Origin of the sequence: Neptunicella marina (assembly GCF_014270035.1) — a bacterium.
Classification (GTDB): Bacteria; Pseudomonadota; Gammaproteobacteria; order Enterobacterales; family Alteromonadaceae; genus Neptunicella; species Neptunicella marina.
Map to the genome: position 1 here is coordinate 288,358 of NZ_JACNEP010000002.1, position 57,671 is coordinate 346,028.

Here is a 57,671-nt window from a genome sequence, read left to right on the forward strand (position 1 = left end):
GATCAACAGCGTCATCAATTAGTTTTTCCTGATCCGATAAAGAGGCACGTTTTTCCAGCGCTTTAATTAAGTTGGAGGTTAAAGATACGTAGATATTTAAATCATCAATAGGAAAATAAAATCCCTGCACGACTTTACCTGTGGAATCGCGCACGTCACTTGGACCTAATCCCGGTAACATTAAAAATGGTCCCGAACTAACCCCCCAGACACCCAGCGTTTCAGTGAAACTTTCTTCGCGTCGTGCAATACCTGCATCAGTCGCCACATCGATGGTGCCTAACAAACCAAACGTTGAATTGAGTAAAAATCGCCCCAGACTAATCAGCGAATCACCCACTTTACCTTGCAGTAAGTTATTCAGCATATTGGCAGGTTCTTCCAGGTTTTGCGCAAAATTAAGCAACCCCTTACGCGCAAAAGAAGGCACATTATCAACGTACGCAGTACTAACCGGTTTTAATACGTTTTTGTCCAGTACATCCCAGTTAAAGGTCCACATATCGCGGTTAAAACTTTCATAAGGATCACGCTCATCCACATACTGTTTTAAGGTTTGCTGATTATCGGCCTGTTGCTCAACAGCTTGCTGACTGGCACAACCGCCTAACAACAAGACAGAAATAATAAGGGGTAATAGATTTCTTAATGTGATTTTCACTGAGTGATTTCCTGATCAATAACGATACTGACCGGCAAAAGCTGACCTTGCACAACTTCTGCTTCAATCTTTCCCTGCATGTCACCAACTGACGGCATCACGTTTTGACTACGTGAGATTCGGGCTGTTAGTGTTACATGCGAAAGATTAGTCAGGGAATAATTGGCTAACATGGCGTTTTTATTGGTTAAATCAAGGGTAACTGGCCAGTTTTTAAGAGATTGAGTTATGGCTGCCGCAGGCATGGGTTTAGCATTTTTAGCTGCATCCTTGGCAAACACCACTAAATAACCATTTGTTGGTATTTTATGTTTAATGTCATCCGCAACATTCACTGACACGGTAAAACCTGTAAGTGATGTTTCAGTGTCATTTAGTTTATTTAACTGCTGCCCGATAGACGCATACATAGGATCGGCCGGATCAATTTTGCTTTGCAGTATTTTAAAAGTCTGAATAGCAAGCTGGTTATCCTCCAACTGACTGGCTACAATCGCCAGCAATCCCAGAGCATCGGTATCATCCGGTTGCTGACGCAAAACCTCCACCAGCAAAGAGCGGGCTTTTTTTAACTGACTGGCATCCCCTGTCATTAACAAAGACTGGCTTAAACTAACCTTGGTACTTAAATGTGCGGGATCGATCTTTAGTGAACGCTCAAAAGCATTGATTGCTGGTTCTATATAACCTATTGCATTATAAACCCGTCCCAGTAATAACCAGGCGATGGCATCATCCGGCTTTTTCTGTAGTGAGGTTCGTAAGCCCAACGCCAAATCACTCAGTTCCTGCGGTGTTACTGTAGCATCAGCCTCAATCACCGCCCGCTTGGCTAACTGGGGAAATGTATCAATTGCATGTTGCCAGTGATGTAGCTTATTTAATTGGCTGACGTGCCAGTACACACCACCTGTTATCATTAGTGCAATAACAAATGAGATGCCTAACCAGCCTCTCGAAAGTGACGAGGTTAGGGTTCCCTGTTCGCCGGTTTCTTCCACTAACGCCAGCTGTACTTCTTGTTTAGCCTGCTCAGCTGCGTCATCACTAATGATATGTTGCGCGCGTTCCTGTTCAATTTCGTCAAGGCGCTGACGGGTCAGTCCAATATTCATATCCCGCTGGCTGGCCGCTTTGATTTCAAGATTCTTACTGGCACGGATCCATGGCAACAGAATAAATAACGCCGCAGCCACAACTAAAACCAGCCCAGCCAGGTAAACTTCTACCACTTATTCATCCTCTAATAATTTTTTTGCCTGTGCCAGTTTGTCAGGATCAATGTCCTGCGAAGCACGCTTTCGAAACAATACAATAAGGCCTAACACCACGATAAATGCCGGCAATGCCCATAATATGAAAGTTGCTGGAGTTAACGCTGGCTGATAATAAACAAACTCACCGTACCGTTGTTTCATATAGTCAACCACCTGAGTTTTGTTTTTACCTTGTGACACCAGCTGATAAACTTTACGTTTTAAATCCTGTGCAACCAGTGCATTGGAATCTGCAATGTTCTGGTTCTGACATTTAGGGCAACGCAATTCATGGGTTAATTCACGAAAAAGTTGCTGTTGCTGCATATCAGTAAATTTAAATTGTTCTTCGGTCGCTGCAACTGAAAATACTGTTACCCATGCAAAAAACAAAACCATTAGCTTTTTCATTGATTCACCCACTGCTGGTAAACCGGGGCAATTTTGTTCTGCCATACACGTTGATTCACATCACCGATATGATGCAAACGAATAATGCCCTGTTTATCTATGATGAAAGTTTCCGGCGCACCGGTCACACCAAGATCCATGGAGTAGGAACGATCCTGATCAAATAAATTGATTTGATAAGGGTTACCCAGCTTGCTGAGTTGTTGAGTAATTTCAGATTGAATCTGAGGCAAACTTTTCCCGCCAAAGTCAGGATCCAATTCTTGTTCATAATAAAGGCCAACAATAGGAATTCCCTGCTCCTTTAACTGGGTTAAAAAAGGTAATTCCACCGCACAGGTAACACACCAAACGCCCCAAACATTAAGCAGGGTTACTTGTCCGTGAAACAACGACTCATCGTATTGCTTAGCGGGCTGCATCACATCCGCTAATTTAAAGGGAGGTAAAGCCCGGTCTTGTTGAACTTCATTCTGATAGCGCGGATCAGAAAACAAACCGCTTAATAAAAATACTGTCATAGCGACAAACGCTATTAAGGGCAAAATAAATAACCAGATTTTTTTCACTTAAGCACCTCCGGCGAAGATGCGGTGTGACTTACTGTGTATTGCTTACTTTTTTTTGCAAGAGCTACTTTACTCAGGCGATAGCGTTTATCGGTTGCAGAGAGTAATCCCCCCAGAGCCATAATCAAGGCACCCAGCCAAATCCAGTTAACAAAGGGTTTAACATACAAGCGCAATCCCCAGTCACCGTTATCAAGTTGCTCACCAAGAGCCACATATAAATCGCGACTAATACCGCTATCAATCGCAGCCTCAGTCATCATAGAACGTTGCACAGTGTAAAAGCGTTTTTGTGCATCCAGACTCGCAACTAATTGCCCCTTATCAAAAACATCAACATGCCCGCTGGTGCCAGTATAATTAGGTCCATTTAAAGGTTTTACCCCTTTGAATACAAACTGATAACCAGCGAGTTCAGCCGATTCACCTGCTGCCATACGTACATCTTTTTCCACACTGTACTGACTGGTCAACGCAATACCCATCAGGGTGACAGCAAATCCCACATGGCCCGCAATCATTCCCCAGTGGCTGCGAGTTAATTTTGTTAACGCATTCAAATTAAAAGCTTTGCCTGTACGCTGTACCACCTCCTGCACACTGGTAACAAAAATCCAGCAGGCAAGTACTGATCCTAACGTTGCCAGATAAGAAAAGGTCGAATAAGCCTGATTTATCAGGACCCCGGCGGAAAGACTTAATCCAAGAGCCAGTAAAATCTGATTTTTAAGCGCAGCCGGTGATTGTTTCTTCCAGCGGGAAAGAGGCCCTACACCTAATAAAAACACAAAAGGAACAATTAAGTAGGTAAACATCTGGTCAAAAAAGGGCGCGCCTATTGATATGGATCCCAGCCCCAGTTCCTTATGCACTAAAGGCAGCAAGGTACCCAGTAGCACCACCATGGTTGCCGCGGTTAAAAACACATTGTTTCCCATCATTAGCACTTCACGTGATATTGCGTGATATTGCCCCTGCCCTTTTAAACCCGGTGCTTTCAATGCATAAAGTAATAAGGAGCCACCTATGGTGACGATCAAAATGCCAAGAATAAACAGACCACGGGTAGGATCGCTGGCAAATGAATGTACCGAGACCAACACACCGGAACGCACCAGAAACGTGCCCAGCAGACTTAACGAAAAAGCAGCAATTGCCAGCAGTATGGTCCAGGACTGAAAAATTTTACGTTTCTCAGTCACCGCCAGAGAGTGCAGTAATCCGGTGCCAACCAGCCACGGCATAAAGGAAGCGTTTTCAACCGGATCCCAAAACCACCAGCCGCCCCAGCCTAACTCGTAATAAGCCCACCAGCTGCCCAGCGCAATACCAATCGTTAAAAATATCCAGGCTGCCAATGTCCACGGACGCGACCAGCGAGCCCAGGTGGAATCCAGCTTACCAGAAATAAGTGCAGCAATAGCAAACGCAAAAGCCACAGAAAAGCCTACATATCCCATGTACAGGGTTGGCGGATGGATAATCATGCCAATATCCTGCAACAGAGGATTTAAGTCTCGTCCATCAACAGGGAAAAACGGCAACATACGCTCAAAAGGATTAGATGCCAGTAAAATAAACAGATAGAAACCAACAGCAACCAGTCCCAAAATAGCCAGCACTCTCGCTACCATCTGCAATGGCATCGGGCGACTAAATAATGCTACCGCTCCTGTCCACAAAGCTAAGATAGTGATCCACAGCAGGAACGATCCTTCATGTCCCCCCCAGACTGCAGTAATACGATAATATACCGGCAACAAGCTGTTTGAGGTTTGTGCCACATAAGACAGCGAAAAATCATTATTAATAAATGCCCAGGTCAGACTGGCATAAGCAATCAACGTGAATAACAACATGGCTATCGCCAGAGGACGCGCCAGTGACATCATACGTATATCATTTCTTGCCGCGCCCCACATGGGATAAACCGCCAGCAGGATAGACATTAATAAGGCTAAAACCAGACTAAAGTGGCCCACTTCTGTGATCATTAATACGCTCCAGCCTGCTCAGGTTTAACATGTTTAATGCCTTTTACAGCCTCAGCGACTTCAGGCGGCATATATTCCTCGTCATGTTTGGCCAGTACTTCATCAGCTTTAATCACGCTGGCTGATTGTAATACGCCGGTAGCAACAATGCCTTGCCCTTCCCGGAACAAATCCGGTAATAACCCGTGATATTGAACAGTCACCTCTGGGCCGGTATCCGTTAATTTAAAACTGACATCCAGCGTTTCAGGATGACGCTGAACTGACCCCACAACCACCATGCCTCCAATTTTAAGACGTTGCCCGGGCTGTGGTTTTTGCCCATTTTTGCCCTTTAATATTTCAGATGGCGTATAAAACAAATCGATATTCTGATTTAACGCGTACAGCATTAAACCAACGGCCATGGCAATAATGGTAATGATGGCTGATAGCGCAAAAAGGCGTTTTTTCCGACGTGGATTCATTGAATAAACCGCTCCTACTCAGCTGCTACAGAATGACGTTGCACTGTTTTTCGCACTCGCTGTTGTCTGGCAAGTTGCTGCCTGATTTCCTTTTTCAAGGTCTTACTTTGCAGCCAGTTATGGCAGGCAAGCAACAAAATCGCAACTAAGGTCACACCAAACGACAGCCATACAAAAAAGCCATAACCATTCATGCTTACAAAAGCGCTAAAAGATTCAAACTGCCCCATCAGATATCACTCACTAATTGTTGAACCCAGGGACGATGTTTTTCCCGGCGTATAATTTCGTTCTTCAGTGCAGCCAGACTCAGACTGGCAATTAAACAGGCAAACCCTAATAAGTTAATTAATAATGGCCATAACATTGCCGGATCTATTGATGGTTTGCTCAATTTTGTAATGGATGCGCCCTGATGCAGGGTATTCCACCACTCAACTGAATAGTGAATAATTGGCAAGTTGATCACACCTACCAGCGCAAGAATGCCTGCCGCTCTGCCTGCCTGTTGTTTATCTTCAAAAGCGTTATACAAAGCAATAACACCAAGATACATAAATAACAAAATAAGTTCAGAAGTGAGTCTTGCGTCCCATACCCACCAGGTTCCCCACATGGGTTTACCCCATGCGGCACCGGTAAACAATGCCACAAAGGTCACCATAGCCCCGGTTGGCGCAATCGCTGCTACCGCCATATCTGCTGTTCGAATTTGCCATACAATGCCAATCAATGCAGCGATCGCCATAGCGGCATAAGTACTCATCGACAAAATCGCGCTGGGCACATGAATGTACATGATACGTGCAGCGTCACCTTGTTGGTAATCGGCAGGCGCAAACATTAGCCCCCACACACATCCGCTAATCAATAACAAGAGTGCTGCGATGCTAAACCATGGCAACAGAGTTGAACTCAGTTGATACAGGCGTTCGGTTTTAGCGTAGGGATGTAACCATTTCCACATTAATTCTGACTCACTTTCAATGCATAAGCCGTTGCAACAGGCGATAGGGCTAATGCTAACAAAAATAGTGCCCCCAGTAACGCCAGTTGGCCGTTATAGGGTAACTGTAAGGCAGCCGCTTCCACAGCAGCGGTCGCAAAAATCAACAAGGGAACAAAAAAAGGTAACAACATCAGGCTTAATAAAACACTGCCTTTACGCACCCCAACCGTCAGAGCAACACCAATAGCACCAAGCAAACTCAGTAATGGCGTACCCAATAGCAGGGTTGCTAGCAATGCCGTATACATAGCGGATGTAAGGTTAAGGAACAATGAAAGCAGCGGAGAAACCACGATCAAAGGCAAAATGCTAACTAACCAGTGCGCGGCCACTTTAAGCAAAACAACCAGTGATAAGGGAATACCGGATAACATTTGCTGTTCAAGGGTTCCATCGGCGAAATCATCTCGGAAAATTCGTTCCAGGCCAAATAGAGCCGATAATAATGCCGCAACCCATATCACGCCTGGACCAATTTTTTGCAGCGTTTCCGGACCGGGGCCAACGCCTAATGGAAATAAACTAATAACCAGTATAAAAAACATAACAGGTTGCAATAGCTCTGACTTTTGTCGAAAGGCAAGAACCAGCTCACGCTTAAATACCGCATTTAACGTGCTCACAACCACTGATACTCCATAATAAGCACTTTAATATTGTGCATCATGTCTACGGGCTGATGTGACGTAAGGATCACGGCTCCCCCCTGTTGTGCATGCCGCTGCATTTTTTGTTGCACCATATCAATCGCATTGACGTCCAGAGCAGTAAAGGGTTCATCCAGCACCCATAATTTGGCCGGTTTAATCCACAACCGGGCCAGAGCTACCCGCCGTTGCTGCCCTGCCGATAACTGGGATACCGGAATATCCTCAAGACCCGCCAACCCCAAATCGGACAAAATTTGCCAGATATCTGACAGCAAACTAACACCATGCATTTGTGCCCAGTAGGTTAAATTTTCTATCGCGGTTAATGCGGGATTAAGTGCCGGTTTATGGCCAATATAAATAAGCTGCTGTGCAAAATCATTACTTTGTTCAATCGACGTATGCTGGTAATTAACACAACCGGATTGAGGCTGGCTTAAACCCACTAAAATACGCAGTAAGCTGGTTTTTCCTGCACCATTTGGCCCCTGAAGATGCAAAATATCCCCCACGTCAAGCGACAAACTAAGTTGCTGAAACAAGACTCTGTCACTTTTACAGCAGGTTAAATTATTCGCATCCAGCAACGCCAACTTATGCACCTGATAATTAGGAAAAAATTGCGCAGAATAATAGCATAAGCCGGGACACGATCGCATACTTCTGTACCAAGATAAGTGTGTCAAAAAATGATTTATATCAAGCAGCGGATTTTGTGACCGATAAATAGCCTATGTCTGAAAATGTCAGTTTCTCATTGCAACAATTAAGTAGCGCGCTGCAAACATTATTGCAGCAATCACGCTTGCCCTCGATTACCCCGGTTGAGTTGCAGGTAACAGTGCAAAAGTCAGCGGACGATACGGTTATATTACTCACTGACAATGGCCGACTCATACTAAAGTCTCCGGATCTGTACCAACAGCTACAAAATAATCAGACTTATCGTTTGCAATTTTTACCGCAACAGAATGCGCTACAGTTTATTGCTCATGACATAGCACAATCAGTACAGCTGGAAATAAGCCCAAGATTGACTGCGCAACTTCTGTCACTGCCGGCTTCGCAATTACGTTTCATTGCAGGAGCCCCTTTGTCGCTGCCTGTCGATGTGGGCCAAATCACTGCACAAAAAATAGAATTACAAATCACGGCACCACTTCACGCTAACAATCAGGTTAAATCAATTAACATACCTAAGGCATTGCAACTTCAATTAACGGATACGCCTGCGACTAAACCATCAGAACTCTCAATTGGCCAGCAAACCAGTGTTTACCTTAAAACAGATAAGGTACAAACACTGAATACCGGACAGTCATTAATATTGGAGCTTAAACCACAGGGACAAAACTGGGTGGCTGAATTAAGAGATAATTTTAATAAACGCAGTCGACCTGTGGCAATTGAACCACAGACTGCCCAGGATATTTTAATTAAACTTGCTCAACATCGTCCGGTTAATATTCCTGCTCAGGCATTACAGCAATTAGCTCCTCAACTGCAAAAACTAAATCCTGTTCAAAACCTGCTGAGCAGCAACGGCACAGCAACAGACGATAAACAAAATACAACAACGATAAAATCGTTAAATGTTGCCATTATTCAGTCAAAGCCCCTATTAACCGTCGACATAGCCCGCGCACCTCTTATCAGTATTTCCCCGGAGAATAAAAGCTTTGCACAAATAAAACAGTGGATTGATGCGCAACCCGCAGTAAAAAATCAGTCAGTTTCCCCTCCAAATAGCGCCAATCAGCCTCCTGCAATAGCATCGGACAGAACAGCTGAAACAACGCAGCATAACAGCGCTTCACCCGCCAAAGTCGCGCAAATATTTCAGGAGTTAAACATGCGCCTGATTCCCCAACAAACATCACCTGGCGTCTTAATGCTGCAAATTCAAAATGCACTGGTCAATGACGAGTTGCCCGCTAACAGTGAATTAAAAAACCTGATTGAATCGAAATTACAGCAAATCGTTCAGGCACAACCCAAATCACAAGCGCAGGATTGGTTACATATACGTAATTTAATCACAACACCGGCATTACCCTTATCGGTGAATCAGTTACTGTCGCCTCAGCCAAATCAAGGCTTTATTGCCGGTTTAGTGGCGTTATTACAGTTAAGTTTAAGCGCCAGACTAAGCAGGTTAAACCCGGAGCATTCACAACAAATAAATGAATTATTTAGCAAGATAGCGTCTTCGTCTCCAACATCAGGAATGACGAATGGTGTCCGGGAGTTGTCACAGCTTGAGCAAACTACCGATCTGACAAAAACCATCGCGCGACTGATCGCCAACCATCAGGCCAGTAAACTTAGTAGTGCAGAACAACAGATGCAGGGGCAGGATCAACTTTACTACCATTTTGGGACGGGCAATACTCCACAAAACAAAGATGTTGAAATCCTGATAAAACGCTCACCAGACAAAGACTCTTCCGCCAAGAAGAAAGATACAGACAACAAACTCTGGCAATTAAGTATGAAACTAAAAATCGCCGAAACAGGAGAAATGCTGGTAAAAGCCAGACTGCGGGAATCAGAATTGGAGCTGGATATTTATACGTCTAATCAAACAACCCGTGAACAGGTACTCAACTTTATGCCGTTACTTAAAAAGCGTTTTGATAGCCTTAATATTCAATTAGCACGCTCCGCAGTTCAGTTAGGGAAAATCCCGCAAAGCTTACAACGTAAACCTTATCAGTTAATTGAGATGCAGGCATGAATGATTCTTCAGTAAAAAAAGCCATAGGTTTAAAGTATCAAAACGGGGATGTACCGGAAGTTGTTGCCAAGGGCTTTGGAGAACTCGCTGAACAAATTATAGAACTGGCCAGAGAGAGTGGAGTACTGGTTCATGAAGATCAGGACTTGTCTGATTTTTTAGCCAGATTGGATTTAGGTCAACATATCCCGGCTGAGCTTTACCATGTTATTGCAGAATTAATTGCCTTTTCTTATGTATTGCAGGGGAAATTTCCTGAAGGCTGGGCTATTCCAGCCGGTTACCTGAACACTCAGGCCTGAGCTGAATCGAATAAAAATATATTTAATTGGATTGGCGATGCAGTTGAATTAACAGTTCCGCCTCTCCCCGGGTCAACTCGCATTCCTCAACGATCTCTTCAATACTGGCACCTTGCTGTGCCAGTTTGGCGGCGTGGCCATAGAGCTTGCTGTCAGGATCATGTTCTTCCATTTCATCCTGTTTAGCCTGAGTTTCCTGCAATTGACGGACTAGTGTTTGCACTTTTTGCCCAACGCCTAAAGAGCCGGTACGTAATTCATGAATAGCTTCGTGTTGAAGTTGCAATTCAGCTTTGAGATCAAGCAGATTTTTATCCTGTGTCTGGATCTTTTGGCGAAGATGTTCTGCCAGCTGTTTCTGCTGTTGCCACAACCATAAAAATAACAACACTAAAATTAAAGTAACAGCGCAAATGACATACCATTGCATCATTTTATTTTTCCTGTGGGTATCTCAAAAAGCCAGTATTTTGGGGCTATCAGGTTAATGTACACTATTTTAATACGGACACAAAAAAGCCCGCTTATCGCAGGCTCTTAATATGGAACTGAAAAATTAAATGTTACCAATTTCATTCCATTCGTCATCGGTTAATAATTTATTTAAATCAACCAATATTAACAATTCACCATCACGGTTACTCACGCCCTGAATAAACTTGGCACTTTCCTCTGTACCCACGTTAGGTGCACTGGATATTTCAGAGGAACGGAGATAAACCACTTCAGCCACACTATCCACCAGAATACCAACAACTTGTTGTTCTGATTCAATAATGACAATGCGTGAGTTATCGGTCACGTCCGCAGAAGGTAAACCAAACCGTGAACGGGTATCAATCACAGTAACAACATTACCGCGTAAATTAATAATACCTAATACATAATCAGGCGCGCCAGGAACCGGGGCGATTTCAGTGTAACGCAATACTTCCTGAACCTGCATAACATTGATGCCATAGGTTTCATCACCCAGACAATAAGTTACCCATTGCAAGACTTCATCTTTAGCATCTGCCGTGGTATTGCTTAACGTTTTATTTTCACTCATTAGACTTAATTCCTTGCAAGCTGCCGAATTTGCCAGTACTTATTTTAGCCTGATTTCAATTTATCGGCTGGCTTAATTGCTGAAATTATTACAAGTATACAATTAGTTGTGGTTCAACATCGCAATCATTTGCTGTACATCAATTAATGCACACATGCGATCTTTGACCAATCCTGCCAGCCAGGGTCGCTTTCCATCATTTTCCCGCCATTTTACATCATCCTGATGTAAGGTCACTGTGTTAACCAGCTTTTCACAAGCCAATCCCCAATGACTTTCACCCAGCATTATAAGATATTGATACTTTATCGATTCTGCCAGTTTTTGATCTAATCTTTCCGGCATCACCCATTTAGCAGTATCAATGACACTTAACTGTTCTTCCCGGTGTAACATGACACCAATAAACCAATCGGGCTTACCGAATAACGGATTGGTTTTATCCAGTTGATGGATCCCACCGAGTTCCGTTAAGGGAACTGCCATGGTCAACCCGGCCAACTGAAAAAATAATGCCTGAAAGGTTCCCTGACGATAAGCAAGTTCAGCTTGTGCAACAGGTTCTGATACAGGCAGAGGCTCCTCTTGATTAATGTCGGCTGCGCTGGAAATTTCTTTAACTGATTCAACGACTTTCTGCTCGATAACAGGCTTAACTTTGACCTGCTTTTCTACCTCAGAGTCAGCTCCCACTTTCGATAACAATTGATCCAACTGGCTCTTTTCAACAAGTGTGCCCGCTTCCTCATTGTCCTCAGTTAACAAAGAAGCAAAATATTCTTCCATGACTTCTTCTTTGGCAAAAGCAGACTTACTCATAATCTATCCAGATATTTTAATAAGTTGGCATAACAAAACACACCTCGTGATTTTGGGCAAAACACAGACGGTGGCATTTGAGCCTGACTGGCTTCCCGCAGGCGCGTATCAACCGGAATATGCGAAGTCCATACATGTGAACCATAGTTTTGTTGCAATGATTCATAGGCTTCCAACGCCGCATTGGTTCTTTTATCGTGCATGGTGGGAACAATGGTATATTCAAAACTACGGGAAAGGGTTTTCGCCATAATGTCCAGTGTATGCATCATACGTTCGAGGCCTTTTAAGGCCAAAAACTCAGTTTGAACAGGAATTAAAATATGATCACATGCTGCTAACGCATTTACCATCGAAACGCCTAACGTTGGAGGGCAATCAACAATAACATAATCGAACTCATCTTTTACGGCTTGCACAGCCCGCTTGAGAATTAATCCCATGCCACTTTTAGTACCGAGCTTACGATCGACTGTTGATAAGTTCATGGTCGCAGGTAAAAGGAACAAAGAGTCAAATTTAGTCGGACACAAGCAATCCAGTACCGTATCCTTACTCAATTCACTACCCGCCATGAAAACATCATAGACACTGGAGGACAGTAATTCGGAGTCAATACCAAAATAATACGACATGGAAGCCTGAGGATCGGTATCAATCAGCAGAACCTTGTGACCTTTTTGTGCCAATAAGCCGCCCAATGTCACGGTGGTTGTTGTTTTACCTACTCCACCCTTTTGATTGGCGACAGTCCAAACCTTCACTGTTTAACTCGCTTTTAAATGTCCAACAAAGATGAGTGTCAACCACGCATCTCGTTTAATATATTATCGGCAAATTCATCTATCGAATAAACAGCATCCGACAACCCTGCATTGGCGACCGCTTGTGGCATACCATATACCACACAACTATGTTCGTCCTGAGACCAGATTTTGGCTCCATGCTCCTTCAATTTGCGACAACCTTCGCGACCATCTGCCCCCATCCCTGTCAAAATAACGCCCAGAACCTGTCCCCCAAAAACAGAAGCAACAGATTCGAAGGTTAAGTCAACACTGGGTTTATACGGCATTGCTCTGTCTTTTGGCGTATCAGTAATTCTAAGGCGAGCAGCATGTTTGTTGCCTTCCACCAGCATTTGCTTACCCCCCGGAGCAAGATAGGCAACGCCAGGCTTTAATATTTCTCCGCCCTGTGCTTCATAAACATTGATATGACACAGACGATTTAACCGCTCAGCAAAGGCACTGGTAAAAGTACCGGGCATGTGTTGGACCAGCACGATGGGATAAGGAAACGTTGCCGGTAGTGCACATAATAATTTTTGCAGTGCTGCCGGTCCTCCGGTTGATGTACCAATTGCCAGAACCTGATATTGATTCCGTGCAGACGCAGAACGCATAAACACAGGTTTTGCAGCAGGAGGAGGTGGTGGTTTCCCTTGCGCAACCCTTTCTGCAAAACGGGGACGGCCAGTTGCTTGTATTCCTGTACGACTGAAGCTTTTACGTTTCGCAATGGCCTTCACCCGTTGCTGTAATAATTCAATAGCTTCTTTACGATCCCGTGCTATGTCTTCAAATTTTTTGGGTAAAAAATCGAGAGCACCGGCTTCCATTGCATCAAGCGTTGCCTGAGCACCTTCATGAGTCAGCGAAGAAAACATTAAAATAGGAACAGGACTGGAAGCCATTAGTGATTTGACGGCAGAAATACCATCCATAACCGGCATTTCAACATCCATTGTCACCACATCCGGATCTAAAATTCTGGCTTGCTCGATTGCTTCCTTGCCATTTTTAGCTTCGCCTACAACTTGTAAATCAGGATCTCTGGCAAGAATCTCTTTTAAACGACGTCGAAAGAAGGTGGAATCATCAACAATCAAAACCTTATAAGGCATAAATACCAAGACTCCTATGCATTTAAGGTTTTTCTAACATAACGTTTTAATAAGCCTGGAATATCCAAAATTAACGCAATACCACCATCACTGGTAATGGTGGCACCAGCCATACCTGGTGTCCCCTGTAGCATGGAGTCCAGAGGTTTAATAACCACTTCTTCCTGTCCCACTAAAGAATCAACTACAAAACCAATTTGTTGTGTTCCCAGCTGCACGACAACCACATGTCCGGCATTTTTATCAACAACAACGCCTGATTTTCGGGTCAACCATTCAGCCAAATAAAACAGGGGTATTGCTTTGGAACGCACTATCATCGTCAGCTGACCATCAACCGTGTTGGTTTTGCTTGGGTCAACATTAATAATTTCGTTTACAGTTGCTAATGGTAAAGCAAATGCCTGCTCACTCACAACAACCATCAGAGTTGGCAAAATTGCCAACGTCAGTGGCACTTTAATTGCCAAAGTCGTGCCAACACCCATTTCAGAACGTATTTGAATAGATCCATTTAGCTGGCTGATTTTGGTTTTCACCACATCCATCCCAACACCACGTCCGGATATATCTGAAATTTCTACTTTGGTGGAAAAACCTGGCGCGAAAATTAAATTGAAAGCTTCCTCATCACTCATTCGTGAGGCCGCTTCTTCATCTAAAACACCCTTACTTATCGCAATCTCTTTTAGTTTTTCGGGATCCATACCTTTACCATCATCCTGAATGGTTAATAGAATATGATCTCCTTCCTGAGAGGCAGAAAGCTTAACCGTGCCCATGCGAGGTTTACCAGCTGCAGCTCGCTCGTCAGGCAATTCAATACCATGATCAACTGAGTTTCTAACTAAATGCACCAGTGGATCAGCAAGCGCTTCAACCAGATTTTTATCTAAATCGGTTTCTTCACCAATCAATTCAAGGGTAATTTCTTTTTTAAGACTACGCGCCAAATCCCTGACAACACGAGGGAACCGGCCAAAAACTTTTTTGATGGGTTGCATGCGGGTTTGCATGACCGCACCTTGTAAATCACCGGTCACAACATCGAGATTGGCAATCGCCTTCGTCATGGCTTCATCGTTTACATTGACACCAAGACTTAATAAGCGATTACGCACTAAAACCAGTTCTCCAACCATATTCATGATTTGATCAAGACGCTTGGTATCAACTCGAACTGTTGTTTCGGCTGGTGCCTGAGTGGCCGCTTTTTTATCCTCTCTGGGAGCGGGTACCGGAGTTTTGGCTTCATTTTTAGGTGCTGAGGCAGCTGGCGGCTTTTCTGCCGGCTTTGCTTTTGGTTTTTCAGCAGCAGACGCAGGTTTAGGTTTGTCTTGTTTTACAGCAGGAGCCGTCGTTTTTTTAGCTGCTGCAGCTTCACCTGGCCCTTTACCTTCGCCATGTAATTGATCTAAAAGCGCTTCGAATTCGTCATCAGAAATTTCATCATCTGAAGCTGCTGTACTTTGTGCCGGTTCAGGCTTGTTAGCAACAGAATCAGTACTGCCTGTCGTATCCGCCTTTGATGCAAATTGACCCTTACCATGTAATTCATCAAGTAATGCTTCAAACTCATCATCGGTAATGTCATCTCCGGCTTCGGAGCTTGTTACTGATGGGCTCGCAATTGCTGCGTCATCAGTTGCAGAAGAAGCAGATTCGCTTGCTTTACCCGGGGCACTATTCTCACCATGTAATTCATCAAGCAAAGCTTCAAATTCATCTTCGGTAATTTCATCAATGCTGCCAGATTCAGAGGAATCCTGCGAATCATCTTCGATACGTTCATCAAGCTCAAATTCGGTATCTGAACTGTCTTCAGGCTCATCTGCCAATTCAAATTCTACTTCAGCATCGTCTGAATCCGACACTGACGGGGCCTCATCTTCTGATTCGGGGCGACTTAAACGATGTAATGCGTCTATTAACTCTGGTGGAGCTGGGGTTAGTTCTTCGCGGGCCTGAACACTGGCAAACATATCATTGATGTTATCCAGAGCCTGAAGAATAACATCCATTGTTTCAGAGGTAACACTACGCTGGCCGTTACGCATGATATCAAACACGTTTTCGGCACCATGGCAGGCTTCCACCAGTGCAGTCAGAGATAAAAATCCGGCTCCGCCTTTAACGGTATGGAATCCACGGAAAATGGCATTGAGTAAATCAGTGTTTTCAGGATTATTCTCGAGCTCAACTAATTGTTCCTGCAGCTGCTCTAAAATTTCACCTGCTTCAACCAAAAAATCCTCAAGGATTTCCTCATCTACTTCAAATCCCATGAATCATTCCTCTTAAAAACCTAAGCTAGATAATAGGTCATCCACATCATCCTGCCCTGTTACCACATCATCACGGGTTTCAGGATTAATGATTGGGCCCTCCGCTTTCATGTTATCGGAACTTTCAGCTAAGTCTTTATCCTTTTTCGCTGATAAATCAGCAACATCTGTCATGCTAAAGACGGTAAGCATATGTACCAGACTGTCTTCAACTTCCTTAACCAGCTCCATAACTCTGCGAATTACCTGCCCGGTGATATCCTGATACCCTTGTGCCATCAATACTTCAGTTAATAAGCTGTTGAGTTTTTCAGAATCCGTGCGGGAATTTTCCAGAAAGTTATCTAAATCATAGCAAAGAGTTTTAAATTCATTTAATTCCAACTGCCTGGTCATTAATTTTTTCCATTCAGGCAGAATGTTTTCTATGCTGGTAGACATTTTTTCAGCAATTGGCATACAGGTATCAACAGCATCCATCGTACGATTAGCCGCTTGTTCCGTTGTATCAATCACATAATTCAAACGCGTTTGTGCGTCAGGAATGTCTTCTTTCGCTAAGTCAGCTATGCGCGCATCAAGCTGAAAATTATTTAGCGAGTCATGTAACTGGCGGGTCAACTTGCCCACCTCTGAAAATAATGCAATTGAATTATTTATGGACACGGTTTCGAGTAAATCACTTGCCCCGTCCTGATCATCAGCTTCTAACAAGCTAACTAATTTTTTTGCGTCTTCCAGTGATATAGAAGGTTTTTGTAGTTTAGCCATTCAGCCTCTCCTAAATGGGTAGGATTAGCTACCGGATTAACCCAGACGTTCGAAAATTTTGTCTAATTTTTCTTTCAAAGTCGCTGCAGTAAAAGGCTTCACCACATAGCCGTTAACCCCAGCTTGGGCGGCTGCAACAATTTGCTCTTTTTTGGCTTCAGCAGTTACCATCAAGACAGGAAGATGTTTTAAATTTTCATCCGCACGAATCGCACGTAACAAATCGATACCTTGCATTCCAGGCATGTTCCAGTCGGTTACAACAAAATCAAAATCACCTTGCTGTAACATCGGCAAAGCCGTGCTACCATCGTCGGCTTCCTGCACGCTGGTAAAACCTAAATCCTTTAGTAAGTTTTTGATTATCCTTCTCATTGTTGAAAAATCATCAACAACCAGAATTTTCATATTTTTATTCAAAACCGCCTCCGTTGAGGTATCAACTAGCCAATATTAGTTATTATTTATATTAAACTGAACGCCATGACTTCATTCGGTTTTTCAACCTCAGCATCGCCTGACTATGAATTTGACTCACTCGTGATTCACTGACTTCCAGAACTTCACCAATCTCACGCAAATTTAATTCTTCATCATAGTAAAGTGATAGTACAATGGCCTCACGTTCGGGCAATGTAGTTATTGCCTGAGCCAAGGATTTCTGGAAAGCTCCTTGTAGCACATCATCAAAGGGTTCATCAATACCACTATTTCGCTCTGTAGTGATAACATCTTCCGTAACCCCTAAATCTTCTATGCCAATAATACGTCCTGCATTCACTTCCGCCAACATTTGATGATATTCATCAATGGTGACATTCATATATTCGGCAACTTCATTATCTTTGGCATCTCTGCCAGTATCTTTTTCAACCCATGCAATGGCTTCTGCAATTGCGCGATTGTTTTTGTGCACTGAACGAGGTGTCCAATCACCTTTGCGTATATCATCCAGCATTGCCCCTCGGATACGGATGCCCGCATAGGTTTCAAAGCTAGCCCCTTTACTACCATCAAAATTTTTGGCAGCTTCCAACAGGCCAATCATGCCAGCCTGAATTAGATCATCAACCTGAACACTGGAGGGGAGTCGCACCATCAAATGATGGGCAATACGCTTTACCAGTGAAGCATGTTGTTCAACCAGCTTCGTCTTATCATCATTTTGTTGATAGGCTGCTACTTTATTGTTCACGCCTCGTCCTGCATAGTCTGAGATTTCTGGCGTACCAACTGCTCCAGGAAAAACTCTAAATGTCCACCCGGTTGCGATGGTACAGGCCACTTCAATGCCTGTTTGGCTAAATTGTTAATCGCAACTGCCGCCGGTGATGATGGAAACGCATCCACTATCGCTTTCTGACGGCGTACTGCTTTACGAATATTTTCATCATGCGGAATAGTTGCAACCAATTCCAGTGCAACATCAAGAAACCGTCCGGTAACTTTAGAAAGCTTAGCGAATAATTCCTGACCTTCACGTAAATTGCGCACCATATTCGCAACAATTTTAAAACGAAAAACACCATGGTCACGATTCAATATTTTTATCAGAGCATAAGCATCAGTCAGTGACGTGGGTTCATCACAGACAACGACCATGACATCCTGAGCCGCACGCGAAAAGCTTAACACCATATCGGAAATGCCTGCGGCAGTATCAACAATCAGTACGTCTATGTCTTGTTGTAATTCGCTAAATGCCCGGATCAGGCCAGCATGTTCGACAGGCGTTAGCTCAGTCATCGACTGTGTACCAGAAGTCGCAGGTGCGATTTTTAGACCGTGAGGACCTTCAACTAATACATCTTCCAACAAACATTCGCCGGATAAAACATGAGATAAATTTTTCTCTACCCGCAACCCGAGCATAACGTCGACATTAGCCAGACCTAAATCGGCATCTAACACTAAAACACGTTTGCCCATTTTTGCCATAGAAATAGCGGTATTAAGAGTAATGTTGGTTTTACCCACTCCTCCTTTTCCACCGGTAACGGCAATAACTTTTATTAAACTGGATTGCTGCATACTTCTTAAGCTACTCGCTTGATCCTCTATCATAAGCCTACTGCTGATTGTTTAACCTGGCTAGAGGTCATTGGGTTGAATCCGTATTTTTTGTACATTCTTGCCGCTGTTGAAATCATATACTTAACCTCAGCGTTTCGAATATCTTCAGGGACTTTTTGGCCATCTGTGAGGTAACTGACAGGAAGGTTGTTTTCAATCGCCACACTTACCATCTCCCCTAAACTGTAACACTCATCTAATTTTGTGAAAATACACCCACGCAAAGAAATGTCGTTATACAACTTAATTGTTTGTTCCATAACCTGAATTTGCGCGTTGGCCTGCAGAACTAAATAGCTGGTAATATTAGCACAGGATGTTTGTTTTAAGGTATCCAGTTGTTTGATTAATCTCACATCCCGCTGACCAAACCCGGCGGTATCAATCAGTATTAGTTTGCGATTGCGAAATTGATATAGCACTTCATCCAATTGTTCTGCCGTTGTGGCTTTTTTAACCGGGCAACCAATAATTTTTCCATAAGTTGCCAGTTGTTCATATGCTGCAATTCTGTACCCATCGGTGGTAATTAATGCGACTTTATCATTGCCGTATTTCTGAGCATATCTGGCTGCAAGCTTGGCGATAGTTGTGGTTTTTCCTGTTCCGGTAGGCCCCATTAGTGCCACGATCCCACCTCTGTCAAAAATGTCATCCTGAGTCGTTTTTAAACGGTTAGCCAGTAGTTTCAATAAAAAGACCCAGGCTTCGCGTTCGCTGTAATCAGCAGGTGTAAACGCAACCACTTCACTGGCTAATTTTGGTGAAATTCCCATGTTAATCAGACTTTCTGTTAAATAAGCCTGCATAGGATGGGCGTGACGTTGTTGCTGTTGCAGTAAACCATTTACCTGAAATTGTAAAACATTACGTAAAGACGCTAATTCCGCCTTTATCTCAGCAAGGTTGTCATTTGTTTGTGAAGCAGACACGACTGGCTTGCGTATGCTGGCTGCAGGTTCTTTAAATGCCGGATTTTCAACAGGCTCATCCTGCATCTTAGCCTGTTTATCAAGGAGTGCTTTTAAACTGTCCGGGCCACTATCACCAATAATCTCAGATAAGGTAGGTGTCGTTTTTATATTTGACTTACCATCAGTCAACTGAATATTTGATTGCTGTTGAGCAACTGGTGCCGCTTTTTTAACCGGCTCATTATCGTAGGCCGCGACAATCTCCACACCATCAGCCACTTTTTTGTTCGACATAATAACCGCATCGCTGCCAAGCTCGTCTTTAACCTGCTTTAATGCATCCCGCATATCCTTGCCGAAAAAACGTCTGATTTTCATGATATCCCCTTAGTACCTACTGCCCAATGGCACTGACGATTTTGATTTGTTTGTCGTCAGGAATTTCCTGATATGACAACACGTGTAATCCCGAAATGGCGTTTTTGGTGAAACGCGATAAGACTGGACGTAACATACCCGATGTCAGTAAAACTGCCGGTTCACCAGCCATTTCCTGCTGTTGCACCACCTCAGTTAATGACTGCTGTAATTTTTCAGCCAGTCCGGGTTCTATGCCAGCACCGTCCTCTCCACCTGCCTGTAATGACTGATGCAACATCTGTTCCAATTCAGGTGCCAAAGTTATGACCGGGATCTCACTTGCACCATTGGTAATTTCCTGAACAATCAGGCGCTTAAGTGCTATGCGCACCGCAGACACCAGCACATCAGGATCCTGTGTTTTGGGACCATATTCACGCAACGTCTGCACTATGCTTCGTAAGTCACGAATCGAAATTCCTTCATACAACAAGGTTTGCAAGACTTTTACGACCGTACTGAGTGGTAAGACATCAGGTACAAGTCCTTCAACTAACTTAGGATTATTTTTTGCCAACAGATCAAGAAGTTGCTGCACTTCTTCATGGCCTAATAACTGATAAGCATTGGTCGTAAGCAACTGGCTTAAATGGGTGGCAACAACGGTAGCGGCATCCACTACGGTATACCCCAGTGTTTGCGCATGTTCACGCTGAGAAGGTTTGATCCAGACAGCTTCCAGACCAAAAGCCGGATCCGTAGTTTCTACACCATCCAGTTTGCCAAATACCTGACCCGGATTAATGGCCAGTTCACTATCGTGACTGATTTCAGCGTCACCGATGGAAACGCCTAACATTGCAATGGTGTAGGTATTAGGACTTAAATCCAGATTATCGCGAATATGAACAGGTGGAATAAGGAAACCCAGCTCCTGAGATAGTTTCTTACGTACACCTTTAATACGTGTGAGCAGTTCTCCCCCCTGGCTTTTATCAACCAGCGGTATCAAGCGATACCCCACTTCCAGACCAATAGTATCCACATGTTGTACGTCATCCCACCCAAGTTCTTTCACTTCACCTTGTTCTGCCGGACGTTCAACCATTTCTTTACTAGCAGTGTCGCTTTGTTGTTGCTGTTCTCTACGCCAGTTAAACCAGGCCATGCCACCCACAATTAGCGCAAAACCTAAAAAGGCCAGATGCGGCATTCCCGGAACAATGCCCATCACAAATAAAATAACGGCTGTTATGATCATTGCCTGCTGATTACCCAACTGGCGTTTTACTTCAGCCCCCATCTCCTGGCTGTCATTCTCACGGGTAACAATAATAGCGGTCGCAACGGACAATAAAAGCGAAGGAATCTGCGCCACTAACCCATCCCCGATAGTCAGCAGAGTATAAATTTCAACCGCATTAGAAAAGGTTAAATCATGTTGGATAATACCGATAAACAAACCACCCACTATGTTAATCAGCATAATGAAAAGGCCAGCAACAGCGTCACCTTTTACGAATTTGGATGCACCATCCATCGACCCATAAAAGTCGGCTTCAGCTGTAATTTCCTCGCGACGACGACGTGCTTCATCCTGATCGATAAACCCCGCATTTAAATCAGCGTCAATTGCCATTTGCTTACCTGGCATCGCATCCAGCGTAAAGCGTGCACTTACTTCTGAAATACGTCCTGCACCGGCAGTTACCACTTTAAAGTTAATGATTAACAGGATCGCGAATACCACAATCCCCACGGCATAATTACCGCCTATAACGACCTCACCAAAAGCTTCGATTACTTTACCTGCAGCATCCCCCCCCTCATGCCCTTCAAGCAAAACAATCCGGGTAGACGCCACGTTTAACGCTAACCTCAATACTGTGGCAATTAACAAAATAAGCGGGAACGCGCCAAATTCCACAGGTTTATTGGTGAACACTGACACCAGAATAACCACCAGTGACAGGGCAATATTAAAACTAAATAAAGCATCTAACAGGAAGGCCGGCATAGGCAAAATAACCATGCCCATAATAGCCAGCAAGATGACAGGAGCGCCTAAGCCCGCAGTAAGTTTTTTGACTGCATTTTTATCTATGCGATTGAAATAGGCGGCTAGTTCCATAGTAACTACAACGAAAAATTGACTATGGGGTAGCGAGTGCAACAAACAGGCCAGAAAACAAAATATGGTTAAGGTTTAGCCAACTTATTTACGCATATTTTGCTAACTGACTATTATTAAATCAAAAATTATTTGTTCGCCATATTTGATGTTTTTTTGACGCCAAAAAAACCTTGGTTTAACGGCGTAATTCTGGAGGGATAGGTAAGTTAGTTGACAGTGGTGATGGACGATGTCCTTTACCTTTTTTATATGCTTTAAGTTGATACACATATGCCAGCACTTGTGCCACCGCCATAAACAATTTGGCCGGAATTTCATGATCCACTTCGGTTGAATAGAATATCGCCCGCGCCAACATGGGTGACGCCACAAGTGGTACATCGTGTGCGGTAGCAATGGTTCGAATATGCATTGCCATTTCATCCTGACCTTTGGCCACTAAGATTGGTGCACGATCACCATTATCGTCATACTTAATCGCTACAGAATAGTGAGTCGGGTTAGTGACAACGACATCAGCAGTAGGCACCGCTTGCATCATGCGTTTGGCTGCCGCCTGGAATTGCAACCGTCGAATCCGGCTTTTAACCTCAGGATTACCTTCAGAGTTCTTACGCTCATCTTTCACTTCCTGCTTGGTCATTTTCAGTTCTTTTTCATGTTTATATTTTTGATATGGCACATCAAACGCCGCAATTGGGATCATCGAACAACAGATAATTAAAAACGCCCACGCCAGCAAATCCAAAGCATGAGTCATGTTACGCGGATACAGCTCCAGATCGAGATGTAGCGCTTCATCTTTAAATAACTGCAAGGAAAAGTAGGTAGTAACCGCAACGACAATAAATTTGGCCAGCGCCTTTAAAAACTCAACCACTCCGTTTATGCCAAACATACGCTTTAATCCTTTAAGAGGATTAAGTTTTGACGCTTTTGGGGCAGCGGATTTCATAGTGAAGTTGTAACCACCAAGGGCAATGTTGCCGTAGAATCCCGCCGCAAACACGATCACCATATACAGCATAACAGGTGCAGTAATTTCACCAATAACACTGCCCAGAATCTGGAACATATGATGAAAATCATAGGTTTCATCACGCGACAGGGTAAAACTACGACTCATCACGTGATACATAGCCTCAGCAATCAGTTTGCCCATTAACAATAATGCACCGGCAGCTGACATCAGGACTAAAGTCGTCGCCAGTTCTTTGGAGCGCGCTATCTGACCTTTTTCACGTGCCTGCGACTGTCGTTTCGACGTGGGGTCTTCTGTTTTTTCGTGAGCGTCAGCCATCGCAATTCAACATAATCAGGAGCAAACCATGAGCAGGTCACACATCAATTGCTGTGCGCGCTGCCATTGCTGTTCAAAGTGAAAAGTAAAGTTATCCAGCGTGATCCAGATAATGATTAGTCCCATGATTTGCGCAATGGAAAAGCCGATGGTAAACACATTTAACTGTGGTGCCGCTTTAGTCATCACGCCAAAGGCTAAATTGACAATCAGCAATGAAACAATGGGTGCCAGCGAAAGGGTTACAGCTCCAATAAACATCCAGCTCCCCCAATGTGCGATTTTTTTATAGTTTTCAGGATCCCACCATCCTGCACCAACCGGAAAAGCGTCAAAACTCAGCACTATCATACGTATCATTGCCAGATGACCGTCTAAAGCCCAGAAAATAAGCGTAGCCAGAATCAGATAAAACTGCCCTACTGCGGGGACGTTTATGCCGTTAACCGGGTCAACAATGGATGCAAACCCCAACCCGGTTTGCATGGCAACAATTTGTCCTGACAATACAAACGTATTCAGAACCATCATTGAAATAAATCCGATGGCAACACCAATAATCAGCTGTTGAATAACCAGCACAAACGTCGCCACTGATAATAATTCATCAACCGGCACAGGTTTAACCATTGGCATGATCAACAAACTTAAAAACAAGGTCAGAAAGGCTTTTACAGGGGCTGGAATGGTTTTAGCACTGAGCCCCACCATCGCCGCAAATAATCCTGAAATACGCATAAACGGCAGCAACAAATCTGCCAGGTACTGGATGATAACGTCTCCGGCAATATGCATTTTCAGTTACCCAACCACCTGAGGGATCCTGTCTACCATTTCAAAGGTAAAATCCATCAACTTCTGTACCAACCAGTGCCCACCCCAGCTTAATGCCAGTAAAGTAACAATGAGTCGGGGCAGAAAGTTAATGGTCTGTTCGTTGATTGACGTCGCCGCCTGAAACACAGATACAGCCAGTCCTACAAATAAACTGGGTAATATAATTGCCGACACTAGCAGGATAACCATGGATAGTGCTTCGCGTAGCACATCAACAAAGACCTCAGGACTCATAGCTCACTCCTACATGCCAAAACTATTCGCTAAGGTGCCAAATACCAGATTCCAGCCATCAACCATCACAAACAACATCAGTTTAAATGGTAACGACACAATCATTGGCGACAACATCATCATACCCATGGCCATCAGAATGGATGCGACCACTAAATCTAAAATCAGGAACGGAATAAACAACATAAACCCGATTTGAAAGGCGGTTTTCAGCTCACTGGTAACAAAGGCCGGAATCAAAATATTCATAGTAACATCAGCAGGCTCCTGGAACTGATCTTCATAACCTCCGATTTTGATGAAGGTTTCCAGATCTTTAACCCGGGTTTGAGACAACATAAATGCTTTAATCGGTTCTTTGGCAGCTTCATAAGCCTGAATAGAAGTGATTTCTTCTTTTAAATAAGGCTGCAAGGCATTTTCGTTAATCTTGTCAAACACCGGCGCCATAATAAACAGACTTAAAAACAGGCTGACACCAATCAAAATTTGGTTTGACGGCGATTGTTGAAGACCAATCGCCTGCCGCAAAATTGACAGTACAATAATAATGCGGGTGAAAGATGTCATCATCATGAGAAATGCTGGCAAAAGACTCAGCGCCGTCATGATCGCTACAACCTGTAACGTCATGGTGTAATCTTCACCACCGTTTGGATTTGGCGTTACGGTTACAGCAGGAATCCCCTGAGCAAAGGCTCCCCAGGGTAATAACAACAGTAAAACAGGAAGTAACATGCGCAACTTAATCATGGTTAGCTTCCTTATTGTTTTTCATAAAGTGGCCGAGCTTTTGTTTAAAGCTTTCTGCACTTTCATCGGTGATCACTGGCGTTTCAAGTTTGCTCAGATGATTAATTTGCTGTGCAGTGACACCTAATAAGTGCTGCTCTTCCCCCACCTGGATTAACATTACCCGTTCACGGTTACCCAGCATCATAGACGAAACAATTTTCATCTGATGACTACCAGTGTGGGTGACATTAAATCGACGCATTAAATACCCAAGCGAAAAAATAATCGCCAGAACCACAATCAGTGACAGCAAAATTGACACAAAAGAAGATGCGGTTGTCGGTGTCGCAGATTCAGCAAAAACAGCAGGACTTAACAGGAAAAGCCCGCCCGCTAAGGGGCGGAACAGAAAATTAACGGAGTTTTTTAATTCTTTCGATTTGACTAATAACATCGGTGAGACGGATACCAAACTTGTCGTTTACTACTACTACCTCACCATGAGCAATCAACGTGCCATTTATTAGAACATCGAGCGGTTCACCCGCAACTCGATCTAATTCAACCACAGATCCTTGATTTAACTGTAATAAATTTCGGATGCTAATATGGCTGCGTCCCACTTCCATCGAAATGGTAACCGGAATATCTAAAATAGAATCAAGTTTGCGTTTTTCATCCGCCGTAATATTGGCGTCTTCCTGCAACTCATCCAGTTCAGCAACCTGAACATCGTCTCCGTCGGCACCGGCATCACCTTCGGCAGCTTCAGCTTCGGCCTGTTCTGCCATGGCTGCTGCCCAATCATCTAAACCGTCTTCATTTTCGGTGCTCATATGCTACCTCACTTAATATTGTTACAGGTCTTCTTCAAGTATTTGAAGCTCGGCGTCGCTGTCAATACGACGTCCGCCTTTGGTTAATAGTTGTAATTCAGATTTAACAGAAACAGGCCGTGGAATTTTCTCCGTAATCTTCAACGCCACGTTATCACGGGAGCGACCAATTTTACTGCGGAACGTCGGCAGACCTTCTACCTCCATAACCACATGTTCCGGCATTTCTATTGGAATAATATCGCCCGCCTGCAATTCCATCACTTCCTGCAAAGACAATTCAAATTCCAATAATTCAGCGGCCACTTCCACTTCCACGTCCATGATTTCGTCACGCAGAGCCTTACTCCAACGTAAATCAGTGTCTTCTTTATCGCTTTGTACACCCGCATCAAGCAATTCACGTATAGGCTCCAACATCGAATATGGCAAAGCAACATGGAAATCGCCTCCCCCACCATCCAGTTCGATATGGAAAGAACTGATCACTACCACTTCGGTTGGATTCACGATATTCGCCATTGCCGGGTTAACTTCCGAGTCCAGATACTCGAAAGACACATCCATAACTGGCGACCATGCTTCCTTGTAGTCTTCAAAAACCAGCTTCAGCAGCATCTGAATGATGCGGCGTTCTGTTGGGGTAAATTCGCGTCCTTCAATTTTGGCGTGAAAACGTCCGTCCCCACCAAAGAAGTTATCAACCAGTATAAATACCAGACGGGCTTCCATGGTAATAAGGCCAGTGCCTTTTAAAGGGCGAAAACGCACCATGTTCAAACTGGTTGGTACAAACAAGGTATGTATGTACTCACCAAATTTAATCATCTGAATACCGTTAATTGATACCTCAGCGTTACGACGCATCATATTAAACAGGCTGACACGCATGTGTCTGGCAAAGCGCTCATTCACAATTTCGAGCGTGGGCATGCGGCCACGCACAATCCGGTCTTGTGAAGAGAAGTCATACTCAATCGCCGATCCGTCTTCTATCGAATCGCTGATTTCTTCTTCTTCGACCTCATCAACCCCATGGAGTAGGGCGTCAATTTCGTCTTGTGATAATAAATCGCTCACATTATTTTCCTGTTACTTCTTATAGCCAATAACACGTCGTTGACTTATTGCATAACAAAGCCGGTAAAGAGTACTTGTTCAACAACTTCTTTACCGGTAATGTTTTTCATGGTGGCTTTCACATCTCGCAAAGCTTGCTGCTTTAATGCTGCTTTACCGGCTTCAGTGACCAGGTCATCAGCATTTGAGCTACTAAACACCTTAAGCAATGCCCCTTCTACCAAGGGAATGTGCTTCTTAATTTCTTCTTCATTTTCAAAACCACGCACCATAAGCTGTACTTTTATCTCAACCAAACGGCTGCGCGACACACCTGGGGCGTTAAAGGTAAACGGACGCGGCATTGCAATATATAACGCGGTACCGGTTGATGGCGGTGCAGCTTCAGCAGCAGGCTCAACCACTTCACCCAGTTCCGGTTGCTCAGGTCCTGCCATCAGGAAAAAGTATGCGCCAGCACCTCCGCCCAGTAACACTACGACCGCGATAATAATGATCAGCAGCTTTTTACTTTTTTTACCGCCTTCTTCGATTGTTAATTCTTCGTCAGCCATGCGTTACCTTAATTTATCAATGTATATTTTAGTGAGGTTGGCATTATCCATAACTCAAGCCAGTGTTGGCAACGTTATATCAAGCAAATACCTAAACAAAATAATCAATCCCATTTACGGCCCCGTTTACCACATTAAGCGTTTGGGATACTTCAGGCTCGTCAAGGTTGTCGTTGCTGTCAAGTTCTGCAAATTGTCCGCCACCTGATGTCTGCCCACCGTCGGACTGAGCCCCTCTGCCTTGTTGATTCTCCTGACGCACATTAGATTGTCCCAGTTCAATACCGCGTTCAGATAACATTTCTCTTAGTCTTGGCGTGCTTTGCTCTAGTGCATCTCTTGCATGCTGGTTTTGCACGACAAAACTCACGCTGGCTTGTTCATTGGCGATATGTAAACGAATTTGCATTGTGCCCATATCTGGCGGGTCAATACGGATATCAGCGACCATATTGCGCTGATTCACCATGACCTGCACTTTATCCACCAGTTGTTTTAGCCCTTCCATTTTTTGCAGATTAGTCGCCGTTTTATCTACCTGCGACTGAGGAGAAACCAGTGTTTTATGCGCATCAGTGCTAAAACCTTCATGATGTTCACCCGGTTTATCCATAACAACGGGTTGTACAGCACTTGAGTCCTGATTGGCTGACGTTAATTTCGCCAGCTCCATAATCTGCTTTAACCCCTGACGTGCAGGATCATTGGATACGGTTGAATCGGATTTACTTAAATCATTGACCACCTTACCTAACATAGCCTGCAAGTCGATTGCCGGTACACGCCCATTTTCCAGTTGTTTATTCATGTCATCAACTGCACTTTGCAGCGACTGAATAAAAGCTTGTTTTGTATCATCACTCGCTTGCGGCATAGTTTGCTGAGTTAATTGCGTTAAAAGCTTATTCATTTTTTCTTTGGGCATGGCCAAAAAGGCTTTCAAATCACTAGTCAACTCATGAGCATTTTGTTTTATCTGCTCTGTGATATCGCTGTTTGTATCCAGAGTCGCCAGCCATTCGAGAATAGGATTGACGCTTGCCAATAACTCATCTGTGCCCTGACTGCTTTCAGCCGTATCAGAACTATTACTTGCCTGAGTTTCAACAGGCTGCTCAGAATCGTTATTGACTGATTGTTTATATTGATTCAGCAGAGCAATTAAATCAGTTAACTGACTCCGGTTCGACTCTTCGCCCACAGGCGTGGTTTCAACTTGCGATGTATTTGTGTCAGATTGACTTTCGGCATCCAATACCTGGGTTAATTTATCCAGTAACACTTGTAAACGAGCCAAAATATCTGGTGACACGTCAGCTTCATCCGCTTCAGGTTCTGATACCTTATTGCCATCTGAGGTATCTATATCTAATTTGTCATACAACATTTGTAAAAGATCGGACACCTGATCCGTATCACCAGCCTCTTCAGTCTGATTGGTTTCATTTTGCGACTTATGATTCTGACTACCTGTGAGTCGTTCAAGTAATGCCATCCAGTTTTGTTTAATTTGTGCCTCAGTTAACACCAGACTATCGGACTCACTATCCCCCTCATCTTGCGTTTGTTCGTTAATAACATCCCCGACAACATCTTGTTGTTGTTTGTCATTTTTAGCGTCTTCTGTCTGCTGCTGTTTATCATTGTCTTTGTTGTTTTTAGCAGTTTCATTTATTTCGGACGGCTCGTCTTTGTTGGGCTTGTCCTGAGAGCTGGCGTCAACCTGTTCATCTTTTGCCGCTTGCTCAGCCTCGTCTGCGTCATGATTAGACGTATTTTTTATTTTATCGTCCTCACTCTGAGGCTTTGATTTTGTATCCGAATGCGCCTGGGATGATTCAACTTTACGCTCTTGTTCAGCATTGGATGAATGCGCCTTGTCGTCACGCATATTCTGCTGATGTTGTTCAAATACCGATGAGAATTGCTGCTGATTCTTCTCATTCGATGTCTGACTCGCAACAGATTTCTTAGCCGGAGCGGCAACCTCTGTTGGTAAAGCGGCAACTTGTTGCATCATACTGAAGTCATCCTAATATCAAATCATAACCAATTGTTTTTTATTGTTTTTATCAACAATAATTCACTAATGACGTTTTAAATTACCGGTAAAAAGCAATCGTCAATTTAGGTAATTAGCATAAGCCAGATTGAATTTTGCAATTCCTATTCCAACCTGTAAAAACATCGGATAATCAATGATTACAATTTGTGATAGCAGCAAGTCATAACTTTATGTCATGCTTGATTGTGTATTCAGGTAGTTATCGGACTAAACAAGCACCTGAAAACAAGTAACTTTGTATGGATAAAATTAAGGACACATGATGAAAAAGGCGTTTTCACTCAGTAACTATATGTTTGTATTGCTCTTTAGCTGCTTAAGCTCAGCTTATGCGAGCGATATGAAAGATGCGCAAGCTTATCAATTAATGGATAAATCAGGTTTAACCCGCGCGATAGAAAGTTTACCGCAACAAATGCAAGCGTTATCTCAACAGATGGCGTTAACAGAAAAGAATGCTGGCTCTCAGCAGGCATTTAGTTCACTTCTGCAACAATCGGTTAATACCGACCAAATGTTGCAACAAATAGCAACTTATTTAAAAAGTCAGTTAAATGCCGAAGAAACGGTAGCATTGTTAGCCTGGCTAAGCTCAGAACCAACTGCAACTGTAATTGATGCAGAGCTGCAAAGCAGCGATCCTCAGTTTCAACAAAATCTGATGCGTTATATTGCAGACTTACAATCCAATCCCCCCGCAGATGCTCGTAAACAGGCCATTATTAACTTTGTTCAATCAACACAAATGGTTGAACAAAGCGTTAAAATGATCATGTCAATTGTTGACGGTATGTTTGATGGTGTTAAAGCCACCAGAGCCAATGATCCTCAGGTAGCGGCCACACTGGACCAACAAAAAGCACAAATGGAACCTATGTTACAGGGTGCAATGCAACAACAAATGGTATTAACATCTTATTATATTTACCGTGATATTAGCGATGAAGATCTAGCTAAGTACGCTCAGTTTTATCAGACAGACTTAGGCAAGAAATATCTGTCGATTATGTATGGTGCGATAGGTACCGCATTGGGTAACTGGGGAACCGATTTTGTTAACTTAATGGTAAAACAGGATACAGAGAAACAATCTCAATAAACTGAATCCATAAATCTTAAGTACTTAAAGGGCCCTTTCCGGGCCTTTTTAGTGATTAATCAATTCACATTTGTTATACCACGAATAGTGGCTTTTGTCACATGCAGGCCGGTGTGGGCTAGTACATATTATTAACGTCTAGCTTTGTGCTCGAATAAAGCGTTGCAAAGAAACTTCATCTAACAGCTTTTGTTCTTGTCGAGCTTCATGCAGCGTTTGAATCTGACGTTTTTTATCCAGTAACATTTCAACGGCTTTGCGTTTTTTTTGTTGTTGCAGCCACTGACCTTTCCGTTGCTCAGCAACCATTTGGGCTTTGGCAATAATCTTATTTTGCTCTTCGCAGGCTTTGTCTAATTTACCGATAAAAGCCTGATGTTGACCAAATGACAACGCTTTTAATCCCTGAGTTCCTTTTTGCTGAAGCTGACGCAAATAATCCAGACGATAGTTTTCCAGTCCGGATAATTTAGAGCGCTGGAGTTGCCAGTGTTGCTGAGCCTGCTGAAAATCACGTGCTAAGCGATCTTCTTTGTCCTGCTCCCACCGCAACACCTGCTGTAATTGCTTATCTGCCATAACAATTATCCATTAACCAGTGCCGAGCGCTTGTGCCAGTTTCATCATATCCGTCAGACTATCGTCATAGGGTATAACCTGTTTCATGCCTTGTTGGAACAGTTGATTAATGGCAGGCTCCGCATTAATGGCTAAATCAATTCTTGGATCTGAGCCTTTGGTATAGGCACCTATGCTAATTAAGTCGCGATTCTGTTGATAGTTGGAATACACCTGACGAATACGTCTTGACGCGGCTAAGTGTTCATCACTTACCACCATTGGCATTACACGCGAAATAGAGGCTTCCACATCAATAGCCGGATAATGCCCCGAATCAGACAAACGGCGAGCTAATACAATATGTCCATCAAGGATAGCCCGTGCGGCATCGGCGATAGGATCCTGCAAATCATCCCCTTCCACCAGTACCGTATAAAATGCGGTAATTGACCCCTGATTAGCACTGCCGTTACCTGCTCGTTCGACTAACGCAGGCAAACGGGCAAAAACAGAGGGTGGATAGCCCTTGGTTGCCGGCGGTTCCCCCACCGCCAGAGCAATCTCACGTTGCGCCATGGCATAACGCGTCAACGAATCCACCAGCAACAAAACATTCATGCCTTGGTCACGAAAATATTCCGCAATACTGACCGCAGTTTCACAACCTTTTAATCGCATTAAAGGTGACGTATCAGCAGGAGCCGCCACCACTACCGATTTTTGACGTTCTTCTTCACCCAAAATATCATGAATAAATTCTTTTACCTCACGGCCCCGTTCCCCAATGAGTCCAACCACCACGACATCAGCGCTGGTTCCACGGGTCATCATGCCAAGCAACACACTTTTACCCACACCACTCCCTGCAAATAACCCCATGCGCTGTCCCTGGCCAACTGTTAACATTGTGTTGACTGCCCTTACACCAACATCCAGAGGTGATTCGATAGGTTTACGCAACAAGGGATTCATCGGAGGACGGGTAAGAGGTACTCTTTTATCGGTGTTAATTGCCCCTTTACCATCCAGCGGCTGACCATTACTGTCCACCACACGACCAAGTAACTCCATACCAACGGGAATACCGGATTCACGGCTCAGCGGTTTTACTCTGGAACCTGGAACGATCCCCTTTACGGCCTCAGTAGGCATCAGATAAGTGATATTATCGGCAAAACCCACTACTTCAGCTTCAATTTCACCTTCAATGGTTTGTACCAGCGCCTGACTGCCCACCGGTAACTGGCACCCCACGGCTTCAAGTGTCAGTCCAATTCCTCGTACTAGTTTACCCTCGGCAACGGTTTGCGCTTTGGGAATTTGCTGCTGATAGGACTTTATGCGCTCTAATAATTCACTCATAAGGTATTACTGGTAGTCCAGCCCTTGTTGCAGCAAAAACTTATCCAGAATGTCACGGGTGCGACGCTCAATAGATAAATCAACGGCATTACTGTCCGTTACAATATCACAGCCACCACGAGTCATATCCGGCGTTTCCACTAATCGCCAGTGATGCCGTTCAATGTCTTCATCACTAAAATGTTCTTTGATTAATGCAACATCATCGGGGTGTAAGCGGATCTGATACATTTTTTCCGCAATGGGTAAAACATTTAGCCCTTCGGTAATGGCCTGAAATATAATGTTTTTATTGGTTTCAACTTCGGTGCGAATAACGGCTTTGGCCAGTTCGGTAGCCAGAACCACCAATTCATTTTCCAGTTGTTTATCAACCTGCTGCATCGGCTGAGTTATGTGACTCAACATGCTTTCAAGAACCTGTAATTGCTGTTGAATTTGTTCAGCTCCGCTGGTTAATCCTTCTTCATTACCTTTATCAAAGCCTTCGTCATAACCTTGCTGATAGCCCTGCTCTTTGCCTTCCGCCAGTCCCTGTTCCAATCCCTGCTGTTTGCCTTGCTCAAAACCTTCGTTATGCGCTGCCTGACGAATCTCTTCTATTTCATCGGCAGTCGGCAATGACAGTTCTTCGGTCTGCTGCTCGTTGTCAGCTTCCGGTGGTTCATACTGCCATTGAGGTTTTTTGTTTATCGCATTGGTTTTATCCCGATCAGCAGCGATTTGCTGTTCGTCTTCCACAAACGGGAATTCCCATGCTTTAATTTTGTCATTCATAAAACTTAGTGCGCCTGAAACAGCCAATAACTACAGTATAGGTGGATGAGCTCCTTACAGGAACTCATCTCCGCCCCCACCACCAAGCATAATTTCACCGGCATCGGCCAGTCGACGGGCAATAGACAGAATTTCTTTCTGCGCAGTTTCCACTTCACTCACCCGCACAGGTCCCAGTGCTTCTAGATCATCCAGTAACATTTCTGCTGCACGTTTGGACATATTTTTAGTGATTTTAGTACGCAGATTATCGTCAGCGCCTTTAATCGCTTTAAGCAGCACATCTTGCTGAACTTCGCGCAGAATAGTCTGAATAGCGCGGTCGTCGGCATCCGCCAGATTGTCGAATACAAACATCAGATCCTGAATCTGCTGACTCATTTCTTCGTCCTGCTCGCGGATAGCATCCATCAACTGACCTTCGATATTGGTATCCAGATAGTTCATGATTTCTGCCGCGGACTTCAGGCCGCCCATCTTGGCTGCTTGTGCACCGGCCTGACCAGCAAACTGTTTCTCCATAATTTCGTTCAGTTCCTGCAAGGCTGCCGGTTGCACTTCTTCCAGATTAGCAATACGCATCATGAGGTCCAGACGTACTTTTTCCGGGAAATTCGCCATAATTTCTGCTGACTGTTCGGCATCTAAATAAGACAATACAATGGTTTGAATTTGAGGATGCTCATGGCGAATAATACTGGCCACCTGCTTGGAATCCATCCATTTAAGTGAATCCAGACCTTTGGCTCCACCACCTGCCAAAATTTGATCGATCAGATTTGCCGCTTTTTCTTCACCTAACGCTGCGGTCAGGGCTTTTTTCACAAAGTCATGGCTTTGGAAACCAATGGTACTGTAGTTCTGAATTTCTTCGATAAAGTGTTTGTGTACCGCAGTAATTTTATTCTGGGTCATATCCTCGATGCTGGCCATCGCAGTACCTAATTTCTGAACCTGTTTGGGCTCCAGATGTTTGAGGATTTGCGCAGCATCTTCTTCTGATAAACTCAGTAACAATATGGATGCTTTTTCGACGCCTTCGAGTTTGTTAACGTCATATCCGGGTTGTTCTGCTAATTCTTCAGCCATCACTACTGCCTATTTATCAGGAATTTCTAACTTTTAACGTTGCTGGAACAGGATGATTAATCATCCTGCATCAACCAGCCTTTAACAACTTGTGCCGAGAGTTCTGGCTCATTCGCCACCAGTGCCCGCACGGCTTTAAGTACATCTTCATCTTTATGTAAATCTGGCATATGCAGTGAACCATCTGGCGAAAAGCCAATGCTGGCTGCATCAAATTCTTCCGACAACATGCTGATTGTATCATCTCCCAGATCCAGTCCACTATCAGCATCAAACTCATCGGCATCCTGCACCTCAGCCGGATTAATCAGTTTACGCAACATCGGTCTGACAACAGCAAGAATCAACACGATAATCACCAGCCCACCAATAACCAGCCGCAGAATGCGCATAAACCACAATTCTTCCCAGATAGGTGTTTCTTCAAGCGCACCATCATCAATTCGGCTAAATGGAATGGTCACCACTTCCAACGTATCACCGCGAGTAATATCAAAGCCAATGCCACCTTGCAGTAAACGTCGAATACTCATTAACTCAGCTTGCTCACGCGGAACACTTGTCGTGGTGCCATCCGCACCTGTTTGCGACTGATAGTCCACTGCTACCGACACACTTAAACGACGGATCTGACCGGTTTGGCGTTTGGTGTGGCTGATGGTGGTATCCAGCTCATAATTTCGGGTGGCTTCTTTATGCGAACGACCAGGCGTGCTTCGCTCAGCATTTGAACCAGTGGCATTTTCCGGAATATTTGAATCAAGCGGCGGCTGGTTAGTTAACGCACCCGGCACGCCGGCGATAACTGAACCAACACTGTTTTCTTCAACTGTCATTTCACTGCGTACAGAGGGTAAATCCGGGTTATAGCTTTTCTGAGTTTGCTCAACTGCAGTAAAGTCCATGCTCACATCGACCTGAGCCGTATAGTTACCCAACCCCAGTACAGGTATGAGTATGGAATCAATTTTCTGCAGATATTCTGTTTCGCGTTTTTTCTCTAGTTCATATTCTTTGCGTGCGCGTGCTGATGACGCATTTTGCGAGCCTGAATTAAGTAAGCGGCCACTGCTGTCGGTCACAGTAACACGCGCCGGCTCCATTCCCTGAACCGAAGATGCAACGATATCGACGATAGCATCGACTTCCTCTTCGGACAGCACCGCCCCGCGGCGTAATGTCACTACCACCGTCGCTCCGGCTTTTTTCTCACGGCGGGCAAACACATTTTCTTTAGGTAATGCCAGTAAAACTTTGGCTTTAGCCACGGAGGCTAAATCTTCAATGGTATGAGCGATTTGTTGTTCACGGGCGTGTTTAAGGCGTTCCATCTCCACTCGCTGACTAACACCAAATCCCATATCCTGCATAATAATATCGGTGCCACTATCACTGGTCTCAGTCAACCCCTGACGCGCCATACCCATTTTAATTTTGTCGTATTCGGCTTCGTTAACGTAAACCGTGTCACCTTTTAATTTATATTCAACCTGGTTGGCATCCAGATAGTCGAGCGTTTCAATAAGTTCCTGGGTGGGCATTTTGGCCAGCGGACGCATGTCAGGTTCCTGCGCCCAAAAGAAAATAAAAATAGCGATAGCAACACTAATGACAAGTGCGACAATCATGGTTACCTGTCTGAGCATATCTACACTGTTTAAACTACTCAGCAGACCGGAGGATGACTCCTGATCGTCCTCCTGGCGCTCGTCATTATTACTGACTGCCAGTTCTGTACCTGTTGCTTCTGCCACCTTAAACCTCTCTTATTAAACCGGCATATTCATTATTTGTTTATAGGCTTCCATTACCTTATTACGCACCTGGATCGTAGCTTCAAATGCAACGCCTGATTTCTCCTTGGCGATCATCACGTCGGCCAGGCTCAAATTAGGATCCCCCAGTTCAAACCTTTGTGACAGGTCTTTTGCTTCAAGCTGCATACTGTTTACGTTGTTAATCGCCTGATGCAACATATCAGCAAAATTTTGTGAAGAAGGATTAATTTGTGTCGGTTGTAACTCTCCCAAACCACTTTTAGCCTGAGCACTGAGTGACTGCAATTCGCTGTACAAACTTTGAGCTTTTATATCCATTGCTAAACTGAACCTTTGGGTGGGGGATATTCTTACAAGAGCATCTGCAACTCTAATGCCAATTCATCAAACCCTTTATTTTTCATAGGGTTGAAAAAGCACCGTAAAAAAACAGGTATCTGACGGCGGTTTTTTGACACTAATTCACTGAGCAATTAATGAACTAACCGATTGATTTAAAAGGAATAAAGAACTGTACAACATTTAAACAAAACTTATGTGCAAGATAAAAAAATGAAGTCCGAAGACTTCATTTCAATCATGCTGGTAACTCAATACCGACATCGCGCATTCGAGCCAGTTTATATCTGAGCGTTCTGGGACTAATACCCAGTTTTTCAGCAACTTCTTTACGCTTGCCATTACAGGCATTTAAGGTATCCAGAATGATTTGATGTTCCTGATGACGCAGCTCCTGTCCCAACTTAGCTTCATCTGTTCTGGAGTCATCAGGCTCTGGAAGTTCGGACACCACGCTATCAGGCTGCTCAATCATTAAATCATGACTATCAATATAATCATCACCGGCCAAAATTAATGCGCGTTGCACGACATTTTCCAGTTCGCGCACGTTACCGGGCCAGCTGTACTGCATCAACTTGCTACGGGCTGCAGCGGTTAGTTTGGGTGGCAATTCCTTACTACAATGACGACTGATTAAATGCTCAGCCAAAGGTAAGATATCCCCACTTCGTTTGGCTAAAGCAGGCCAGGTAAGCGGAAATACGTTAAGGCGGTAATACAGGTCTTCTCTGAATTCACCATTTGCAACAGCTTCTTTTAAGTCGCGGTTACTGGTTGCCAGCACGCGCACATCCAGACGAATTGTTTTGCGGCCGCCCAGACGCTCTACTTCCTTCTCCTGCAGTACCCGCAGGATTTTAGCCTGCAACGCCAGATCCATTTCAGTTATTTCATCCAGTAGCAATGTTCCACCCTGCGCTTGCTCAAATTTTCCGGGGCAGGCTTGTAAGGCACCGGTAAATGCGCCTTTTTCGTAGCCAAAAAGTGTTGCTTCTAACATGTTTTCCGGAATAGCAGCACAATTAATAGCAACAAAATCTTGTTCAGCCCGTGCAGAGTGATCATGGATATAGCGAGCCAGCACTTCTTTACCTGACCCACTTGGTCCCAGAATCATCACGGTTGCATCGGAACCCGCTACGCGGTTTGCCAGTTGCAGTAATTGCTCACTGGAAGGATCTGCAACAATAGGTTGACGCGATTCAACCCGGGTTGCCGGCGCATAGCGCTCAACCAGATTAAGTAAAACCTGCGGGGCAAAAGGTTTTGCCAGATAATCACTGGCGCCATCCCGCATTGCTTGCACCGCATCATCAATAGTCGCATATGCAGTCATCAATAGTACGGGTAAGCTGGAATACTTATTTTTAATACTTTTTAGCAGGCTTAAACCAGACATATCGCCCATTTGGATATCACTGACTACCAAATCAAATTTCTGGCGCCCCAGCTGCACCATAGCCGCTTCGGCACTGTCTGTTTCGACAATGTCATAGCCCCCCAGCATCAGGGTATCAACCAGCGCTTCACGCAATCCGGCGTCATCTTCGACAATTAAAATTTTGCTGTTGCTCATAGGGTGCTCTCCTGCTGAAGACTTGGATTATTCTGTTCAAAAATATGAATAGGTAATTTCATACAAAAACATGCTCCACCTTGCGGTGTGTTGGCAACTTCTACACTGCCCTTATGAGACTGAGCTACGGCTTTAACAACCGCGAGACCCAACCCGGTTCCCTGTGATCTTGTGGTATAGAATGGTTCAAACAAATGCTCGACCTTGTGAGGGTCTATCCCCGGGCCGTTATCAGTAACACTCAGTAGCACAGTTTGTGGATCAGCCTCATCCCGTCGGGCTGCAACGTGAATATGTGCACCGCTATTTTTAATTTGTACACTATTATGAATTAAGTTTTGTAAAGCACCTGCCAACGCAGTGCGGTTGGCTAATACAAAAATATCAGGTTCGGGCATGGTTACATGCATCGTCGCCTGATGTTGAGTCAACATTGCATCCGTTCCGGCTTGCACTTCTTCCAGTAACGACTGCATAGACAGCTCGTTGACAACCTGGTCTGAACCACTTTTAGCAAATAACAACATATCGTTTACCTGATGCTCTAAATCATGCAAACGCGATAATAATTTTTCACTGAATTTTGAACGGGAAACCTCATCCAGCTTATGACTGGCAATATTGGACGCATATAACAAAGCTGCCGATAAAGGTGTACGTATCTGATGAGCAAGTGAAGCGACCATATTGCCCAGAGAGGACAAACGTTGCATATGACTGACACGCTGCTGTAAACGGCGGGTTTCGGTCAGGTCTGTCAGCACAATAAGCTGACCCGGCTCTTTTTCCAGAGGGCAAATAGACAATTTAACTTTGCGGCCATCATACAGAGACACTTCATGTCCATCATCAGCCTGCGGCCGAAAGGAACGCTGAATAATCGCCCGCCAGCTTTCACCTTCCAACGGCTCGCCTAACAGGTCAATTGCGACCTGATTGGCTTGTTTCACATTCCCCTGACCATCGATTACTACGACGCCAGCTGGCATCACCTCCAACAAATGCGATAAACGATCGCTTTGCTGCTGAAGGCGAATAAATTCCTGTTGATTGAAGGTGACTTCATCGGGTTGCGAAGTTGGATTGATGACCAATTGTGCAACTGCCATATATACCTCATGTCAAATTCCAGACAAGGTAGATATAGCAGTTAACGTGCCAAGATTTATTTATTTTAAATCAATAGGTTATGAAACTTTCATCTGTCAGAAAACTGACATTTGATTAATCAGTAAGCAGAAACTAAGAGTCGTCCCGGGTTAGATCATATTTACGCATTTTTTCCACCAGCGTAGTACGGCGCATACCCAGCAATTCGGCAGAACGGGCGACTACCCAGTCCTGTTGTTCCAGCGCCTGTTTAATCATGGCGATTTCAAGCTCAGAAATATACTCTTTGAGATTCACACCTTCCGGTGGTAACTGGCCATCAGACGCGAGTAATCCATTAATCTGATGCTCTTCTCCATTGACCGCCTCATCACTGAGCTCAATGTCGTCATCACCACCAAATAATGCGTTGATTGCTTCACGCTCAAGCAACTCTTCAGGATAATCGGGTTGATAAGCATCAACGTCTAAATGCCGGTACTTACGTGGTAGTTGCAACACATCTATAATCTGTTCAGGATACATAATGGTTAACCGCTCAACCAGATTAGATAACTCACGAACATTGCCCGGCCAGTTATGCTCCATCAGCGATAACATAGCATTCTGAGTGAATTTAATACCAATCCCGCTTTCTTTTTCGACTCTAGAGATCAATTCCTGTAATAACAAAGGAATATCATCTTTACGTTCACGCAGCGCCGGCGTTTCAATAGGGAACACATTTAATCGATAGAATAAATCTTCGCGGAATTTTTCCTGTTCAACCATGGTTTCCAAATCACGGTGTGTCGCAGCAATAACCCGCACATTGCATTGCACTGATTTTGCACCGCCGACCCGTTCAAAGGTTCTTTCCTGCAGTACCCTCAGCATTTTCACCTGCATCTGCAATGGCATATCACCAATTTCATCCAGAAAAAGAGTTCCGCCTTCGGCCAGCTCAAAGCGCCCCTTACGAGCACTGACTGCGCCGGTAAACGCCCCTTTTTCGTGACCAAACAATTCGCTTTCCAACAGTTCGGCTGGAATCGCTCCGCAATTAACAGGAATAAAAGGTCCATCTTTACGTACCGACAAATAATGTAAGTTACGCGCAACAACCTCTTTACCGGTACCTGATTCTCCCAAAATAAGTACATTTGCTTCAGTAGGGGCTACTTTTTCAATCATTTGACGTACCTGCTGAATTTCGGCACTTTTACCGATCAGGCTACGAAAAAGCTTGGTTTTATTTACAACGGGAGTGCCCTGGGTAGGCCGCTGAGTGATGTACTCCTGGCAGCGATGTAGCATTTTTGTCAGTTCAGGATAAGTGGCGGGTAAACACAACTCGCCAACAACATTAGCCGGCGTTATGTCAATCGAACTGGACAAGGTAATAAATGGGTAAAGGGCAAACTGATTAATAACGGTTAAGGCATGTTCAGCTTCAGCAGCGTCAACAATTACCGCTTTGAAATTCACTTGTGATGATAATATTTGAGCAGCGTTTGAAAAATCTGTAGCAGTACAGCTTTCCCCCATAAAGGTCAGTACCGTATTTAAGCTTTGTTGCAGGTTTTCCTTGGTACTGATCACCAGAATATCATTCATTCCACATTCCAAACTACTTGATTGATTTGTTATTATTTTTCGCCGATGATTTTAACTGTTCACTGTCCGATAGCAACCTGTTTACCGACTTGGAATATAAATATTTAGCCGGTAACATTCCTTTATTCCAATCCTGATACATAAGTAATGATAATGGATTTTATGAAAACTGCCCGTGAAGTATTCAACATTGAAGCTGAGGCAATTATACAACTCGGTAAGCAACTCGATAGCAACTTTGACGACGCCATTAACAATATTCTATCAGCAAAGGGCCGTGTAGTCGTCTGTGGAATGGGCAAATCAGGTTTAATAGGCAAAAAAATAGCCGCCACTCTGGCCAGTACCGGAACACCTAGTTTTTTTATGCATCCCAGCGAAGCGTTCCATGGCGATCTTGGCATGGTGACCGCTGATGATATCTTTTTAGCCATTTCTAACTCAGGAGAAACGGAAGAGTTACTAAAACTGATGCCGTTTTTGACCGACAGTGGAAACTATATTATCGCGATGACTGGCTACCTCAACTCAAGCCTGGCACGTATTGCAAATTCGGTGTTGAATATCAGTGTTGAAAAAGAAGCATGCCCATTACAACTTGCGCCAACGGCATCAACGACTGCAACTCTGGCAATGGGTGACGCACTGGCAGTAACCCTGATGAAAGCACGGGATTTTCAACCGGAACATTTTGCGCGTTTCCACCCGGGCGGACATTTAGGTCGCAGGTTACTGGCCCTGGTGAAAGATGAAATGCTGACTCAAAATCTGCCATTAATTAACGCCAGCGCCAGTTTTGCTGAATTGATTCATTGCATATCCAGTGGTCAACTCGGATTAGCGATTGTGACGTCTGAAGAAGGTATTGGTATTACCACAGACGGAGATATTCGCCGGGCCTTCGAGCGATTCGAAAAAGATGTATTCGAACTTAAAGCGGCTGATTTAATGACCGCTTCCCCTAAAACCATTAATGCCAATGCCAAAATGAATGATGCATTTATGATGATGGAACAACATCAAATCACAGCACTGATCGTCCAGGAAAAAGGCGAAGTCGTGGGAATTCTGAAAAAGTAACTTTGGCTATATCCCAGACATGAAAAAGGCAGCTTAAGCTGCCTTTTCCGAAATCCAGAAAACCCGATGCTAACTAAGTAAAGCTAACACTTGTCCCTGTTGCTGATTAGCTTGCGCGCGCACCGCAATAGAAGACTGATTTAAAATATCATTTGCCGCGCTTTCTGATGTTGCCTGAGCATAATCAGTATCCTGAATACGGCTACGGGCCTCCGCAACATTTACCTCAGTCTGGGTTAAATTACGTGCAGCACTTTCAAAGCGATTTTGAGTTGCACCTAAGTCTGCACGGTTAGAATCAACGAATTCAACTGCCGCATCGGCCGCTTTAAGCGCATCCTCAACGCCACTGGCAGAACTTAAATCAACACTTAAGATATCCTGTAAACCTGCTGCCACATCCTTCGTACCAACCGACAACTTCTGTCCGGCATTCGCACCGACCTGAAAGTCGATTTCACCATCACCAGATAATAGTTTTTTGCCCGCAAACTCCGTTTGATCAATGGTCGCTTTGATGTTGTCCTGTAACTGACTCACTTCTGATTGAATCGCTTTGCGATCAGCAGCACTTAAAATACCATTGCCTGCTTTGATTGACAGTTCACGTATACGACTCACATCATTGGAAATACCGGATAAGCCGCCTTCGGCGACCTGCGACAATGAAATGCCATCATAAGCGTTACTGACGGATTGACGATAGCCAGATACCTGAGAGGTTAAGCGGTCAATAATTTGTAAACCGGCGGCATCGTCTGCTGCACCATTCACGCGTTTCCCGCTGGCCAGCTTTTCAAAAATACTTTTCTGCTTTTCCTGCAGCTGTTGCAATACAGTTGAACCAGGATTGTTGTTATTTACATTAATCATTTTCTACCTCCATGCATAACGCTGGAAATACCTCACCTGATAAAAAGTGTAGCAAACAGTTGATTGATTAGTAAGCAATGCTTTTTCCACATGGTATAGATTTTTATACACAAGTATTTTTAAACACATGTAGCTTAGTTATACTGGTGGTAACTTCATTACAAATTTACTCAAGATCAATAACTTAGAGTTTGGTTTAAAGTTAAACCTCAAATTTGCCGATAAAGTGAAAATAACTAACCCACAATCGGATACTTCCATGAAAAAATTTGCACTAGTCGGAGCAGCAGGTTACATCGCTCCCCGTCACATGAAAGCGATCAAGGAAACGGGCCATGATCTTGTAGCTTGTTTGGATCCGAATGATTCAGTTGGCATCATTGATAGTTATTATCCTAACGCACACTTCTTTACCGAATTTGAACGTTTTGATCGTCATCTGGATAAGCGTGCGCGCAGCGGCGAGGGATTAGATTATATATCTATTTGCTCCCCCAATTACTTGCATGATTCACATGTTCGTTTTGCACTGCGCTCGGGTAGCGATGCGATTTGTGAAAAACCACTGGTGCTCAATCCATGGAATATTGACGGTTTACTGGATATGGAAAAATCCACAGGACGTAAAGTGAATACCATTTTGCAATTACGCCTACACCCCAGCATTATTGCCTTACGTGAAAAAATCCAACAGCAGCAACCCAAACAGAAATTTGAAGTTGATCTAACTTATATCACCTCACGCGGCCAATGGTATCAAGCCTCTTGGAAAGGTGATGAGAAAAAATCAGGTGGAATAGCCACCAACATTGGTGTGCATTTTTTCGATATGCTGCATTTTTTGTTTGGGGATTTACAGGATAACCAATTGCATTTCAGCAATGCGACTACCGCCTCTGGTTATCTTGAATACCAGCATGCACGTGTACGTTGGTTTTTATCCATTGATGAAAAGTCACTCCCAGCCCAGGTTCGCTTAAAAGGACAACGCACCTACCGCAGCATCACTATCGATGGTGAGGAAATTGAATTTTCAGGTGGATTTACCGATTTACATACCATGAGTTATCAACACATTTTATCTGGTAACGGATTCGGCCTGGAAGATAATTTTGTGGCGATTAAAACCGTATCCGATATTCGTAATATGCAGCCAAAGAGCTCACTAGCGCATCAACATCCATTTATTGCTCAAGGAATGTAATTTGACCATTAACATTCACCCCAGTGCTATCGTTGATGAAGGTGCAACCATTGGCGATGGTACTCGCGTTTGGCATTGGGTTCATATATGTAGTGGTGCACAAATAGGCCAGAAATGTTCACTGGGGCAGAATGTTTTTATTGGCAACCAAGTCACCATTGGTAACAACGTAAAAGTACAAAATAATGTTTCTGTTTACGATGGTGTCACGTTGGAAGACGATGTATTTTGCGGCCCTTCCATGGTTTTTACCAATGTATATAACCCGCGTTCAGCCGTTATTCGCAAAGACGAATATCGGCCAACCACAGTCAAAAAAGGCGCAACTCTTGGTGCTAACTGCACCATTGTTTGTGGCCATAGCATTGGTGAATATGCCTTTATTGGCGCCGGATCAGTCGTAAACCAAAGTGTACCGGATTATGCATTAATGGTTGGCGTACCTGCCAAACAAATTGGCTGGATGAGTGCTTATGGCGAAAAACTCAATCTGCCCTTAACCGGCAATGCCACCACCACTTGCCCACACGACAATAGCACCTATCAACTGATTAATGGCAACGTTAGGCGACTTCCCTAATGCAATTTATTGATTTACAAGCTCAACTTGCACATATTCGCCCAGCCATTGATGCACGCATAGCCAAAGTTCTGGATCATGGAAAATTTATTATGGGGCCGGAAGTATTTGAGCTAGAAAAAAAACTCGCGGAATACGTTGGCATAAAACACTGTATCAGTTGCGCCAACGGCACCGACGCATTGCAGCTTTCCTTAATGGCTCTGGATATTGGCCCCGGTGATACAGTAATTACAACTGCCTTTTCATTTTTTTCCACCGCAGAAGTTATACCCTTAGTGGGGGCTACACCTTATTTTGTGGATATCATCCCAAGCACCTACAACATTTGTCCAGAAGCTTTACAAGCAGGTATCCATAACGCCAGGAAACAAGGGTTAAAACCCAAAGCGGTGATCGCAGTAGATATGTTTGGCCTGCCGGCCAACTATCCTGAGATTCAAGCCATCTGTGACAAAGAAGGGTTATATCTAATTGAAGATGCGGCACAAGGTTTTGGCGGTAGCATAAATGGCCAAAATGCTGGCTCCTTTGGCGATATTGCCACAACCAGCTTTTTCCCGGCCAAACCGCTTGGGTGTTATGGTGATGGCGGCGCGATATTTACCGACTCGGATGAACTCGCGACTTTGTGTGAATCGTTGCGAGTACATGGCAAAGGCGAACACAAATATCAAAATATGCGTATTGGTTTAAATAGCCGATTGGATACCATCCAAGCTGCCATTTTACTGGAAAAGCTCGGGCACTTTCCTCAAGAATTGATTCAGCGTCAAAAAGCAGCAACTCATTATTCAACTGAGTTAGCCGCAGTGTTTGTTACACCTGCAATACCAGAGGGTTACCAATCATCATGGGCGCAATACACGGTGACACCAAAAAAAGGTAAGCGTGACAATTGGATGAGTTCCTTAAAAAAGGCCGGCATCCCGACTGCAGTTTATTATCCGATTGGTTTAAATAAACAAGTGGCGTTGCAACATTACCCAAGTGATCCAACCCCTATTACTGAGCGACTTTGCGAGCAAGTATTTAGCCTGCCGATGCATGGCTATCTTGATCATCAGCAAGTGGATAACATCATCAACATCATTAACGCGACTAATCCAATATGAAAATTATTAATGTGGTTGGTGCACGTCCTCAGTTTGTCAAAGCTGCTGTTGTTTCAAGAGCTATTCAATCGCACAACCAAAACAATGCCGAAAAAATTAATGAAATTATTGTGCACACAGGGCAACACTTTGATTCCAATATGTCGGATGTGTTTTTTGAGCAGTTATCAATCCCCAAGCCGAGCTATAATTTGCAGGTGAATCAGTGCAGTCACGCTCAAATGACTGCACAAATCATGCAAAAGTTCGAAGCGATCCTTATCCAGGAAGCGCCAGATTGCATCATTGTTTATGGCGATACCAACTCTACGATTGCAGCTGCATTAACTGCAGTGAAAATGCATATCCCGATTGCTCACATTGAGGCAGGACTACGCTCATATAATCGCAAAATGCCGGAAGAAATTAATCGAATATTGACCGACCAGTGTTCGACTTATTTATTTGCTCCAACCGAACAAGCATTACAGAATTTACGTCAGGAAGGTATTACACAAAACACCTTTATGTACGGTGATGTAATGCAGGACGCTGTATCACAATTTGCGATGCTCACTTCCAGTCATGGCAATGTGTTAAATCAATATGCCGTTCGGCCCAAGCAATATGTACTTTGTACACTGCATCGGGCTCATACATTATCGTCTGCAACCGTTTTGCAACAGGCGATTGACTGTCTGGCCTGGATTGCTGGGCAAACTACACTGTTATTGCCTTTACATCCAGCTACACACAATAAACTGAAGGAATATGGAATATCCTTACCCGACTCATTGACTGTCACTGCACCACTAAGTTATCTGGAAATGTTAGAACTCGAATCTAATGCCAGTTTTATCGTGACAGATTCAGGTGGTGTACAAAAGGAAGCCTATATGCATAAAATTCCCTGCATCACGATGAGGGATGAAACAGAATGGGTTGAAACTCTGGAAAATGGTTGGAATACACTAACAGGTATCAATTTAAACAAGATCCAAACAGCATGGACTCAAATACATTCCTTTAATGCACCATGGAACCCCCTTTATGGTGACGGGGATTGTGCAGACAAAATCATCCGCTGTTTGCATCAGAAATTGCACCATTGACCACCTTTCAAACAGATTACCGGGTAAAGAATGGCAATCAGAAACATATTACCGAGCTTCATCTACACGCGATTATTCGGCGATCGTAAACAATTTGGGCTCGATATACAGGAGCAAGACTCAGATTGGCAAGCGTGGCTTAATTTCTACAATATTTTTTATACTGATACTCAGTCGACCGGAGTAGGTGAGCGCGTTAACCATCTTGGTTATAAGGTACTGAATAATATCGATTTTAAAGGAAAGATTGTCGCCGAGATTGGCCCAGGCTCTCTACCACATTTAGCATACTGGAATGCAATGCCAGACAGCTATTATGCAATCGATGTAAAAAAGGATTTCCTTGAAAATGCCCAAAGATTGTTACCAGACATTTGTAAACAGGTATTAGTAAAACGCGATCAAAAAATCCCCTTGGCAGAGCATTCCTTAGACATACTATTAACCTTCTACTCACTTGAACATATCAGAAATTTAGATGATCAATTAACTCATTATTTTCAGTTACTTAAAAAAGATGGGATATTAGTTGGGGCTATTCCCAATGAAGGCGGTATTGCTTGGGGGTTAGGACGTTATTTAACCACAAGACGCTTTGTAAAAAACAATGCGGATTTCAACTATGACAAAATCATATGCTGGGAACACCCCAATTTTGCAGATGATATTTTAAGGTCTATCAAAAAATGTGGTTTCAAACTGCAACTGTTGCAATATAAACCTTTATCTTTTATTCCGCTTACCGATACAAATTTAGTGACGTTATTCATCGCCACTAAGCAGGAATAAAAGCGATTTATGGAAGGGATTTAGTGAGCAATGTTGAACTAGCTACCGCTAAAGATATTGATGCCATCGCATCTATCCATGCAATCAGCCTTGCATCAGATGTACTGCCGCATTTTGGCAGAAATTATTTAAAGAAGTATTACTCTGAAATCATCCAAAGTCCCCGGAAAGACGTCTTAATTTACCGCCAGCAAAATAAGGTAACGGGTTTTATTGTATTGCGCACCGGCTCGTTTTCAATGACTTCCATTTTGCGTCTCAAAGATATAGTAGTATTTTTATGTCATTGCTTAGCTAAACCAAGTTTGTTTTTAAGAGCAGTTATTCAAACGGTTAGACAAACTCATATCGCAGACTGCGAGTGTGAGATCGACTATTTTGCTGTCGCTATTGATCAGCAAGGCAGTGGCATAGGCAAAGCGTTAATTCATGCAGCAGAAAATTGGTGCAGGGATAAAAATATACAAGTGCTTTTAACCAAAACGAATAATGCCAGATTGCAGGATTTTTATCTTCGAGAGAAAAAAGCTGAAACTCTCAAGGTGTTTTCTATTCTTAGAGAAACCTACAAAGTATTCAAATGGACAATAGAATAAATCTGCGGCACTGTTTATCACTGCTGTTTATATAATTGCTGCAGCGCTTTGTTCATCCTATAGGTTAACTTATCCACATCCAGCTGAGGCCAGATGGGAATATTGATCATGCTTTTACTCATACGCAGAGCATTGGGGAATTGCTCACCACCTGCGAATGGCTGATACACCGGCATGACCGGTATGGCGTAATCCACTAATATTCCCAGTTCTATGCCGTTTTTTTGAAAAACGCGGCCCCAATGATCGCGCTCACTCACTTCCAATGCCAGATGGCTATAGGTCGCTCCTGCGGTAAAATAATGCTGTATAGGATCTGGTGCATTCTGCTGTAGCATTGTCAGTACTATCTGAGCGTTAGTGCGTCTGCTTTGAATAATGGCAGAATAGCGTTCAAGTTGGCTTAACCCGACTCTGGCCTCTATGGAGCAGGGAAAAGCGTCCCAGTCAGCCGGAAACTCGATTTTTAATTCGTCATAATAATGGGTGAGTGAGCCCAACAACCCTTTACGATCTAACCATTGCACCACAGGGTAAAACCAGCTTGAAAACGCTACGCTGACAGCAAATAGATAGGCAAAACGTTTAAAAGGCTTTAACCGGTCTTTTTTACCATGTTCTGAACGCCATCGCATAATCCGCTTAAAGAGCTCAACATCATCCACCAGCACTGTGCCACCAAAAATACTGGTAATGAGTTTGCCAATGTTAGAGCCAAAGAACACCGCATCGCCAAAGTGGGTCACAGAACGTCCGTCAAATTCACAGTCATAACTGTGAGCACAGTCCTGAATCACATAAATCTTATTGCCAAAGCGCTGTTCAGCCTGCTCAACGACATTTTGTACCGCCACCACATCCATCGCCTGACCAAATAGATGGGTTACCACAATAGCGCGGGTTTTATCGTTAATCGCTTGGCTAAGCAATAGCAAATCCATATTGAAGCCAGCATTTTCGCTATCGACAAATCTTGGAGTATTACCACTTAACACAATGGCATGCGGCACCACAACGCAGGTATAGGCTGGGCAAATAACTTCTGCATCTTTAAGATCCCACGCCTTAAGCAGTGCAAATAATGCCGAACGGCCATGGGAGAACATAACACCATGCTTTCGTCCAAACTGGCTCGCCATTTTGTTCTCAAACTCAGACACAGCATTGCCTGAAAAAAAGCTAAAAGCCGCTTTCCAATCAGACCACGTAATCCAGGGCTTTAATCTAGGGATCATTCTTTATCATCCTGAGACTGCCAGTAACCCTGGCTTGCCATATGAAAACAGCTGGAGACACTATTGGTTTGTAACGATGTCCACTTATGCCTGCAGTTTACCTCATCCTGTAAACTCAGTGTTTCCCCTAACTTTATGGTTCTGACTACTGTGCCAATTGATTTGCGACTGCCGGTGACCACTTTATTAGCAATCCACTGTTTTAGTTTTTCCCTTAAAAAATAACTACGCAACAATGTCAGATTTAGACAACGTAAAGCGATCAGATAAATTGGTGACAGATGGGTCTGGCTGTGTGGATATAGCGATGAGTGAATTGTCAGTTGTTCATTTTGATAATCGTACTGATTAGTCATTAACTGCTGATTTGAATAGATAGCATTCTTACAGCTGATAAACACACCTGCATCACAATAATCTAAATGCTGTTGGCTAAAACGCATCACACAACCACCTTTGGCGATATTCACTAAAGTGTAATGCTGAGCACTTTTTTCAATCAGGATCTGAGTATCCCGTTGTGCAAACAGCTTTTTAAATGGCGGCTGGTAACAGGGTAAACTAACCTGCTGTGGCTGTTGCAACTGTGCTTCAAACTCGCAAGCCCAACAGTAACTGTTAAAAAGCGGTGCAAAGTTTGATTCATCAATCGCTGCAAGAGTAACTGTATGGTTTTGTGCAATAGAGGTTTGCATTTGCACAGCAATTGCCGCTGCCATAGCGTCTTTTTGAGCCCAATAGTGCAACCCGGCCGGATAATACACTCTGGTATTACGGCTACCTATTAACCCGCCAATCGAACCATCTGGGTAGATAAAATAGGATAAAAACACAATTGCAGGTTCCACCAGTTCATACACATTCAGATCAGGGCGGTGTGCATCTACATCAGCCAAATAATACAGACACAATGTCTGATAACCGGGGTCAGCTCCGGCATATTCTTTTAACCAACCAGCCTGTGATTGATTGGCACGAATGATGCCGATTAATTGCTGAATTTTTGCTTCAGTATTTTCACCTGTAAGTAATTGCCAGCGGACCAATGCAGCGGCAGCTGTGGCTAAATGATTACTGATTACGCCATGGGTTTCATCATGATTAACTAGATACTGTGCCGCTGGCGACAATACCTGGAGCAGTGCATCCAGTTCTTCCTTTTTAACCAATTCAGTTAAGTTTGCAATGGCCACCAGTGAATCATACAAAACCAGTGCAGTAACACAATATGAGCCCTCATAGGGAAAGGCTTCCTCAAAGCTACCGTCTTTACGCATTAAACCAGTTGTAGATTGTAGGATAGCTAAAATTCTGTTGGCTATTGATTGTGGGTCCACCTGTTGCGGCAACTGCTTATTAATCAGTAAACGGCTTAAACCATTCACCATGCCCTGAAAGGTTCCATTGGCAAAATCTTTAATTCCCCACGCCCAATAAAGGCGATCCCCCACACCGTAAGTGGCAGACACGCAGTCATTATCAAACATTGCCAACGCTCTGGGTAATACTTGATGAACTTGTGATAAACAACTGAATGTGGCCGAGTAGTGCTGCAATGGACTTCCCTAATATCTGTTAAATGGTTACTAGCTATGACAACTTGTTGATTAACTGGTGACACAAATATTGATAATCGTCTGACCAGCCATAATCCTCACTTAATGTATGAGGATGCCATAACAGACTAGCCTGCCCTTTTGTGTGGATAATTTCATCAATAAAATAATCGATTTGCACTCGTCGCTCGCTAGCATCTGCCATCGCGTAATCAAAAAGTTGTGAATCCATCAGCACCAAAGGCAAACTTTTCAACTGCAAACTTTGCTGATTATCAGGATCGACAGGCACAAATACCAGCGCCGCACCATTGCGAAAACCGCTCTGGTCATTAAAACCTAAGGTGGAATCTGTACTTATTCCTGTGTCAGCAAGATTCTTCCAGGTATTTTTAAAGCTGAATTTCAACCAGTGTTGCCGACTGTATTTAATAGCCTGCCCAAGTATTACCTCTAACTTGGCTTTTTGGTTACGCAAATTAATCAGGTTATTCCACGCATCAAAACTGGGATGCATGCCCAATTTAAAACCTGCATCACGCAACTTCAGTAGCTCTTCCATCAATGCACGTTCGCTGATGTCATACGCCGGATCGATTAACATTTGCTGCAGATTGCGCGTAAAGCCCACAGCCCCACCATAGAGGTGAATCACCCGGGTTATTTGTGCACTGTTCAAATCACACAATGCGTCAAACTGCCAGTAGTCTCCCTTCGAAAATAAAAAACGCAGGCTTTTCTTCAAACGCTCAACACTTGCTTTTAAGTGCAGGTTCTTTAATTCGCGCGCAGCATTAAATGCGTGAAAAAGACTTTGTTTACAACGAATAGCCCAGGTTTTTGATACCGCATCCAGATCGTGCGTCAGGTAAATTTCACAATCAGGTAATGCTGACAGCGCGTTGTGTGGATTAGCATGCTGACACCATAAGCGCAGAAACATAGCGATGCGATTAACCCATGCCCGTTGCCACATGCGCTTATCCCAACCATCTAACTTAAAGGCATAAGAGTGGATAGTGCCGCTTTGCTGTTCAAATTTGCGTTCTGCCAAGCAGTTTACATACCAGTAACAAACATACCACCAATCGATGCATTGCCAGTCATCACCATCATGGCATACCTCTGCAGGTACCAGAATCACGCCGTCTACTGAACATTCGTTTGCCCAGGGCGGTAAGCTAATTTCGTTGAGCTGAACGGGCAGTGCAACGTCTGGCAATTGCGCAAGTGCCCTAACGGGCAGTTGGGTAATTTCTTGCTCGCATCCTTGCCAGTAACGCTGTAGTTGCTCTACACAATAAGCTTTGTAATTGATCATACTGTTAACTGAATTTGCTATGGCGCAGTTTAGGAATCAATATAGATTTGATGCCACATTTCCAGACATAACATTCCCCATAACTGGCGCGCCCCAACCCCACCAAGGCGACCAATATTTTGCAATGCTGACTGGCTGAATATGCCACGTTGCCTGGCTCGCTGACTACTAAAAACATCCTGAATAAACTCAGCCACAGGCCCTTGCAGGCTCCACTGCGCCAAGGGTACCGGAAAGCCCATTTTGTCCTTTCTTGCCAACACATTTTGCGGCACTTTATTTTTTAACACTTCTTTTAACAATGCTTTGGTTTTGCCACCTTTAAACTTCATACCGGGTGGAACAGAGGCTACCAGTTCAGCGATGCGTTTATCCAGAAGCGGTACCCGAGACTCTAATGACACCGCCATGCTGACTCTGTCTTCAACCTGCAACAAAGCTGGCAACAAGGTTTGCAAATCAAAATTGGTCATCTTGTTAATGTAAGAATGTGTATTTGCACCGTTAAAAATGCTTTCGAACTGGCTAAATGGATGATATTGGTCCAGTAATGCCAGGGTGTCATTGCTCAGTAATGATTGGATATCCGGTGCTCTGTTAGTTAAGCGGAAATAACGCTTATCCATGCTTTCAAACAAACCTTCCTTCCAGAACTGATTTAACATAGGCACGTACTGTTTCAACAACGGAAGATTTGGCACTATGCTTTCCAGACTAACCAGATGTTTGCCTTCTTCCTGTGTCTCAAAAATTGCACCTTTTAACGCTTGCTCTAAATACCCCACCAGATAACGCGCATAACCACCAAAAATCTCATCACCACCTTGACCACCGAGGATAACCTTTACTTGCTTGGCTGCCTCAGCGGATACCCGATATTGAGGAAACACTCCGGGCCCGGCTACTGGCTCATCCAACATATAAATGATCTGATTAAAGTCTGTAATGAAATCCTTTTGACTAGGCTCAATATGCTGACAATTAGCACCACAATAGCGGGCAACATCATCGGCATACTCAGATTCGTCGAAACCGTGATACTCAGTAAATTTACCGGTAAAAGATTTTATTGGCGCATCAAGATAACCGGCAGCAATGGCTGTAACAGCACTGGAATCTAAGCCACCCGACAAATAGGTGCCTAAAGGCACATCACTGCGCAATTGCAATTTAACGCTGTCTTCAAGCAAACTGGTTAGTTTTTCATGTAACAGCTGCTCAGATACCTGCTCATTAACCGTAAAATCCAGATCCCAGTATCGTGCAGGCACTTGCGCACCGGATAATTCCCCCTCGATAAAGTGCGCAGGTTCAAGCTTGTTGATGTTGGCGAAAAGAGTCTGCTGGCCTAACAAAAACTGGAAGGTAAGATACTGCCCTATACCTTGCTGATTAACCTCTGCCTGAATCTCAGGATGTTTCAGCAGGGCTTTAATTTCAGAAGCAAAGATAAATTTGCCATTCACATTGGCATAGTAAAACGGCTTAACTCCAAAATGATCTCTAGCGGCAAGCCACTTGCCAGTGAAGGTATCCACAAAGAAAAAAGCAAACATGCCGTTGAGCTTATTCAGTGCATGTTTGCCCTCTTTAATCAGCAATTGCAGCAGCACTTCGGTATCGGAAAACGTACTAAAGACGATCCCTGACTGGGTTAAGGACTGCCGCAGCTCGAGATAGTTATAGATTTCACCATTAAACACCAGCGCAAAACGTTTATCTGCGCTGTACATCGGTTGCTTACCATGTTCAATATCAATGACGGCTAATCGCTGATGACCGAGCAGTATACCGTCTGAGCGAAATACGCCCTTTCCATCTGGACCACGGTGAAACATCGCCTGCATCATTTTTTCTATGGCAGATGAGTCGTTGATCCCTATTTTTTCAGGGACGGCAACAATCCCACAAATTCCGCACATAGATATTATTGACGTTTAAGTTGCATATGCACTGACAAAGAGTTGGGTTGGCTTGGTTCAAGCTGTTCACGATATTTGCGTCTCCAGCCTCCCCAAGGCCAGTGATAAACCAGCGCCATGGTCAGATAACCCCAGGTAGTGATACTGGTGATCATTTTGCTACTGCTAAGCTTTTGATCGTATCGCAATACAAAAGCAACTTCACCAAATTTGGCACCCAATAATTTTAATTTAACCAATTTTTCCAGTGTGCAGGTAAAGCCCATGCCTTTGAGCTGAATAAAATCATTGCCAAAAAACTGGATAGCTTTTTTAATTACGCTGGCCCGGTAGGCTCTGAACCCACACGAGTATTCTTTCAGGCCTTTTATCGGAAAAAAGACTTTCATAAACAGATTAGCTAAACGGCTGATCACGGCACGGTAAGTACTGATCCCCACCTGACCGCCACCTGGCTCAAAACGAGAGGCGATAACAACATCAAAACCTTGATCCAGTTTATTAATTAAATTGGGAATAAATTCCGGCTCATGGGTGTCATCACAATCCAGTCTGACAATCACATCATCAAAATCAGCTAATTCTGCAGCTAGCTCAAAAAGATCACGACTTGTTTCGCCAAGACCACGATTGATTACATGAGTGATCACATCAATTGGCATACTTGCCTGATATTCTTTCAACAGTACCGAGGTATGATCACTACTACCGTCATCACAGCATAAAACCTTGTAAGCATAATTATTATCTTGCATAACTTTTTGAATTTTAGGTAAAAGATTAGGCAATGACGCTTCTTCATTAAAAGCAGGTAATAATACAAAAATCATATTTTCTCCTAAATCTGGCTACAGACTGCGCCAGATACTATTGAAGGTAATAAGCTTGTATCGGCCATCACAGTTTTTACCTTTAACTATATCCAACATTTGCTGTTCAAACTTTACCGATGCAATCAGCAATACATCCCATTGGCAGTGCTCAAACACAGAATCAATGCCTAAAACAGGCACCTGTGCGATGAATTGCTTTTCTGTTGCTGCCGTTTGAGCCAAGCAAACAATCTGATTATGTGTTTTAAGCAAATCCAGTGCATATTGCCCCAGTTCACCGGCGCCATAAATCACCACACGTTGATTACGAATTGAATTACAGGCTAATTTGAAGAAAAAACGTTCACCGAAAAAAAACAAACAAAAACGTTTGAACCAACTATCAGAGGGCAACTTTGTATAACTCCAATTCATTCAATCGATGTTTGATGGCGGAGCAAGCGTCAAAATCTACTTGCTTAAAATCGAGTATGGCTAACCTGTTATTCAAAAAGCTCGCATCCTTAAGATGCTCTCTGTCGACACTGCTGATAATCATATACTCGGCATTGAATGTGGTTAATCTGGCGAATAATTCAGCACTATCTTTGTAAAAATAGTCCAAGTCACCTTGTTTACAGTCTATCAAAACCGCCCAGTAATTTGGATATACCGCTACATTATGCTGCATTCCCGCATAAAAAATGACATCGACAATTTCTTTTTGTCCCTGAAAAATACGGTTATACATGCCTTGTGGATCGCGATGTGCGTGAAAAACAGTCGCGTTTTCAGGTACAGATTTTAAGAACTGTTCCACGGCCCTGAACACCGCAAAATCTTGCACCTGCAACACCGGCAAACAATCGCTCATTTCAGTAAATTTATTATCACCAAAAAAGCGTGGTGGTAAATTTGCTATCGCCAAAAACAACAACAAACTCCAACTATTAAAATCCTGTATCAGGATGCCAGCGTAAACACCTATTGCAAACATCCAGAAGTGCTGAATATCTGCAAACCTGATTTTACTGTTAAGCAGGCTTACACCAAGAGGGGTAAACACCAAATAATTTACTACCGAGCAATGGATTAAATAGGTGATGATGAAAAGGAGGTTAAGGCTAATCCAATAGTAAAATTGTGCTGACCAGACTGCTTTATTCCGGTGATATTTGGACTCCCCCACTGCACCTATAATCGCCAGAATACGGCTTAAATGCCCTTTTTGCTCTTCACCAATAAGCAATGGCGCTATTTTCCACACAAGCACACAGCCTATACCTAGTGAGCTTATTAATGCATAGACATCCTTGGTCAGCACTTGCAGTCCAATTAATGCCAGCATAAATATCCCGGAGCTGAAGCTGGCAATAATAGCGATTGTTGCCAAAATACACGCAAACCAATACGCCTGAATGCTAAGTAAATAAAACACCGGCAAAATTAAAACCATACCCAGCGTATTGTAGTTGGACTTATAAAACACACAGTACAGTGACACTGTATTTACACAAAGAGCAAGCACCAGCGCGCATGAAGATAACCAGCCGAATTGCTGTTGTGTGGCAACTATGTAGCTGGCTGACACCAGCAGGACCAGATAACAAAAGAAATAATATTTAAAGCCTAAGCAAGCGTAAAACTTATGCCCCAAATAACTGTATTGAAACAATCTCGATAATTTAAAATCCCGTTTAAACAAAACATTTTGCACTGTGTCTTGCTGATATTTATCTTTGAGAAATACAAAGGGCAGATAAAAACAGGATAATAACGCACCATAAACGCTGTAGTGAGGTGTCTCGATTTTTTTTAACAGCGCGTTGAGCGTTGTCATCAATAACCCAACTAACAAATAGATGTTATAAAAAAGCTGAATAAAGGGATTTAATATCACCCTTAATATCAATGCCTTTTTGCTTGCATACCAAGGCACAGCTATCGTCGAAAATTCAGCATGCATAACTTAATTACTCACCACCAACTACAGGTAAAGACGGAATAATTTGCGTCCATTGCTTAAATTAGCAATAACCTCAAATTGATTTAAGCATGAATGATCAATAACAAACTGCGCAAATTGTTCACCAGCATAATTCCTGAATGCGTTAGCCATTTGCGGCTCATCAGGACTATGTGTTTGCAGGAACATTTCGTGAATTTGCAAATTGGCTAATAACGTTATCAATTGCTG

The 57,671-nt window shown here is 43.7% G+C and carries 59 protein-coding genes (2 of these 59 only partly in view); 10 read left to right on the top strand and 49 right to left on the bottom strand.

Going from position 1 to position 57,671, the window contains the following annotated elements:
- The 10 genes in view from H8B19_RS03675 to ccmA are tightly spaced (at most 14 nt apart) and all read right to left on the bottom strand, a layout consistent with a single transcriptional unit that may run on beyond the window.
- Window positions 1-661, bottom strand: partial view of an MlaA family lipoprotein gene (locus tag H8B19_RS03675; protein ID WP_338401486.1) — the 5' portion only. Its footprint begins 128 nt before the window's first position; 661 of the gene's 789 nt are visible here — the first part of the coding sequence; it begins with the start codon at window positions 659-661; the stop codon falls past the left edge of the window.
- The gene (ccmI, locus tag H8B19_RS03680) at window positions 658-1,893 is read right to left on the bottom strand and encodes a c-type cytochrome biogenesis protein CcmI (RefSeq protein ID WP_186505425.1); all 1,236 of its coding nucleotides are present in this window, start codon (window positions 1,891-1,893) and stop codon (window positions 658-660) included. The genes H8B19_RS03675 and ccmI overlap by 4 nt, the downstream gene beginning before the upstream one ends.
- A complete protein-coding gene (locus H8B19_RS03685) occupies window positions 1,894-2,328 on the bottom strand; it encodes a cytochrome c-type biogenesis protein (protein WP_186505426.1) in 435 nt (144 codons plus the stop codon).
- Window positions 2,325-2,897 (bottom strand): DsbE family thiol:disulfide interchange protein, encoded by a 573-nt coding sequence (locus H8B19_RS03690; RefSeq protein WP_186505427.1) that lies wholly within the window; start codon window positions 2,895-2,897, stop codon window positions 2,325-2,327. Before H8B19_RS03690 ends, H8B19_RS03685 begins: the two co-directional genes overlap by 4 nt.
- The gene (locus tag H8B19_RS03695; RefSeq protein WP_186505428.1) at window positions 2,894-4,891 is read right to left on the bottom strand and encodes a heme lyase CcmF/NrfE family subunit; all 1,998 of its coding nucleotides are present in this window, start codon (window positions 4,889-4,891) and stop codon (window positions 2,894-2,896) included. Before H8B19_RS03695 ends, H8B19_RS03690 begins: the two co-directional genes overlap by 4 nt.
- Window positions 4,891-5,358, bottom strand: a complete 468-nt coding sequence (gene ccmE, locus H8B19_RS03700) for a cytochrome c maturation protein CcmE (protein WP_186505429.1) — start codon at window positions 5,356-5,358, stop codon at window positions 4,891-4,893. Before ccmE ends, H8B19_RS03695 begins: the two co-directional genes overlap by 1 nt.
- Window positions 5,359-5,372: 14 nt before the next feature.
- Window positions 5,373-5,588: a heme exporter protein CcmD gene (gene ccmD / locus H8B19_RS03705; RefSeq protein WP_186505430.1), complete on the bottom strand. Its 216-nt coding sequence runs from the start codon at window positions 5,586-5,588 to the stop codon at window positions 5,373-5,375.
- Window positions 5,588-6,325, bottom strand: coding sequence for a heme ABC transporter permease (locus H8B19_RS03710; protein WP_186505431.1), 738 nt, complete (start codon window positions 6,323-6,325; stop codon window positions 5,588-5,590). Before H8B19_RS03710 ends, ccmD begins: the two co-directional genes overlap by 1 nt.
- Window positions 6,325-6,990 (bottom strand): heme exporter protein CcmB, encoded by a 666-nt coding sequence (gene ccmB, locus H8B19_RS03715; RefSeq protein WP_186505432.1) that lies wholly within the window; start codon window positions 6,988-6,990, stop codon window positions 6,325-6,327. Before ccmB ends, H8B19_RS03710 begins: the two co-directional genes overlap by 1 nt.
- Entirely contained in the window at window positions 6,987-7,604 is a 618-nt protein-coding gene (ccmA, locus tag H8B19_RS03720) for a cytochrome c biogenesis heme-transporting ATPase CcmA (RefSeq protein WP_186505603.1), read from the bottom strand. Before ccmA ends, ccmB begins: the two co-directional genes overlap by 4 nt.
- A 146-nt stretch (window positions 7,605-7,750) precedes the next feature.
- On the opposite strand from ccmA, the gene fliK reads away from it, so the two are divergent.
- Both fliK and H8B19_RS03730 read left to right on the top strand, forming a co-directional pair.
- On the top strand, window positions 7,751-9,754 hold the full coding sequence (gene fliK, locus H8B19_RS03725; RefSeq protein WP_186505433.1) for a flagellar hook-length control protein FliK: 2,004 nt from the start codon (window positions 7,751-7,753) through the stop codon (window positions 9,752-9,754).
- Window positions 9,751-10,056 carry an EscU/YscU/HrcU family type III secretion system export apparatus switch protein gene (locus tag H8B19_RS03730; RefSeq protein ID WP_186505434.1) on the top strand — a complete coding sequence of 102 codons (306 nt, stop codon included), beginning with the start codon at window positions 9,751-9,753 and terminating at the stop codon, window positions 10,054-10,056. Before fliK ends, H8B19_RS03730 begins: the two co-directional genes overlap by 4 nt.
- Window positions 10,057-10,078: 22 nt before the next feature.
- On the opposite strand, the gene H8B19_RS03735 is transcribed toward H8B19_RS03730, so the two are convergent.
- The 21 genes from H8B19_RS03735 to H8B19_RS03835 all read right to left on the bottom strand — a co-directional run bounded on the left by H8B19_RS03735 (window position 10,079) and on the right by H8B19_RS03835 (window position 29,965).
- Complete coding sequence (locus H8B19_RS03735; RefSeq protein ID WP_186505435.1) at window positions 10,079-10,489, bottom strand: DUF2802 domain-containing protein; 411 nt, start codon at window positions 10,487-10,489, stop codon at window positions 10,079-10,081.
- 123 nt (window positions 10,490-10,612) lie between these two features.
- Window positions 10,613-11,107, bottom strand: coding sequence for a chemotaxis protein CheW (locus H8B19_RS03740; RefSeq protein WP_186505436.1), 495 nt, complete (start codon window positions 11,105-11,107; stop codon window positions 10,613-10,615).
- 102 nt (window positions 11,108-11,209) lie between these two features.
- Window positions 11,210-11,926 (bottom strand): chemotaxis protein CheW, encoded by a 717-nt coding sequence (locus H8B19_RS03745; RefSeq protein ID WP_186505437.1) that lies wholly within the window; start codon window positions 11,924-11,926, stop codon window positions 11,210-11,212.
- Window positions 11,923-12,690 (bottom strand): AAA family ATPase, encoded by a 768-nt coding sequence (locus H8B19_RS03750; RefSeq protein ID WP_186505438.1) that lies wholly within the window; start codon window positions 12,688-12,690, stop codon window positions 11,923-11,925. The genes H8B19_RS03745 and H8B19_RS03750 overlap by 4 nt, the downstream gene beginning before the upstream one ends.
- A gap of 38 nt (window positions 12,691-12,728) precedes the next feature.
- A complete protein-coding gene (locus tag H8B19_RS03755; RefSeq protein ID WP_186505439.1) occupies window positions 12,729-13,832 on the bottom strand; it encodes a protein-glutamate methylesterase/protein-glutamine glutaminase in 1,104 nt (367 codons plus the stop codon).
- A gap of 14 nt (window positions 13,833-13,846) precedes the next feature.
- On the bottom strand, window positions 13,847-16,117 hold the full coding sequence (locus tag H8B19_RS03760) for a chemotaxis protein CheA (RefSeq protein WP_186505440.1): 2,271 nt from the start codon (window positions 16,115-16,117) through the stop codon (window positions 13,847-13,849).
- A gap of 12 nt (window positions 16,118-16,129) precedes the next feature.
- Window positions 16,130-16,888, bottom strand: a complete 759-nt coding sequence (locus H8B19_RS03765) for a protein phosphatase CheZ (RefSeq protein WP_186505441.1) — start codon at window positions 16,886-16,888, stop codon at window positions 16,130-16,132.
- Window positions 16,889-16,924: 36 nt separating this feature from the next.
- Complete coding sequence (gene cheY, locus H8B19_RS03770) at window positions 16,925-17,308, bottom strand: chemotaxis response regulator CheY (RefSeq protein WP_186505442.1); 384 nt, start codon at window positions 17,306-17,308, stop codon at window positions 16,925-16,927.
- Between the two features lie 49 nt (window positions 17,309-17,357).
- Window positions 17,358-18,083 (bottom strand): RNA polymerase sigma factor FliA, encoded by a 726-nt coding sequence (locus H8B19_RS03775; RefSeq protein WP_186505443.1) that lies wholly within the window; start codon window positions 18,081-18,083, stop codon window positions 17,358-17,360.
- Window positions 18,080-18,952, bottom strand: coding sequence for a MinD/ParA family protein (locus H8B19_RS03780; protein ID WP_186505444.1), 873 nt, complete (start codon window positions 18,950-18,952; stop codon window positions 18,080-18,082). Before H8B19_RS03780 ends, H8B19_RS03775 begins: the two co-directional genes overlap by 4 nt.
- Window positions 18,949-20,253 carry a flagellar biosynthesis GTPase FlhF gene (gene flhF / locus H8B19_RS03785; RefSeq protein WP_186505445.1) on the bottom strand — a complete coding sequence of 435 codons (1,305 nt, stop codon included), beginning with the start codon at window positions 20,251-20,253 and terminating at the stop codon, window positions 18,949-18,951. Before flhF ends, H8B19_RS03780 begins: the two co-directional genes overlap by 4 nt.
- A gap of 16 nt (window positions 20,254-20,269) precedes the next feature.
- A complete protein-coding gene (gene flhA, locus H8B19_RS03790) occupies window positions 20,270-22,366 on the bottom strand; it encodes a flagellar biosynthesis protein FlhA (protein ID WP_186505446.1) in 2,097 nt (698 codons plus the stop codon).
- A gap of 178 nt (window positions 22,367-22,544) precedes the next feature.
- The gene (gene flhB / locus H8B19_RS03795) at window positions 22,545-23,669 is read right to left on the bottom strand and encodes a flagellar biosynthesis protein FlhB (protein WP_186505447.1); all 1,125 of its coding nucleotides are present in this window, start codon (window positions 23,667-23,669) and stop codon (window positions 22,545-22,547) included.
- Window positions 23,670-23,684: 15 nt separating this feature from the next.
- A complete protein-coding gene (gene fliR / locus H8B19_RS03800; protein WP_186505448.1) occupies window positions 23,685-24,464 on the bottom strand; it encodes a flagellar biosynthetic protein FliR in 780 nt (259 codons plus the stop codon).
- Between the two features lie 6 nt (window positions 24,465-24,470).
- Window positions 24,471-24,740 (bottom strand): flagellar biosynthesis protein FliQ, encoded by a 270-nt coding sequence (fliQ, locus tag H8B19_RS03805; protein ID WP_186505449.1) that lies wholly within the window; start codon window positions 24,738-24,740, stop codon window positions 24,471-24,473.
- 9 nt (window positions 24,741-24,749) lie between these two features.
- Window positions 24,750-25,493, bottom strand: a complete 744-nt coding sequence (gene fliP / locus H8B19_RS03810; RefSeq protein ID WP_186505450.1) for a flagellar type III secretion system pore protein FliP — start codon at window positions 25,491-25,493, stop codon at window positions 24,750-24,752.
- Complete coding sequence (fliO, locus tag H8B19_RS03815) at window positions 25,486-25,929, bottom strand: flagellar biosynthetic protein FliO (protein ID WP_186505451.1); 444 nt, start codon at window positions 25,927-25,929, stop codon at window positions 25,486-25,488. The genes fliP and fliO overlap by 8 nt, the downstream gene beginning before the upstream one ends.
- Window positions 25,889-26,311, bottom strand: coding sequence for a flagellar motor switch protein FliN (fliN, locus tag H8B19_RS03820; RefSeq protein WP_186505452.1), 423 nt, complete (start codon window positions 26,309-26,311; stop codon window positions 25,889-25,891). The genes fliO and fliN overlap by 41 nt, the downstream gene beginning before the upstream one ends.
- A gap of 21 nt (window positions 26,312-26,332) precedes the next feature.
- Window positions 26,333-27,391: a flagellar motor switch protein FliM gene (gene fliM / locus H8B19_RS03825; protein ID WP_186505453.1), complete on the bottom strand. Its 1,059-nt coding sequence runs from the start codon at window positions 27,389-27,391 to the stop codon at window positions 26,333-26,335.
- 44 nt (window positions 27,392-27,435) lie between these two features.
- Window positions 27,436-27,945 carry a flagellar basal body-associated protein FliL gene (gene fliL, locus H8B19_RS03830; RefSeq protein ID WP_186505454.1) on the bottom strand — a complete coding sequence of 170 codons (510 nt, stop codon included), beginning with the start codon at window positions 27,943-27,945 and terminating at the stop codon, window positions 27,436-27,438.
- Between the two features lie 91 nt (window positions 27,946-28,036).
- Complete coding sequence (locus H8B19_RS03835; RefSeq protein ID WP_186505455.1) at window positions 28,037-29,965, bottom strand: flagellar hook-length control protein FliK; 1,929 nt, start codon at window positions 29,963-29,965, stop codon at window positions 28,037-28,039.
- A gap of 307 nt (window positions 29,966-30,272) precedes the next feature.
- Between H8B19_RS03835 and H8B19_RS03840 the strand changes: the two genes are divergently transcribed.
- Window positions 30,273-31,109, top strand: a complete 837-nt coding sequence (locus H8B19_RS03840) for a hypothetical protein (protein WP_186505456.1) — start codon at window positions 30,273-30,275, stop codon at window positions 31,107-31,109.
- A gap of 138 nt (window positions 31,110-31,247) precedes the next feature.
- Here the strand turns inward: H8B19_RS03840 and fliJ are convergent, their stop codons facing one another.
- From fliJ to H8B19_RS03885, 9 genes are all read right to left on the bottom strand, one after another.
- A complete protein-coding gene (fliJ, locus tag H8B19_RS03845; protein WP_186505457.1) occupies window positions 31,248-31,688 on the bottom strand; it encodes a flagellar export protein FliJ in 441 nt (146 codons plus the stop codon).
- Window positions 31,689-31,700: 12 nt separating this feature from the next.
- The gene (gene fliI / locus H8B19_RS03850; RefSeq protein WP_186505458.1) at window positions 31,701-33,032 is read right to left on the bottom strand and encodes a flagellar protein export ATPase FliI; all 1,332 of its coding nucleotides are present in this window, start codon (window positions 33,030-33,032) and stop codon (window positions 31,701-31,703) included.
- A 6-nt stretch (window positions 33,033-33,038) separates the two neighbouring features.
- Window positions 33,039-33,809 (bottom strand): flagellar assembly protein FliH, encoded by a 771-nt coding sequence (gene fliH / locus H8B19_RS03855; RefSeq protein WP_186505459.1) that lies wholly within the window; start codon window positions 33,807-33,809, stop codon window positions 33,039-33,041.
- A 54-nt stretch (window positions 33,810-33,863) separates the two neighbouring features.
- Window positions 33,864-34,898: a flagellar motor switch protein FliG gene (gene fliG / locus H8B19_RS03860; protein ID WP_186505460.1), complete on the bottom strand. Its 1,035-nt coding sequence runs from the start codon at window positions 34,896-34,898 to the stop codon at window positions 33,864-33,866.
- A gap of 56 nt (window positions 34,899-34,954) precedes the next feature.
- On the bottom strand, window positions 34,955-36,652 hold the full coding sequence (fliF, locus tag H8B19_RS03865) for a flagellar basal-body MS-ring/collar protein FliF (RefSeq protein WP_186505461.1): 1,698 nt from the start codon (window positions 36,650-36,652) through the stop codon (window positions 34,955-34,957).
- 15 nt (window positions 36,653-36,667) lie between these two features.
- A complete protein-coding gene (gene fliE, locus H8B19_RS03870) occupies window positions 36,668-36,994 on the bottom strand; it encodes a flagellar hook-basal body complex protein FliE (RefSeq protein WP_186505462.1) in 327 nt (108 codons plus the stop codon).
- Window positions 36,995-37,253: 259 nt separating this feature from the next.
- Window positions 37,254-38,594, bottom strand: coding sequence for a sigma-54-dependent transcriptional regulator (locus tag H8B19_RS03875; protein WP_186505463.1), 1,341 nt, complete (start codon window positions 38,592-38,594; stop codon window positions 37,254-37,256).
- On the bottom strand, window positions 38,591-39,703 hold the full coding sequence (locus tag H8B19_RS03880) for a sensor histidine kinase (RefSeq protein ID WP_186505464.1): 1,113 nt from the start codon (window positions 39,701-39,703) through the stop codon (window positions 38,591-38,593). Before H8B19_RS03880 ends, H8B19_RS03875 begins: the two co-directional genes overlap by 4 nt.
- 133 nt (window positions 39,704-39,836) lie before the next feature.
- Complete coding sequence (locus H8B19_RS03885; protein ID WP_186505465.1) at window positions 39,837-41,300, bottom strand: sigma-54 dependent transcriptional regulator; 1,464 nt, start codon at window positions 41,298-41,300, stop codon at window positions 39,837-39,839.
- A gap of 162 nt (window positions 41,301-41,462) precedes the next feature.
- Here H8B19_RS03885 and H8B19_RS03890 point away from each other — a divergent pair, with 162 nt between their 5' ends.
- The gene (locus H8B19_RS03890) at window positions 41,463-42,380 is read left to right on the top strand and encodes a KpsF/GutQ family sugar-phosphate isomerase (protein ID WP_241737461.1); all 918 of its coding nucleotides are present in this window, start codon (window positions 41,463-41,465) and stop codon (window positions 42,378-42,380) included.
- Window positions 42,381-42,449: 69 nt separating this feature from the next.
- On the opposite strand, the gene H8B19_RS03895 is transcribed toward H8B19_RS03890, so the two are convergent.
- Window positions 42,450-43,253 carry a flagellin N-terminal helical domain-containing protein gene (locus tag H8B19_RS03895; RefSeq protein ID WP_186505467.1) on the bottom strand — a complete coding sequence of 268 codons (804 nt, stop codon included), beginning with the start codon at window positions 43,251-43,253 and terminating at the stop codon, window positions 42,450-42,452.
- A 259-nt stretch (window positions 43,254-43,512) separates the two neighbouring features.
- Here H8B19_RS03895 and H8B19_RS03900 point away from each other — a divergent pair, with 259 nt between their 5' ends.
- Genes H8B19_RS03900 through H8B19_RS03925 form a run of 6 tightly spaced genes read left to right on the top strand, consistent with a single transcriptional unit; the run spans window position 43,513 to window position 48,628 of the window.
- Window positions 43,513-44,457, top strand: coding sequence for a Gfo/Idh/MocA family oxidoreductase (locus H8B19_RS03900; protein ID WP_186505468.1), 945 nt, complete (start codon window positions 43,513-43,515; stop codon window positions 44,455-44,457).
- 1 nt (window position 44,458) lies between these two features.
- A complete protein-coding gene (locus H8B19_RS03905) occupies window positions 44,459-45,037 on the top strand; it encodes an acyltransferase (protein ID WP_186505469.1) in 579 nt (192 codons plus the stop codon).
- Complete coding sequence (locus H8B19_RS03910; RefSeq protein WP_186505470.1) at window positions 45,037-46,152, top strand: DegT/DnrJ/EryC1/StrS family aminotransferase; 1,116 nt, start codon at window positions 45,037-45,039, stop codon at window positions 46,150-46,152. The genes H8B19_RS03905 and H8B19_RS03910 overlap by 1 nt, the downstream gene beginning before the upstream one ends.
- The gene (gene wecB, locus H8B19_RS03915; RefSeq protein WP_186505471.1) at window positions 46,149-47,243 is read left to right on the top strand and encodes a non-hydrolyzing UDP-N-acetylglucosamine 2-epimerase; all 1,095 of its coding nucleotides are present in this window, start codon (window positions 46,149-46,151) and stop codon (window positions 47,241-47,243) included. The genes H8B19_RS03910 and wecB overlap by 4 nt, the downstream gene beginning before the upstream one ends.
- A gap of 30 nt (window positions 47,244-47,273) precedes the next feature.
- Window positions 47,274-48,032 carry a class I SAM-dependent methyltransferase gene (locus H8B19_RS03920; protein WP_186505472.1) on the top strand — a complete coding sequence of 253 codons (759 nt, stop codon included), beginning with the start codon at window positions 47,274-47,276 and terminating at the stop codon, window positions 48,030-48,032.
- 23 nt (window positions 48,033-48,055) lie between these two features.
- Window positions 48,056-48,628 (top strand): GNAT family N-acetyltransferase, encoded by a 573-nt coding sequence (locus H8B19_RS03925; RefSeq protein ID WP_186505473.1) that lies wholly within the window; start codon window positions 48,056-48,058, stop codon window positions 48,626-48,628.
- A 17-nt stretch (window positions 48,629-48,645) separates the two neighbouring features.
- On the opposite strand, the gene H8B19_RS03930 is transcribed toward H8B19_RS03925, so the two are convergent.
- From H8B19_RS03930 to H8B19_RS03965, 8 genes are all read right to left on the bottom strand, one after another.
- Window positions 48,646-49,863: a DegT/DnrJ/EryC1/StrS family aminotransferase gene (locus H8B19_RS03930; protein ID WP_186505474.1), complete on the bottom strand. Its 1,218-nt coding sequence runs from the start codon at window positions 49,861-49,863 to the stop codon at window positions 48,646-48,648.
- Window positions 49,860-51,419, bottom strand: a complete 1,560-nt coding sequence (locus H8B19_RS03935; protein WP_186505475.1) for a hypothetical protein — start codon at window positions 51,417-51,419, stop codon at window positions 49,860-49,862. The genes H8B19_RS03930 and H8B19_RS03935 overlap by 4 nt, the downstream gene beginning before the upstream one ends.
- 34 nt (window positions 51,420-51,453) lie before the next feature.
- Window positions 51,454-52,740: a polysaccharide deacetylase family protein gene (locus H8B19_RS03940; protein WP_186505476.1), complete on the bottom strand. Its 1,287-nt coding sequence runs from the start codon at window positions 52,738-52,740 to the stop codon at window positions 51,454-51,456.
- Window positions 52,741-52,769: 29 nt separating this feature from the next.
- Window positions 52,770-54,662: an asparagine synthase (glutamine-hydrolyzing) gene (asnB, locus tag H8B19_RS03945; protein ID WP_186505477.1), complete on the bottom strand. Its 1,893-nt coding sequence runs from the start codon at window positions 54,660-54,662 to the stop codon at window positions 52,770-52,772.
- Window positions 54,663-54,667: 5 nt separating this feature from the next.
- A complete protein-coding gene (locus H8B19_RS03950; RefSeq protein ID WP_186505478.1) occupies window positions 54,668-55,492 on the bottom strand; it encodes a glycosyltransferase family 2 protein in 825 nt (274 codons plus the stop codon).
- 18 nt (window positions 55,493-55,510) lie between these two features.
- Window positions 55,511-55,888 carry a hypothetical protein gene (locus H8B19_RS03955; RefSeq protein WP_186505479.1) on the bottom strand — a complete coding sequence of 126 codons (378 nt, stop codon included), beginning with the start codon at window positions 55,886-55,888 and terminating at the stop codon, window positions 55,511-55,513.
- Window positions 55,878-57,314: a hypothetical protein gene (locus tag H8B19_RS03960; RefSeq protein ID WP_186505480.1), complete on the bottom strand. Its 1,437-nt coding sequence runs from the start codon at window positions 57,312-57,314 to the stop codon at window positions 55,878-55,880. The genes H8B19_RS03955 and H8B19_RS03960 overlap by 11 nt, the downstream gene beginning before the upstream one ends.
- Window positions 57,315-57,461: 147 nt before the next feature.
- Window positions 57,462-57,671, bottom strand: the 3' portion of a protein-coding gene (locus tag H8B19_RS03965) for a ParB N-terminal domain-containing protein (protein ID WP_186505481.1). The gene runs 1,248 nt beyond the window's last position; only the last 210 of its 1,458 coding nucleotides appear in the window; its start codon lies off the right edge, out of view; it ends in the stop codon at window positions 57,462-57,464.

Bases quoted from the DNA above. Each gene is read 5' to 3' on its own strand.
- H8B19_RS03735 (WP_186505435.1), bottom strand. From the start codon at position 10,489: ATGATGCAATGGTATGTCATTTGCGCTGTTACTTTAATTTTAGTGTTG.
- H8B19_RS03695 (WP_186505428.1), bottom strand. From the start codon at position 4,891: ATGATCACAGAAGTGGGCCACTTTAGTCTGGTTTTAGCCTTATTAATG.
- fliP (WP_186505450.1), bottom strand. From the start codon at position 25,493: ATGATTAAGTTGCGCATGTTACTTCCTGTTTTACTGTTGTTATTACCC.
- flhF (WP_186505445.1), bottom strand. From the start codon at position 20,253: ATGAAAATCAGACGTTTTTTCGGCAAGGATATGCGGGATGCATTAAAG.
- H8B19_RS03765 (WP_186505441.1), bottom strand. From the start codon at position 16,888: ATGGCTAAACTACAAAAACCTTCTATATCACTGGAAGACGCAAAAAAA.
- H8B19_RS03940 (WP_186505476.1), bottom strand. From the start codon at position 52,740: ATGATCAATTACAAAGCTTATTGTGTAGAGCAACTACAGCGTTACTGG.
- fliO (WP_186505451.1), bottom strand. From the start codon at position 25,929: ATGTTATTAGTCAAATCGAAAGAATTAAAAAACTCCGTTAATTTTCTG.
- H8B19_RS03960 (WP_186505480.1), bottom strand. From the start codon at position 57,314: ATGACAACGCTCAACGCGCTGTTAAAAAAAATCGAGACACCTCACTAC.
- fliK (WP_186505433.1), top strand. From the start codon at position 7,751: ATGTCTGAAAATGTCAGTTTCTCATTGCAACAATTAAGTAGCGCGCTG.
- H8B19_RS03730 (WP_186505434.1), top strand. From the start codon at position 9,751: ATGAATGATTCTTCAGTAAAAAAAGCCATAGGTTTAAAGTATCAAAAC.
- fliJ (WP_186505457.1), bottom strand. From the start codon at position 31,688: ATGGCAGATAAGCAATTACAGCAGGTGTTGCGGTGGGAGCAGGACAAA.
- H8B19_RS03710 (WP_186505431.1), bottom strand. From the start codon at position 6,325: ATGTGGAAATGGTTACATCCCTACGCTAAAACCGAACGCCTGTATCAA.
- flhB (WP_186505447.1), bottom strand. From the start codon at position 23,669: ATGGCTGACGCTCACGAAAAAACAGAAGACCCCACGTCGAAACGACAG.
- H8B19_RS03745 (WP_186505437.1), bottom strand. From the start codon at position 11,926: ATGAGTAAGTCTGCTTTTGCCAAAGAAGAAGTCATGGAAGAATATTTT.
- flhA (WP_186505446.1), bottom strand. From the start codon at position 22,366: ATGGAACTAGCCGCCTATTTCAATCGCATAGATAAAAATGCAGTCAAA.
- H8B19_RS03740 (WP_186505436.1), bottom strand. From the start codon at position 11,107: ATGAGTGAAAATAAAACGTTAAGCAATACCACGGCAGATGCTAAAGAT.
- fliN (WP_186505452.1), bottom strand. From the start codon at position 26,311: ATGAGCACCGAAAATGAAGACGGTTTAGATGATTGGGCAGCAGCCATG.
- wecB (WP_186505471.1), top strand. From the start codon at position 46,149: ATGAAAATTATTAATGTGGTTGGTGCACGTCCTCAGTTTGTCAAAGCT.
- H8B19_RS03895 (WP_186505467.1), bottom strand. From the start codon at position 43,253: ATGATTAATGTAAATAACAACAATCCTGGTTCAACTGTATTGCAACAG.
- H8B19_RS03890 (WP_241737461.1), top strand. From the start codon at position 41,463: ATGAAAACTGCCCGTGAAGTATTCAACATTGAAGCTGAGGCAATTATA.
- H8B19_RS03880 (WP_186505464.1), bottom strand. From the start codon at position 39,703: ATGGCAGTTGCACAATTGGTCATCAATCCAACTTCGCAACCCGATGAA.
- H8B19_RS03755 (WP_186505439.1), bottom strand. From the start codon at position 13,832: ATGCCTTATAAGGTTTTGATTGTTGATGATTCCACCTTCTTTCGACGT.
- H8B19_RS03950 (WP_186505478.1), bottom strand. From the start codon at position 55,492: ATGATTTTTGTATTATTACCTGCTTTTAATGAAGAAGCGTCATTGCCT.
- H8B19_RS03835 (WP_186505455.1), bottom strand. From the start codon at position 29,965: ATGATGCAACAAGTTGCCGCTTTACCAACAGAGGTTGCCGCTCCGGCT.
- H8B19_RS03875 (WP_186505463.1), bottom strand. From the start codon at position 38,594: ATGAGCAACAGCAAAATTTTAATTGTCGAAGATGACGCCGGATTGCGT.
- fliG (WP_186505460.1), bottom strand. From the start codon at position 34,898: ATGGCTGAAGAATTAGCAGAACAACCCGGATATGACGTTAACAAACTC.
- H8B19_RS03885 (WP_186505465.1), bottom strand. From the start codon at position 41,300: ATGAATGATATTCTGGTGATCAGTACCAAGGAAAACCTGCAACAAAGC.
- H8B19_RS03900 (WP_186505468.1), top strand. From the start codon at position 43,513: ATGAAAAAATTTGCACTAGTCGGAGCAGCAGGTTACATCGCTCCCCGT.
- asnB (WP_186505477.1), bottom strand. From the start codon at position 54,662: ATGTGCGGAATTTGTGGGATTGTTGCCGTCCCTGAAAAAATAGGGATC.
- H8B19_RS03840 (WP_186505456.1), top strand. From the start codon at position 30,273: ATGAAAAAGGCGTTTTCACTCAGTAACTATATGTTTGTATTGCTCTTT.
- ccmD (WP_186505430.1), bottom strand. From the start codon at position 5,588: ATGGGGCAGTTTGAATCTTTTAGCGCTTTTGTAAGCATGAATGGTTAT.
- H8B19_RS03685 (WP_186505426.1), bottom strand. From the start codon at position 2,328: ATGAAAAAGCTAATGGTTTTGTTTTTTGCATGGGTAACAGTATTTTCA.
- fliI (WP_186505458.1), bottom strand. From the start codon at position 33,032: ATGAGTGAATTATTAGAGCGCATAAAGTCCTATCAGCAGCAAATTCCC.
- H8B19_RS03780 (WP_186505444.1), bottom strand. From the start codon at position 18,952: ATGATAGAGGATCAAGCGAGTAGCTTAAGAAGTATGCAGCAATCCAGT.
- fliE (WP_186505462.1), bottom strand. From the start codon at position 36,994: ATGGATATAAAAGCTCAAAGTTTGTACAGCGAATTGCAGTCACTCAGT.
- fliR (WP_186505448.1), bottom strand. From the start codon at position 24,464: ATGCATATTGCCGGAGACGTTATCATCCAGTACCTGGCAGATTTGTTG.
- fliL (WP_186505454.1), bottom strand. From the start codon at position 27,945: ATGGCTGACGAAGAATTAACAATCGAAGAAGGCGGTAAAAAAAGTAAA.
- fliQ (WP_186505449.1), bottom strand. From the start codon at position 24,740: ATGAGTCCTGAGGTCTTTGTTGATGTGCTACGCGAAGCACTATCCATG.
- H8B19_RS03930 (WP_186505474.1), bottom strand. From the start codon at position 49,863: ATGATCCCTAGATTAAAGCCCTGGATTACGTGGTCTGATTGGAAAGCG.
- H8B19_RS03910 (WP_186505470.1), top strand. From the start codon at position 45,037: ATGCAATTTATTGATTTACAAGCTCAACTTGCACATATTCGCCCAGCC.
- H8B19_RS03920 (WP_186505472.1), top strand. From the start codon at position 47,274: ATGGCAATCAGAAACATATTACCGAGCTTCATCTACACGCGATTATTC.
- H8B19_RS03760 (WP_186505440.1), bottom strand. From the start codon at position 16,117: ATGGGATTTGAAGTAGATGAGGAAATCCTTGAGGATTTTTTGGTTGAA.
- fliH (WP_186505459.1), bottom strand. From the start codon at position 33,809: ATGAATGACAAAATTAAAGCATGGGAATTCCCGTTTGTGGAAGACGAA.
- ccmE (WP_186505429.1), bottom strand. From the start codon at position 5,358: ATGAATCCACGTCGGAAAAAACGCCTTTTTGCGCTATCAGCCATCATT.